Source organism: Ciceribacter lividus, assembly GCF_003337715.1.
Lineage (GTDB): Bacteria > Pseudomonadota > Alphaproteobacteria > Rhizobiales > Rhizobiaceae > Allorhizobium > Allorhizobium lividum.
On the sequence record NZ_QPIX01000017.1, the window covers coordinates 1 to 57,282 of the forward strand.

The 57,282-nt window shown below is 63.6% G+C and carries 53 protein-coding genes (1 of these 53 only partly in view); 35 read left to right on the forward strand and 18 right to left on the reverse strand.

What is annotated here, in order from left to right:
- Positions 1–279 precede the first annotated feature (279 nt).
- The gene (locus DFR48_RS21080; protein WP_114365257.1) at positions 280–798 is read left to right on the forward strand and encodes an RNA polymerase sigma factor; all 519 of its coding nucleotides are present in this window, start codon (positions 280–282) and stop codon (positions 796–798) included.
- Positions 795–2,789, forward strand: coding sequence for a vWA domain-containing protein (locus tag DFR48_RS21085; protein ID WP_114365190.1), 1,995 nt, complete (start codon positions 795–797; stop codon positions 2,787–2,789). Before DFR48_RS21080 ends, DFR48_RS21085 begins: the two co-directional genes overlap by 4 nt.
- Positions 2,790–2,832: 43 nt before the next feature.
- Here DFR48_RS21085 and DFR48_RS21090 read toward each other — a convergent pair whose 3' ends face one another.
- From DFR48_RS21090 to DFR48_RS21110, 5 genes are all read right to left on the reverse strand, one after another.
- On the reverse strand, positions 2,833–3,870 hold the full coding sequence (locus DFR48_RS21090) for a LacI family DNA-binding transcriptional regulator (protein ID WP_114365191.1): 1,038 nt from the start codon (positions 3,868–3,870) through the stop codon (positions 2,833–2,835).
- 150 nt (positions 3,871–4,020) lie between these two features.
- Positions 4,021–4,917, reverse strand: a complete 897-nt coding sequence (locus tag DFR48_RS21095) for an NAD-dependent epimerase/dehydratase family protein (protein WP_114365192.1) — start codon at positions 4,915–4,917, stop codon at positions 4,021–4,023.
- A 54-nt stretch (positions 4,918–4,971) separates the two neighbouring features.
- On the reverse strand, positions 4,972–6,474 hold the full coding sequence (locus tag DFR48_RS21100; protein ID WP_114365193.1) for a sugar ABC transporter ATP-binding protein: 1,503 nt from the start codon (positions 6,472–6,474) through the stop codon (positions 4,972–4,974).
- A gap of 73 nt (positions 6,475–6,547) precedes the next feature.
- Positions 6,548–7,489 (reverse strand): sugar-binding protein, encoded by a 942-nt coding sequence (locus DFR48_RS21105; protein ID WP_114365194.1) that lies wholly within the window; start codon positions 7,487–7,489, stop codon positions 6,548–6,550.
- An 84-nt stretch (positions 7,490–7,573) separates the two neighbouring features.
- Positions 7,574–8,584 (reverse strand): ABC transporter permease, encoded by a 1,011-nt coding sequence (locus tag DFR48_RS21110; protein ID WP_114365195.1) that lies wholly within the window; start codon positions 8,582–8,584, stop codon positions 7,574–7,576.
- A 358-nt stretch (positions 8,585–8,942) separates the two neighbouring features.
- On the opposite strand from DFR48_RS21110, the gene DFR48_RS21115 reads away from it, so the two are divergent.
- Both DFR48_RS21115 and DFR48_RS21120 read left to right on the forward strand, forming a co-directional pair.
- Positions 8,943–9,641: an aspartate/glutamate racemase family protein gene (locus DFR48_RS21115; protein ID WP_114365196.1), complete on the forward strand. Its 699-nt coding sequence runs from the start codon at positions 8,943–8,945 to the stop codon at positions 9,639–9,641.
- Positions 9,642–9,724: 83 nt separating this feature from the next.
- The gene (locus DFR48_RS21120; RefSeq protein WP_114365197.1) at positions 9,725–10,786 is read left to right on the forward strand and encodes an aldo/keto reductase; all 1,062 of its coding nucleotides are present in this window, start codon (positions 9,725–9,727) and stop codon (positions 10,784–10,786) included.
- 56 nt (positions 10,787–10,842) lie between these two features.
- Here DFR48_RS21120 and otnI read toward each other — a convergent pair whose 3' ends face one another.
- Together otnI and ltnD are read right to left on the reverse strand one after the other, a co-directional pair.
- Positions 10,843–11,616 (reverse strand): 2-oxo-tetronate isomerase, encoded by a 774-nt coding sequence (gene otnI, locus DFR48_RS21125; RefSeq protein ID WP_114365198.1) that lies wholly within the window; start codon positions 11,614–11,616, stop codon positions 10,843–10,845.
- A gap of 2 nt (positions 11,617–11,618) precedes the next feature.
- Positions 11,619–12,539, reverse strand: a complete 921-nt coding sequence (gene ltnD / locus DFR48_RS21130; RefSeq protein WP_114365199.1) for an L-threonate dehydrogenase — start codon at positions 12,537–12,539, stop codon at positions 11,619–11,621.
- Between the two features lie 157 nt (positions 12,540–12,696).
- Here ltnD and otnK point away from each other — a divergent pair, with 157 nt between their 5' ends.
- From otnK to DFR48_RS21145, 3 genes are read left to right on the forward strand one after another with little or no spacing between them, the layout of a single operon-like run.
- Entirely contained in the window at positions 12,697–14,040 is a 1,344-nt protein-coding gene (gene otnK, locus DFR48_RS21135) for a 3-oxo-tetronate kinase (protein WP_245415681.1), read from the forward strand.
- Positions 14,033–14,674: a 3-oxo-tetronate 4-phosphate decarboxylase gene (gene otnC / locus DFR48_RS21140; RefSeq protein WP_114365200.1), complete on the forward strand. Its 642-nt coding sequence runs from the start codon at positions 14,033–14,035 to the stop codon at positions 14,672–14,674. Before otnK ends, otnC begins: the two co-directional genes overlap by 8 nt.
- Before the next feature lie 32 nt (positions 14,675–14,706).
- On the forward strand, positions 14,707–15,630 hold the full coding sequence (locus DFR48_RS21145; RefSeq protein WP_280956444.1) for an NAD(P)-dependent oxidoreductase: 924 nt from the start codon (positions 14,707–14,709) through the stop codon (positions 15,628–15,630).
- A 156-nt stretch (positions 15,631–15,786) separates the two neighbouring features.
- Here DFR48_RS21145 and DFR48_RS21150 read toward each other — a convergent pair whose 3' ends face one another.
- Entirely contained in the window at positions 15,787–16,809 is a 1,023-nt protein-coding gene (locus tag DFR48_RS21150; protein ID WP_114365202.1) for a LacI family DNA-binding transcriptional regulator, read from the reverse strand.
- Between the two features lie 297 nt (positions 16,810–17,106).
- Between DFR48_RS21150 and DFR48_RS21155 the strand changes: the two genes are divergently transcribed.
- The 7 genes from DFR48_RS21155 to DFR48_RS21185 all read left to right on the forward strand — a co-directional run bounded on the left by DFR48_RS21155 (position 17,107) and on the right by DFR48_RS21185 (position 24,369).
- Positions 17,107–18,441 carry an ABC transporter substrate-binding protein gene (locus DFR48_RS21155; protein ID WP_114365203.1) on the forward strand — a complete coding sequence of 445 codons (1,335 nt, stop codon included), beginning with the start codon at positions 17,107–17,109 and terminating at the stop codon, positions 18,439–18,441.
- Between the two features lie 101 nt (positions 18,442–18,542).
- A complete protein-coding gene (locus tag DFR48_RS21160; RefSeq protein ID WP_114365204.1) occupies positions 18,543–19,490 on the forward strand; it encodes a carbohydrate ABC transporter permease in 948 nt (315 codons plus the stop codon).
- Positions 19,487–20,428, forward strand: a complete 942-nt coding sequence (locus tag DFR48_RS21165; RefSeq protein WP_114365205.1) for a carbohydrate ABC transporter permease — start codon at positions 19,487–19,489, stop codon at positions 20,426–20,428. Before DFR48_RS21160 ends, DFR48_RS21165 begins: the two co-directional genes overlap by 4 nt.
- Entirely contained in the window at positions 20,425–20,613 is a 189-nt protein-coding gene (locus DFR48_RS21170) for a hypothetical protein (RefSeq protein ID WP_114365206.1), read from the forward strand. Before DFR48_RS21165 ends, DFR48_RS21170 begins: the two co-directional genes overlap by 4 nt.
- A 3-nt stretch (positions 20,614–20,616) precedes the next feature.
- Complete coding sequence (locus tag DFR48_RS21175; RefSeq protein ID WP_114365207.1) at positions 20,617–21,714, forward strand: ABC transporter ATP-binding protein; 1,098 nt, start codon at positions 20,617–20,619, stop codon at positions 21,712–21,714.
- Entirely contained in the window at positions 21,707–22,702 is a 996-nt protein-coding gene (locus tag DFR48_RS21180; RefSeq protein ID WP_114365208.1) for an ABC transporter ATP-binding protein, read from the forward strand. Before DFR48_RS21175 ends, DFR48_RS21180 begins: the two co-directional genes overlap by 8 nt.
- Positions 22,703–22,713: 11 nt before the next feature.
- Positions 22,714–24,369, forward strand: a complete 1,656-nt coding sequence (locus tag DFR48_RS21185) for a dihydroxyacetone kinase subunit DhaK (RefSeq protein ID WP_114365209.1) — start codon at positions 22,714–22,716, stop codon at positions 24,367–24,369.
- 91 nt (positions 24,370–24,460) lie between these two features.
- On the opposite strand, the gene DFR48_RS21190 is transcribed toward DFR48_RS21185, so the two are convergent.
- Complete coding sequence (locus tag DFR48_RS21190) at positions 24,461–25,363, reverse strand: GNAT family N-acetyltransferase (protein WP_210206028.1); 903 nt, start codon at positions 25,361–25,363, stop codon at positions 24,461–24,463.
- Positions 25,364–25,630: 267 nt separating this feature from the next.
- Between DFR48_RS21190 and argE the strand changes: the two genes are divergently transcribed.
- The 8 genes from argE to DFR48_RS21230 all read left to right on the forward strand — a co-directional run bounded on the left by argE (position 25,631) and on the right by DFR48_RS21230 (position 33,463).
- The gene (gene argE, locus DFR48_RS21195; RefSeq protein ID WP_114365211.1) at positions 25,631–26,755 is read left to right on the forward strand and encodes an acetylornithine deacetylase; all 1,125 of its coding nucleotides are present in this window, start codon (positions 25,631–25,633) and stop codon (positions 26,753–26,755) included.
- Between the two features lie 13 nt (positions 26,756–26,768).
- Complete coding sequence (locus tag DFR48_RS21200; protein ID WP_114365212.1) at positions 26,769–27,692, forward strand: 2-hydroxyacid dehydrogenase; 924 nt, start codon at positions 26,769–26,771, stop codon at positions 27,690–27,692.
- 24 nt (positions 27,693–27,716) lie between these two features.
- On the forward strand, positions 27,717–28,079 hold the full coding sequence (locus DFR48_RS21205; protein ID WP_114365213.1) for a cupin domain-containing protein: 363 nt from the start codon (positions 27,717–27,719) through the stop codon (positions 28,077–28,079).
- 162 nt (positions 28,080–28,241) lie between these two features.
- Positions 28,242–29,705 carry an aldehyde dehydrogenase family protein gene (locus DFR48_RS21210; RefSeq protein ID WP_114365214.1) on the forward strand — a complete coding sequence of 488 codons (1,464 nt, stop codon included), beginning with the start codon at positions 28,242–28,244 and terminating at the stop codon, positions 29,703–29,705.
- Positions 29,706–29,725: 20 nt separating this feature from the next.
- Complete coding sequence (locus DFR48_RS21215; RefSeq protein ID WP_114365215.1) at positions 29,726–30,781, forward strand: tartrate dehydrogenase; 1,056 nt, start codon at positions 29,726–29,728, stop codon at positions 30,779–30,781.
- Between the two features lie 4 nt (positions 30,782–30,785).
- Positions 30,786–32,243 (forward strand): NAD-dependent succinate-semialdehyde dehydrogenase, encoded by a 1,458-nt coding sequence (locus DFR48_RS21220; RefSeq protein ID WP_114365216.1) that lies wholly within the window; start codon positions 30,786–30,788, stop codon positions 32,241–32,243.
- 303 nt (positions 32,244–32,546) lie between these two features.
- Entirely contained in the window at positions 32,547–32,936 is a 390-nt protein-coding gene (locus DFR48_RS21225) for a cupin domain-containing protein (RefSeq protein WP_114365217.1), read from the forward strand.
- Positions 32,937–33,013: 77 nt separating this feature from the next.
- The gene (locus DFR48_RS21230) at positions 33,014–33,463 is read left to right on the forward strand and encodes a GNAT family N-acetyltransferase (RefSeq protein WP_114365218.1); all 450 of its coding nucleotides are present in this window, start codon (positions 33,014–33,016) and stop codon (positions 33,461–33,463) included.
- 56 nt (positions 33,464–33,519) lie between these two features.
- On the opposite strand, the gene DFR48_RS21235 is transcribed toward DFR48_RS21230, so the two are convergent.
- The 5 genes from DFR48_RS21235 to DFR48_RS21255 all read right to left on the reverse strand — a co-directional run bounded on the left by DFR48_RS21235 (position 33,520) and on the right by DFR48_RS21255 (position 38,244).
- Positions 33,520–34,794 carry an NAD(P)/FAD-dependent oxidoreductase gene (locus DFR48_RS21235; protein WP_114365219.1) on the reverse strand — a complete coding sequence of 425 codons (1,275 nt, stop codon included), beginning with the start codon at positions 34,792–34,794 and terminating at the stop codon, positions 33,520–33,522.
- Positions 34,795–34,870: 76 nt separating this feature from the next.
- Positions 34,871–35,539: a haloacid dehalogenase type II gene (locus tag DFR48_RS21240; protein WP_114365220.1), complete on the reverse strand. Its 669-nt coding sequence runs from the start codon at positions 35,537–35,539 to the stop codon at positions 34,871–34,873.
- Positions 35,540–35,716: 177 nt separating this feature from the next.
- Positions 35,717–36,496, reverse strand: coding sequence for an SDR family oxidoreductase (locus tag DFR48_RS21245; protein ID WP_114365221.1), 780 nt, complete (start codon positions 36,494–36,496; stop codon positions 35,717–35,719).
- Positions 36,497–36,583: 87 nt separating this feature from the next.
- Entirely contained in the window at positions 36,584–37,774 is a 1,191-nt protein-coding gene (locus DFR48_RS21250) for an aminotransferase class V-fold PLP-dependent enzyme (protein WP_114365222.1), read from the reverse strand.
- Complete coding sequence (locus DFR48_RS21255) at positions 37,771–38,244, reverse strand: RidA family protein (protein WP_114365223.1); 474 nt, start codon at positions 38,242–38,244, stop codon at positions 37,771–37,773. Before DFR48_RS21255 ends, DFR48_RS21250 begins: the two co-directional genes overlap by 4 nt.
- A gap of 113 nt (positions 38,245–38,357) precedes the next feature.
- On the opposite strand from DFR48_RS21255, the gene gcvA reads away from it, so the two are divergent.
- From gcvA to DFR48_RS21295, 8 genes are all read left to right on the forward strand, one after another.
- Entirely contained in the window at positions 38,358–39,266 is a 909-nt protein-coding gene (gene gcvA, locus DFR48_RS21260) for a transcriptional regulator GcvA (RefSeq protein ID WP_114365224.1), read from the forward strand.
- A gap of 168 nt (positions 39,267–39,434) precedes the next feature.
- Positions 39,435–40,271: a GNAT family N-acetyltransferase gene (locus DFR48_RS21265; protein WP_170141955.1), complete on the forward strand. Its 837-nt coding sequence runs from the start codon at positions 39,435–39,437 to the stop codon at positions 40,269–40,271.
- Between the two features lie 13 nt (positions 40,272–40,284).
- Positions 40,285–41,661: an aspartate aminotransferase family protein gene (locus DFR48_RS21270; protein ID WP_114365226.1), complete on the forward strand. Its 1,377-nt coding sequence runs from the start codon at positions 40,285–40,287 to the stop codon at positions 41,659–41,661.
- Between the two features lie 270 nt (positions 41,662–41,931).
- Positions 41,932–42,615, forward strand: a complete 684-nt coding sequence (locus DFR48_RS21275) for an HAD-IA family hydrolase (protein WP_114365259.1) — start codon at positions 41,932–41,934, stop codon at positions 42,613–42,615.
- Positions 42,616–42,688: 73 nt separating this feature from the next.
- Positions 42,689–44,299 (forward strand): ABC transporter substrate-binding protein, encoded by a 1,611-nt coding sequence (locus DFR48_RS21280; protein WP_114365227.1) that lies wholly within the window; start codon positions 42,689–42,691, stop codon positions 44,297–44,299.
- A 140-nt stretch (positions 44,300–44,439) separates the two neighbouring features.
- Entirely contained in the window at positions 44,440–45,390 is a 951-nt protein-coding gene (locus tag DFR48_RS21285) for an ABC transporter permease (protein ID WP_114365228.1), read from the forward strand.
- 2 nt (positions 45,391–45,392) lie between these two features.
- Positions 45,393–46,235, forward strand: coding sequence for an ABC transporter permease (locus DFR48_RS21290; protein ID WP_114365229.1), 843 nt, complete (start codon positions 45,393–45,395; stop codon positions 46,233–46,235).
- A complete protein-coding gene (locus DFR48_RS21295; RefSeq protein ID WP_114365230.1) occupies positions 46,235–47,890 on the forward strand; it encodes an ABC transporter ATP-binding protein in 1,656 nt (551 codons plus the stop codon). Before DFR48_RS21290 ends, DFR48_RS21295 begins: the two co-directional genes overlap by 1 nt.
- A 20-nt stretch (positions 47,891–47,910) precedes the next feature.
- On the opposite strand, the gene DFR48_RS21300 is transcribed toward DFR48_RS21295, so the two are convergent.
- On the reverse strand, positions 47,911–48,387 hold the full coding sequence (locus DFR48_RS21300) for an Lrp/AsnC family transcriptional regulator (protein WP_112690283.1): 477 nt from the start codon (positions 48,385–48,387) through the stop codon (positions 47,911–47,913).
- A 233-nt stretch (positions 48,388–48,620) separates the two neighbouring features.
- Here DFR48_RS21300 and DFR48_RS21305 point away from each other — a divergent pair, with 233 nt between their 5' ends.
- Complete coding sequence (locus tag DFR48_RS21305; RefSeq protein WP_114365260.1) at positions 48,621–49,946, forward strand: NAD(P)/FAD-dependent oxidoreductase; 1,326 nt, start codon at positions 48,621–48,623, stop codon at positions 49,944–49,946.
- Between the two features lie 151 nt (positions 49,947–50,097).
- On the opposite strand, the gene DFR48_RS21310 is transcribed toward DFR48_RS21305, so the two are convergent.
- On the reverse strand, positions 50,098–51,141 hold the full coding sequence (locus DFR48_RS21310; protein ID WP_114365231.1) for a class I SAM-dependent methyltransferase: 1,044 nt from the start codon (positions 51,139–51,141) through the stop codon (positions 50,098–50,100).
- A 290-nt stretch (positions 51,142–51,431) separates the two neighbouring features.
- Between DFR48_RS21310 and DFR48_RS21315 the strand changes: the two genes are divergently transcribed.
- Positions 51,432–53,426 (forward strand): putative bifunctional diguanylate cyclase/phosphodiesterase, encoded by a 1,995-nt coding sequence (locus DFR48_RS21315; RefSeq protein ID WP_114365232.1) that lies wholly within the window; start codon positions 51,432–51,434, stop codon positions 53,424–53,426.
- 44 nt (positions 53,427–53,470) lie between these two features.
- Here the strand turns inward: DFR48_RS21315 and DFR48_RS21320 are convergent, their stop codons facing one another.
- On the reverse strand, positions 53,471–54,373 hold the full coding sequence (locus DFR48_RS21320; RefSeq protein WP_114365233.1) for a proline iminopeptidase-family hydrolase: 903 nt from the start codon (positions 54,371–54,373) through the stop codon (positions 53,471–53,473).
- Positions 54,374–54,438: 65 nt separating this feature from the next.
- Positions 54,439–55,221, reverse strand: coding sequence for a helix-turn-helix transcriptional regulator (locus DFR48_RS21325; protein WP_114365234.1), 783 nt, complete (start codon positions 55,219–55,221; stop codon positions 54,439–54,441).
- Between the two features lie 125 nt (positions 55,222–55,346).
- Between DFR48_RS21325 and DFR48_RS21330 the strand changes: the two genes are divergently transcribed.
- The 3 genes in view from DFR48_RS21330 to DFR48_RS21340 are tightly spaced (at most 46 nt apart) and all read left to right on the forward strand, a layout consistent with a single transcriptional unit that may run on beyond the window.
- Positions 55,347–56,237, forward strand: coding sequence for a proline iminopeptidase-family hydrolase (locus DFR48_RS21330; RefSeq protein ID WP_114365235.1), 891 nt, complete (start codon positions 55,347–55,349; stop codon positions 56,235–56,237).
- A gap of 46 nt (positions 56,238–56,283) precedes the next feature.
- Positions 56,284–57,222 (forward strand): ABC transporter permease, encoded by a 939-nt coding sequence (locus DFR48_RS21335; protein ID WP_114365236.1) that lies wholly within the window; start codon positions 56,284–56,286, stop codon positions 57,220–57,222.
- A gap of 44 nt (positions 57,223–57,266) precedes the next feature.
- A protein-coding gene (locus tag DFR48_RS21340; protein ID WP_170141959.1) for an ABC transporter permease crosses the window boundary here: on the forward strand, positions 57,267–57,282 show its 5' end (the start). It continues 791 nt past the right edge of the window; only the first 16 of its 807 coding nucleotides appear in the window; it begins with the start codon at positions 57,267–57,269; its stop codon lies off the right edge, out of view.

A 57,282-nucleotide genomic window follows, 5' to 3' on the forward strand; every position in this document is an offset into this window, starting at 1 on the left:
TCCATACTCAACTGCACAAAAGAGCGGGCCATTCCATCCTCCTGAAACTACGACCATTATTCTCTTCGTTGCATTTGAAAATGGAATCTGCCCCAGCTGTAAACATAAATTGCATAATCAGCATTATGGAACTATCGACTCCATCCGGCCCTGTGTCCCGCGACACTATCGGTTTTCAGATTTCCTGATAATTTTTCGATGCCGCCCAAGGAAATTCATCCGACAAACGTCTCATTCCCAAAATAGACGTTTGCGGGTCGGCTTGGGGTGGACGCGGAATTGGATGCAGAGCTCATAGAACGGGCGCAGCGCGGTGACAGGGAGGCCTTCGGGCAGCTCGTCTCGCGCCACTATGATTTTGTCCACGCCATGGCATGGCGATGGTCGGGCAGTTCCACCGATGCCGACGACATCGCCCAGGAGGTCTGCGTCAAGCTCGGCGCGGCCATCCGGAGCTTTCGCGGCGCCAGCCGGTTCAGGACATGGCTCTATACGCTGACGCTGAACGCAGCCCGCGACCATAGACGCAAGCACACCCGAGAACAGCAGACGGTTCGCGCCTACACCGCGGAACCGCAGCACAATACGGGCGGCGACGACGAGGTCTCGACCGAGCTGTGGGCGGCGGTGCGCGCGCTGCCGGAACGTCAATGCGCGGCGGTGCTGCTCGTCTATGGCGAGGGCCTCAGCCATTCCGCCGCCGCCGATACGCTGGGTTGCTCGGAGGCCACCGTTTCCTGGCACGTCCACGAGGCACGCAAGAGGCTGAAGGCCATGTTCGGCAAGGAAGAGGTATGATCTTGGACAAGGAACTCGAAAAACTCTCCCGCCAGACACCGCCGGCACCCGATCCGGAGGCGCGGGCGCGGGCGCTTGCCGCAGCGATGCAGGCTTTCGACGATGCGGGAAATCATGTCCCGGCAGACCAAGGAAATGCGGGAGGGCGGCGTCAAAGCTCCATCTTCAACTGGATATGGAGTCCTGCCGTGAACAAGAAATTCCTCGCCGGTTCAGCCCTTGCGACGCTGCTCGTCGTTCCTCTCGCAGGCTATCTCACGATCGAGATGAACGGTAACGGCGTGCCGGTCATCGATCAGGAGAAGATCGCAACGGACGAGGAGCGGCCCACATCCCTTCCATCTGCTGCGGCTGAGGCGGCGCGTGGCGACTCCGATGCCATCGCCCTTGCGGGCAAGACGAACGGTCCGGCCGCGGATGTCGGGGAGGTCGAACGCCTGCTACCCCATGCATCGAGCGCCGTATCCCCGAAGCCGCAGTCGGCCGCTCGTATGAGCGCACCCGCCCTCGCCCCGGTTCCACCCATGGGCGAGAGCGGCGCGTTTCAGCCCGAACAGGATCGCGAGCGGTTCGCCAACGCCGATGACAATCCAATCAAGAGTGTGGCGACGGATCCGGTTTCGACCTTCTCCGCCGATGTCGACAGCGCGTCCTATTCCTTCGTTCGCCGGTCCTTGACCGGGGGGACAATCCCCGATCCCCGGTCGGTTCGCGTCGAGGAGATGATAAACTATTTCCCGTATGACTGGCCCGGTCCTGAAAGTGCCGATGCGCCCTTCAGGGCGACCGTGACGGTGATGCCGACCCCGTGGAACCACGACACGGAACTGATGCACGTGGCGATCAAGGGCTATGACCGCGCGCCGGCAACGACGCCGCGTGCCAACCTGGTGTTCCTGATCGACGTGTCGGGCTCGATGGACGAGCCGGACAAGCTGCCGCTGCTCAAGAGCGCCTTTCGTCTCCTGGTCAACAGGCTGAAGGCCGACGACACGGTCTCGATCGTCGCCTATGCCGGCAATGCCGGGATCGTGCTCGAACCGACACCCGCGGCGGAGAAATCAAAGATCCTCTCCGCAATCGACCGGCTGGAGGCCGGAGGCTCCACCGGCGGCGCCGAGGGGATCGAAGCGGCCTACGATCTCGCGCGGCAAGCCTTCGTCAAGGATGGCGTCAATCGCGTGATGCTGGCGACGGATGGCGATTTCAACGTCGGGCCGTCGAGCGACGAAGACCTGAAGCGCATGGTCGAGGAGGAACGCAAGGATGGCATCTTCCTGACCGTTCTCGGCTTCGGCCGCGGCAATCTCAACGATTCCCTGATGCAGACGCTTGCTCAGAACGGCAATGGGAGCGCCGCCTATATCGATACCCTGGCGGAGGCGCAGAAGACGCTGGTCGAGGAAGCCGGATCGACGCTGTTTCCGATCGCCACGGACGTCAAGTTTCAGGTCGAATTCAACCCGGAGCGGATCGCCGAGTACAGGCTGATCGGCTATGAAACGCGGACCCTCAACCGCGAGGACTTCAACAACGACCGTGTGGACGCCGGCGACATCGGTTCCGGCCACACCGTCACGGCGATCTACGAGATTACGCCCAAGGGAAGTCCCGCCGTCATGAACGACGAGCTGCGTTACGGCGCGAGCAGCACCGTTCCGGCAGAGACATCAGGCGATGCGCATCGCGGGGAGCTTGCCTTCCTCAAGATGCGCTACAAGCGGCCGGGCGAAGAAAGGAGCGTCCTCGTCACCATGCCTGTCGACGACAAGAACACCGTCGCCTCGGTCGACGCCGCGCCGCAGGACGTTCGCTTCTCGGTGGCCGTCGCCGCCTTCGGCCAGAAACTGCGGCGCGTCGCCCTCCCAGACTCCTACTCCTACCAGGCAATCGCAGATCTCGCGTCGGCATCGCGTGGCCCGGACCCCTACGGCTACCGGTCGGAATTCATCGGCCTTGTGCATCTGGCCGAGGGCCTCGACCAGCGATGAGGGGGACAGTGGAGCGCTGGCCAGAGAGCCCTCACCGGCCGTATCACGCGGTCGCGCCGGCGAACACCTCGAAGCCGGTGTCGAAAACCGAGGGTTCCGGCGGGCGCTGCGCCGACTCGAACGCCTTCTCGACCGCAGTGCGGCCAATGAGAAAACGGTTCGAGCGGATCGTTGAAAGCGGCTGCGGCAATTCGCGGCCGATATCGAGGCCGTTGAAGCCGAAAATCGCCAGCCGGTCCGGGATCGAGATATTCGCGGCCATGCAGTGAAAGATGCCGCCGACCGCCATGTCGTCGTTGGAATAGACGATAACATCGAGTTCCGGATGCTCGGCACAGAGCCGTGCCGTCATCTCCTTGCCGACGCCGACGGAGCTCGGCGCTTCCGCCACGGCTTCCGCCGTGATCGTCAGGCCGGCGTCCCGCAGGGCATCGACAAGGCCGTCGTAGCGAAGACGCGCCCGCCGGTCCGCCGTCCAGTCGTGGCCGGCATAGCCGAAGCGGCGATAGCCGCGCCCGACAAGATAGCGCCCGGTGGCGTATCCGGCCCGCCGGTGCGACATGCCGACGGCGATATCGATCGGCACCGCATCGATATCCATCATTTCCACGACGCGGATATCGCTTTGAATGAGCATGCGACGCGTCGCATCGGTATGTTCGAAGCCGGCGATCAGGATTGCGCTCGGTTTCCAGGACAAGAGCCCGCGAACGACCGCTTCCTCACGGTCCATGTCATATTCGGTAACGCTGATGACCGGCTGGTTCTCGCTGTCCCGCAGCGCGGCGTGGATGCCCTGAAGCACTTCGGGAAAGACGATGTTCGAGAGCGACGGAATGACGACGCCGACGAGATGGGAATCGAGCGAGGCCAGCGAGCCGGCGATCCTGTTCGGCACGTAGCCGGTGGCTCTGACCGCTTCCATCACCCGCTTTCGGGTTTCTTCCGCGACCGGCCCCTTGTTGCGCATGATGCGTGAGACGGTCGATTCGCCCACACCGGCACGCTGCGCGACGTCCTTGACGGTGACCTTGCTCTTCCTGTCGGGCAGACGCAGCCTTGGTTGCGTAACTTCTCCCATTCTTTGTGCTCCAGTGCCGGTTCAAGAAGACCTGTCGGCTGTTTCCAACCATTCGTTCCCTTCGAACCTTTATACCAAGTCGTCCGACGCTGCGAAGAGCGCCGGACGACTTGTTTCACAAGAGGCCGTGGCGCGAACGGCGAATACGCATCACTTCTGTCCGACGTATTTCCGCCACGAGTGCTGCTCCCGGAAGCCGAGGATCTCGCGTGCCTTGCGATTCGACAGCAGGCTTTCGTATTCTCCCATCGGACGCGTGACCTTTACGCCCGGATAGAAGCGGTCGATCAGTTCCTGCGTCGGGAGGTCGGAAGAGGTTTCGTCGTTGGCGGCGTTGAACACCTCGAAGCCGAGCCCGTCCTTGTGAACGGCGAGGTCGACGATCTGGCCGAGATCCCGCGCGTCGATATAGCTCCACGCAATTCTCTTGCGGAAGCCCGGATCGGCAAACCATTTGGGGAAGAGTTCGTATTCGTGCGGCTCGATCACGTTGCCGATGCGGATGGCATAGATGTCGACGCCCGACCGCAGGGCGAAGGCCTGCGCGGTCTTCTCGTTGCAGATCTTCGACAGTGCATAGCTGTCCATCGGGTCGACGGGGTAATCCTCCTCCAGCGGGAAGTGCACCGGATGGCGGGGCTCGTTGGCGAAAACGAGACCATAGGTGGTCTCCGACGAGGCGATGATCACCTTCTTGATCCCGAGCTTCACCGCCGCCTCGATGACGTTGTAGGTTCCCATCGTGTTGATGCGGAACATTTCGTTGTCCGGCGTGAGCATGATCCGCGGGATCGCCGCAAAGTGGACGACCGCATCCACGGGCTGCGTCCGCAGTGACGGGTCGAACTCGTGCAGGCCCATGTAGCTCGAGAAGGCATTGAACACCTGGCCGCTGTCGGTAATGTCGGTGATCAGCGTGCGCACCTTGGGATTGTCGAGCGGCTTGGTGTCGACGTTCAGGACCTGGTGGCCCTGTTCGACGAGGTACTGGACGACATGCTTTCCAGCCTTGCCGCTTCCCCCGGTGAACATAATGCGTTTGCTCATCTCATTCTCCATTGCTGCTGATATTGCTGTAGGGGATGTCGCCTGCCCGCGGGGTCAGCCCGTCGCGGCGAACATCACGTTTTCCTGGCTGGCGTCCTGGTGGCTGAAGCCACCGGTGATGCGGCCCTCCCTGAGGACGATCACCCTGTCGCTGATGGCGAGGATCTCCGGCAGGTCGGAGGAGACCACGATGATCGACATGCCTTCCTCAGCCAGCTTGTTCAGCAGGGCGTGGACCTCGGCCTTCGCGCCGACGTCGATGCCGCGGGTCGGTTCGTCGACGATGAGAATGCGCGGCTTGCGGGCCACCCATTTGGCGATGATGACCTTCTGCTGGTTGCCGCCCGACAGATTGACGACCTTCTGTTCCGGGCTCGGCGTCTTGATCCCGAGCGCCTGGATGAACTCCCGGCAGCGCTTCGTCTCCCGGCCGCGATCCACGAAATCGAGCCGGCAATAGTCCGAGAGATGCGTGAGGCTGAAATTCTCGCGGACCGATATGTCGAGCACGAGCCCCTGCCCCTTGCGGTCCTCGGTCACGAAGCCGAGACCTTCGCTGATCGCAACCGAAGGGTCGCTCATCCTGACCGGCTTGCCATCGATCAGGATCTCGCCGACATAGGCCCGGCTGCCGAAGATCATTTCCATGACCTCCGTGCGACCCGCTCCGATGAGTCCGAAGAAGCCGAGGATTTCACCCCTGTGCAGGTCGAAGCTCACATCCCTGACATTGGCGGAATGATGCGTTGGCCGATACATGCCGAGATTGCGCACGGACAACAGCACTTCGTCGGTGGCATGGGAGACGTGTTCGCCGAAGAACTGCGACAGTTCGCGATCGACCATCTTGCGCACCAGAAGATCGCGCGTCATTTCGCCGACGGGCCGGGAGTCCACGGTCTCGCCGTCGCGCATGACGGTCACCGTGTCGGCGATCTCGAAGATCTCCTCGAGCCGATGCGAGATGTAGACGATACCGATCCCCTGCGCGGCGAGCTTCTTGACCATGCGCAGCAGGACGGTCGCCTCGTGATGGCTGAGCGAGGCGGTCGGTTCGTCCATGATGATGAGTTTCGACTGATAGGAGATCGCGCGGGCGATCTCGACCATCTGCTTTTGTCCGATGCTGAGATCGCCGACCAGCATCGCCGGATTGAGTTTCATGTCGAGTTCGGCGAGAACGGCGGCGGCGGCCGCATTCATCTTCCGCCGGTCGATCAGCCTGGCCGCATTCACCGGTTCGCGGGCGAGGAAGATGTTCTCCGCAATCGACAGATTATCGACGACCGCGAGCTCCTGGTAGATGATCGATATGCCGAGGGATCGGGCATGCACCGGATCGGAGATCACGACGTCCTCGCCTTCGACCGCAATCGTACCGCCGGGATCACAGCGCTGCACGCCGGTCATGATCTTCATCAGCGTGCTTTTTCCCGCCCCGTTCTCGCCCGCGATGGCATGAACCTGTCCGCGATAGAGGGTGAGATCGACCCCTTTCAATGCCTTCACGCCCGGAAAGGTCTTTGAGATGTTTCGCATTTCGAGAAATGGGGTCATGGTCTGCTCGAATCCCGCTCCGGTGTGAATGGATGCGGAAGCAGTCGGCTCCCGCACCCAGGTTCTGCAGGTGTTACTTCGTGTAGCTGCCCAGATTGTCGGCCGTGACGACGGTGACGCCGGTATCGACATCGGCCGGGTTCTTCTCCTCGCCGGTGATCTGCGCCACCAGGTGCTCGACCGCCAGACGTCCCATCGTCACCGGACGCTGAACCATGATGCCGTCGATGAAGCCGTCCTTGACGCCCTTGACCGTGTCCGGCAGGTCGTCGAAGGCAAACACCTTCAGCACACCCTTGCGATCGGAGAATTCCTTCTCGGCGAGAACCTTGGCGACCGCGGGACCGCCGACCTGGCTGATACCGAAGATGCCCTTGAGGTCCGGGTTGGCGCGAAGCAGTGCTTCCGTCACCGACACCCCGCGAGCGAGATCGTCCTCGGTGCCTTCGGTGGCGGCGATGGTGATCTTAGGATAGGCTTCGAGTGCCTTCTTCACGCCGGCGATGCGCTCGTTCAGGTTCGATGCGCCGAGCTGACCGGTGACGATCGCCACCTTGCCCTCGCCGCCGATGGCTTCCGCCATCGCCTTGCCCATGGTTTCGCCAGCGGCTTCATTGATCGTGCCGATGTACATGCTGCGGCCGCTGTTGGCGCTGTCGCTGTCGAAGGTGAGAACGGCAATGCCGGCATCGACGGCCTGCTTGATGATGCCTTCGACGGACTTCGGCTCGTTCACGGAAATCGCGATCCCGTCGACATGCCGCGCGATCAGGTCCTCGATGATCTTGACCTGCGTCGAACCCTGGGTGTTCTGCGGAACAACCCACTGATACTGCACGCCGAGCTTGTCGGCAGCTTCCTTCGCACCGGTGTTGCAGTCGTCGAAGAACGGGACGGCAACCTTCGGAACGACGGCGACGGTGATGTCGGCCTTGTCCTTGGCAAAGGCTGCACCCGTTGCCAGCAGCGACATCGTCAGGATCGCCGCACGAGCGGAATTGAAAAGTACACGCATGAAATCCTCCTCCTCAACAAGCTCTCCTCGAGCCTGGATTCTTCGTGATTGACTTAGATGTTCGGCATGCTCATTCGTCTTGGCTCAGTTTTTTCCTCCCATGATCCTGCTCCGCAGCACGTCGAGGCTCACGGCGATCAGGATGACGCCGCCGGTGATGGCCTGTTGCGCATAGGTATTGATGTTGAGCAGCACGACGCCGTTGGCGATCACGCCGACGAGCGCCGCGCCGATGACCGCGCCGGTCACGCTCCCTGCCCCGCCGGCCAGACTCGCTCCGCCGATCGCGGCGGCGGCGATGACATCAAGCTCGGACCCGAAGCCGGAAGCCGGCTCGGCCGAGAGATAGCGGGAGAAACCGATGACGCCGGCCAATGCGGCAATCGTTGACGACAGGACATAGACCGACAGCTTGATGCGGTCGACCTTGACGCCGCTCAGCCGCGCGGCGTGCTCGTTCCCACCCGTCGCATAGACGTGCCGGCCGAAGCGGGTGCGGCGCATGATGACCGCGAAGAACAGCATCAGGACAACCATGATGATGACCGGCACCGGCACGGGGCCGAGATACCCCTGCCCGAGGACGGAAAAACCCTCCGGCGTCTCGGGCGTCACCGGCACGCCCCGGGTGATCATGTACATCAGCCCGCGCCCGATGCTCAGTGTTCCAAGGGTCGCGATGAACGGCGGCAAACCGATAAAGGTGATCAGGAGGCCGTTGCAGAGGCCGAAAACCAGGCCGACGCCCAGACCGGCGGCAACGCAGATCTCGGTCGGGTAACCCGCGCTGAAGCAGAGAGCGGTTACGAGCGAGGCAAGCCCCATGGCCGAGCCGACCGACAGGTCGATGCCGCCGGTGATGATGACCATGACCATGCCGATGCCCATGATCGCCGTCAGCGAAAAGGCGCGGAACACGCCCATCAGGTTGTTCGTCGTGAAGAAGTAGGGCGTATAGAGGCTGATCAGGGCCCCGACCACGACCAGCGCGATCAGGACGTTGAACTCACGCACCTGGAACAGCCTGCCGGCTTCGGTCAGCAGGCGGGAATGCAGCGATCCGGACGCGGTTTGGTGCTGATCGGTCGCAAGCATTTCTCATTCCTCCCAAAAATTGCTCCGGTGCGCTGCCGCCTCGACCCAAGGGGCTCCTCAACCCCTTCGGCCGTCCCATCCACCTATTCTCCGGTCGAGAACTGACGGTAGAACGGCCATTGAATGGCAGCGCTGTCATTGTCTCGTTCAGTTCCCGGATTTTGTCAACCGGCATTTTACGATTTGCGGATATTCGCATTTCATCTGCGGATTCCCGCAATTCGTCGAAGATAGTGGAGATACGGCGCTTTTTGGATGTTGCGTTCATCCGAAGACGGGCGATAGTATGGCAGCGCTGTCATTTCAAAGTCTGCTCGAGCCTGATCGCAGGCGAGAAATCGAACCGGAGAGCCCGTTGATGCCCGACGCGACAAAGGCCGCCATGTCCATCGCCATGATTCACACGGTCGCAGGCCTCGTGCCGACGCTGGACGCGCTTGCCAGACGTGAACTGGACGGCTGGGAGCCCTTCAACATTCTCGATGAAAGCCTGCTGAGGAATACGATCCGGGAGGGCAGCCTCTCGAAAGCGACGATGCGGCGCCTGGCGCAGTACGTCTGGTCGGCCGTCGATGGTGGTGCCGATGCCGTTCTCGTCACCTGCTCCTCGCTCGGTCCGGCCGTTGATGCCGCGCGACACCTTTGCCCCGTGCCACTCTTCCGCATCGACACGGGCATGGCCCTCGAAGCGGTGTCGAAATCGTCGCGGATCGGCGTCCTGGCTACGTTGCCGACGACGCTCGGCCCCACCGGCGACGTCATCAGGAGGGGCGCAGCCGATACCGGGCGCGCCGATTGCCGCGTGACGGAGGAGCTGTGCGAGGGAGCGTTCCAGCGCCTGTCAGCCGGCGACCGCGAGGGACACGATGCCATTGTGGTCGACGGTTTCCGGCGGCTCGCGCCGAAGGTCGACCTGATCGTCCTCGCCCAGGCGTCGATGGCAAATGCGCGCGCCCCTCTCGGCCCCGAGCCGGGCGGAGTGCCGGTGCTGACCAGCCCCGAACTCGGCATGCGGCACGTCAGGGAGCAGCTTTCGGCAGGCGCGCCCCAGCGATGAAGGCGACGGTTTCCGCTCTTCCAGACCACGATATCAAGGCTGCGGGGCGGCGTCCCGGGCAGCGTCAAGCCAAGGAGTAGAACATGGAATATCGGCAACTCGGCCGCTCTGGCCTCAAGGTCTCGGCGGTGAGCATGGGTACCTTCTCGTTCGGCGGCAAGGGCGATTTCGCCATGGTCGCAAGCCAGGGCGTCAAGGAGGCGCAACGGCTGGTCGATACCTGCATCGACGGCGGCATCAATCTCTTCGACACCGCCAACATGTATTCCGCCGGACGTTCGGAGGAAATTCTCGGCGAGGTCCTCGAAGGACGTCGCGACAAGGTTCTCGTCTCCAGCAAGGCGCGAATGCGGATCGGGGACGGCCCCAACGACGAAGGCGTGTCACGCTATCACCTCATCCGCGAATGCGAGCGGAGCCTGAAGCGCCTGCGAACCGACCACATCGACATCTATTTCATGCACGAATGGGACGGACTTACCCCGGCCGAAGAAATGCTCTCGGCGCTGGACACGTTGGTCAGTCAGGGAAAGGTCCGCTATGTCGGTTGCTCGAACTATTCCGGCTGGCACATCATGAAGGTGCTGGGGATTGCGGATATCAAGAGTTATCCCCGCTTCGTCACGCAGCAGATCCACTACACGCTGGAAGCGCGGGAGGCGGAATACGAGCTCCTGCCGATTTCCGTGGATCAGGGCCTCGGCGTCATGGTCTGGAGCCCGCTTGCGGCCGGCCTTCTTTCAGGCGCGTTCCGCCGCGATCGGACGCCTTCCGATTCGCGCCAGGCGGCCGGGTGGAGCGAACCTCCCATCCGCGACAAAGAGCGCCTGTGGACCATCGTCGACGTTCTGGTCGAGATCGCCGAGGCAAGAGGCGCCACGCCGGCACAGGTCGCACTCGCCTGGACGCTGTCACGACCGGCGATTGCCTCCGTCGTTGTCGGCGGGCTGACCGAACAGCATTTCCGCGACAACATCGCCGCGGTCGACCTGGAGCTGAGCATTCAGGAACTGGAACGCCTGAATGCCGTCAGCCGGCTCCCCTACCTCTATCCCTATTGGCACCAGCACAATTTCGCGAAGGAACGCTTCTGCGCAGGCGACTGGGCGCTGCATCAGAGCTACGAGGATCTCGGGAAAATCTGAGGACGGCAGGCGGGTCCGGGACCCGCCTCCAAGACTTGCCTCCAGCCCCCGCCGGGTCAGCCGGCGAACGCCTTCAGCCAGCCGAGCCCGGCGACGGTTTCGCCCGCCGGGCGGTATTCACAGCCGACATAGCCGGCATAGCCGAGCGCATCGAGCTCCCGCAGAACCCGGAAATCATTGAGTTCTCCGGTTCCCGGTTCGTTGCGTGCAGGCACCGAGGCGATCTGGATGTGGCCGATGATCGGCATCAACTCACGTAGCCCACGGATCACGTCGCCATGGATGATCTGGCGATGGTAGATGTCGAACTGCAGCTTGAGATTGGGACGGGCCATATCGGCGATGAGGTCCGCGGCAAAATTGAAATCATTGAGGAAATAGCCCGGCATGTCGCGCGGGTTGATCGGCTCGATCAGCACGTCGAGACCCGCCTCCCCGGCTTTGTCGCAGGCGAACGCCAGCGAGGAACGGTACGTGGCGCGAGCCTTCGCGTCCGAACGATCGGCGAGCCCGCTCATCACATGCAGCCGCCCGACACCGGTCGCGCGCGCATAGCGCAATGCCGTCTCCACGGATTGGCGGAACTCCCCTTCCCTTCCTGGCAGCGCAGCCAGTCCACGTTCTCCGCCCGCCCAGTTCCCAGGCGGGAGATTGAACAGCGCCTGGGTCAGGCCGGCGGCGTCCAGCCGCGCGCGGATGACGTCCGGCTCGAAGTCGTAAGGGAATAGAAACTCGACCGCCTCGAAACCGGCGGCAGCGGCAGCCGCGAACCGGTCGAGAAATCCGGCCTCGTTGAACATCATGGTCAGATTTGCGGCAAAGCGTGGCATGCTCACTGCCTCCCCGGCGCTTCGGGCAGTTTCAGTCCGGCGACCTGCGCCAGCAGGCGGGCAACCGAGGCGTCGTCGTCACGCCCCATGCCGGCGGCCGACGTCATGATGAACATCTGCAGGGCCGTCGAGGCGATCGACAGCGGGAACTTCAGGTCCCGCCCGATATCGGAAACGATCCCCAGATCCTTCGTGAAGATATCGATCGCGCTCCGCGGCGCGTAATCGCCCTCGAGGATATGCGGCACGCGATTTTCGAACATCCAGGAGTTGCCGGCAGACGCGGTGATGACTTCGTAGACCTTGTCTATGTCGAGGCCCAGAGCCTTGGCGAAAGTGATGGCTTCGCAGGCAGCGGCTATGTGAACGCCGGCCAGCAACTGATTGACAATCTTGAACGAAGCGCCGATTCCGGCCCGATCCCCCAGCTCGTAGACCTTCTGCGCGATGGCGTCGAGCGCCGGGCGAACCTTGTCGAAGGCCTCCGGCCGGCCCGATGCCATGATCGTCAGCTGGCCCGCGGCGGCCTTGCCGGCGCCGCCGCTGATCGGCGCGTCGATATAGTCGCGCCCCTGCGCCTGCACACGCTCTTCGAAGCCGCGTGCCATGTCCGGCCCCATCGTGGCGAAGGAGAGCACGACGCCGCCCTTCGCCATCGCCGCAACCACACCGTGGTCGCCAAAGAGGACGGTTTCCGTCTGGTTCGCGTTGACGACGACGGTGATGACGACATCCGCGCCGTCGGCCGCCTTGGCCGGGTCGCCGTTCGCCTTTCCGCCGGCCTCGGCAAAGCGCGTCATTGCGGCCGCGCTGACGTCGCAGCCGGTCGTCTCGAAGCCGGCGCGCAGCAGCGAGGTGGCGACCCCCATTCCCATGGACCCGAGCCCGACGACGCAGACTTTCAAACCCGTTTGATTGCTCATCTATGAAAACACCTTCCGATCCGTCGTCATCATGCCGCTCCGCAGGCGCTTGCTTTTCCTCTCCCGGAAAAGTAATGATAGCGTTGCCACTACATGGTTAGCCCATCTGCGAATTCCATTGCAAGCCCTTATTTTCGCCAGAAGATCAACGGCTTCGATGCGTTTCCGGAGGGCCGGCCCGCGGCCGACCGGCCGCGGCCATATCTGGGAGGAAGAATTGCTGATTGGCGCTGTTGCCGACGACATCACCGGGGCCACGGACCTGTGCCTCATGCTCTCTCGCGAGGGCATGCGCACGATCCAGGTGATCGGCGTGCCCACTGATGATGTCGCGTTTTCCGATGCGGATGCCGTCGTCGTTGCCCTGAAATCGCGCACGATCCCGGCCGCAGAGGCGGTCGAAATGTCGTGTACCTCCGCCCGCGCCCTTCTGGCCGCCGGCGCCGAACAGCTCATCTTCAAATACTGTTCGACATTCGATTCGACGGATGCCGGCAATATCGGGCCGGTCGCCGAAGCGCTGCAGGATCTGACCGGCGCGCCGGTGACGATCGCCTGTCCGTCGTTTCCGGCCGCCGGGCGCACGGTCTACAAGGGGCACCTCTTCGTCGGAGACAGGCTGCTCTCGGAAAGTCCGCTCAAGGATCATCCGCTGACCCCGATGCGCGATCCGGACCTCGTCCGTGTGCTGCAGCGGCAATGCAGCCGGCCGGTGGGTCTCGTGCAGGCCGAGACCATCGCGAAGGGTCCCGACGCCGTGAAGGCCGCCTTCGCCGAGCAATACGCCGTCGGCAAGCGCATATTGATCGTCGACACGCTGAGCGATGCCGATCTCAGGACCATTGGCAAGGCCTGCGCCGGGATGAAGCTCGTGACGGGCGGTTCCGGCGTCGCCATGGGCTTGCCGGAGAATTTCAGGCAGACGCGCGGATTCGTTCCGCCGCCGCAGGAGGCCCGGATGGCGGCCCCGGCGGGCCGCGCGGCCATTCTCGCCGGCTCGTGCTCGGCGGCGACGCGCGGCCAGATCGAGGCGGCGAAAGCGGCCGGGCTGCCCGTGCTGCGGCTCGACATCGCCGTCGTCGCGGATGGGCGACAGACGGCCGCTGATCTCGCCCAGTGGGCGATCAACATGCCGGCCGATCGACCGCCGCTGATCTACTCCAGCGCCGGTCCCGACGAACTGGCCGAGATCCAGACGCGGATGGGACGCCACGAGTCCGGCGCCCTGGTGGAAAGAACCTTGGCGGACGTCGCGCGTCGCCTCGCGGGCGCCGGTTTCTCCCGCTTTCTCGTCGCCGGCGGGGAGACGTCCGGCGCGATCGTCGAGGCGCTCGGTGTCAAGGTCCTGCTGATCGGGCCGGAGATCGACCCGGGCGTGCCGTGGACGCGCAGCATTTCGGGTCCCGATCTCGCACTGGCGCTCAAATCGGGAAATTTCGGTGCCACGGACTTCTTCCTGAAGGCCTGGGAATTGCTGGAAGCGGAGACCGAAGATGCATGATCTCAACCGTCTGCGTGACGAAGTGTGCCGCGTCGGACAGTCGCTGTTTCAAAGGGGGCTGACCTCAGGATCGACCGGCAATATCTCGGTCCGGACGGCCGACGGCGGCTGGCTGATGACGCCGACCAATGCCTCGCTCGGCAATCTCGACCCGTCCCGCCTATCCCTGTTCGACGCGGAGGGCCGTTTCATCGATGGAGACGCGCCGACGAAGGAAGCGTTCCTGCATTTTTCGATGTACGGCGAGCGTGCGGATGCCGGTGCCGTCGTGCACCTCCATTCGACCCATTCGACGGCTGTCAGCATCATGGCCGATGTCGACCCGGAAGACGTGCTGCCGGCCCTGACCGCCTATTACGTCATGCGCGTCGGGCGCCTGCCACTCGTTCCCTATTACGCGCCCGGCGATCAGGCACTCGCCGAGGCGGTGCGCAGCCTCGCCAGCCGCCACCACGCCATGCTGCTCGCCAATCATGGACCGGTCGTCGCCGGGACCAGTCTCGCCAACGCGCAGTATGCAACGGAAGAGCTGGAAGAGACGGCAAAACTCTTCCTGATGCTGCAGAACCACGCCAAGCGCGTTCTCACACCCGAGCAGGTCGCGGATCTGCGCCGACGCTTCGCCCTTCCCTGACCGGCCGAGCCGATCAGCAAACCCGATTTTCGATACATTTCCAGGAGAAAACTATGAACACGACGGCAAATGAAACGGTGGGCTTCGTCGGGGTCGGCCTCATGGGCCACGGCATGGCCAAGAACATCGTCGAAAAGGGCTATCCCTTGACGGTCATCGCCCACCGGAACCGCAAGCCGATCGAAGACCTCGTTGCCCGCGGCGCGACGGAAGCTAAGTCGCTCGAGGAGCTCGCAGCCGCGTCCACCATCGTCTTTCTCTGCCTCACCAGTTCGAGAGAGGTCGAGGCCGTCGTCAACGCCATGAAGCCGAAGCTTGGCCGTGGCGCGGTCATCGTCGACTGTTCGACGGGAGACCCCAGCGTCACCGCCCGGCTGGCGGAGGAACTGAAGGCGCTCGGTGTCCATTTCGCCGACGCCCCCTTGAGCCGAACGCCGAAGGAAGCCTGGGAAGGCACGCTCGATGCGATGGTCGGCGCCGATGATGATATCTTCGCACGAATCCGGCCGGTGATTGCGACCTGGGCCGGGAAGATCGTTCACATCGGCGGCATCGCCGACGGTCACCGGATGAAGCTGCTGAACAACTTCATCGCCCTTGGCATGGGGGCGCTTTTCGCGGAAGCGATAGCGCTGTCACGCAAGGTGGGGATCTCGGTCGACCGGTTCGACAGCGTGATCCGCGGAGGCCGCATGGACAGCGGCTTCTACCAGACCTTCATGGGCTATGTCCTCGAAGGCAACAGGGAAGCGCACCGGTTCACGTTGTCGAACGCCTACAAGGATCTGAAATACCTGGAATCCATGGCGAATGCGGCGACCGTCGCGACGCCGCTCGCCAGCGCGACCAAGAACTCCTATGCGGTCGCGGTCGCCGGCGGCGGCGGCGGACCGGAAGACTACGTTCCGCACCTCGCCGACTTCATCGCGAGACTCAACGGGCTGGAGACGAAGTAGGTCGGCGAACCATCCGCCGCCGTTGCGCCTGTCTGCGGGTGTTCCATCGATGCGTTTCTCATTCGCCGCAGCGGGCATACACCCACGAGCGCCTGGTTCTATTCGCTCAGGATTGCGCACTCTGCCGGAAGCGACCCCGCTTGCTTCCGGCGCGTCTCAGAGATTTTCCTTCAGCAGGATCTCGATGCGTATCCGTTCCTGCGACACAATGGGTTCGCGCTGTTCCAGGCGCGCGCGCATGATGCGGGTCGCGCTTCTGACGGCATGGCCAGGGTCCTGGGCGATGACGGCATCGATCCTGTCGTCACGGAGCGCTTCCTCGCTGAAGGGCGTGAGCTCGTGGACGACCACGGTCAACGGCCGCGGGTCGGTGACCGCCTCGATGGCGGAGACCGGTACCCTTGCCTCGGCGCTCAGCACGTAGACGGCTTCAATATCCGGGTTGTGTTCCAGCATCCTGCGGATCACGAGGCCGGCGCGACGTTCGTCGCCATAGGTTTCCACCGAAGGCAAGGGGACGAGGTGCGGGAACTGGTCGTGGATGATCCTGTCGAAGCCCAGCCTGCGCTCTATGCTGTCCTGCGCCATCATGGTTTCTGCCACGACCATGATTTTTCCCGGAGTGCTCGCGAGAAACCGGCCGACCAGCTTTCCCGCCGTGGCGCCGGCGGCGAAATTGTTCACGCCGACGAAATCCGCCGCCGGCAGCTTTTCGTGACCTGAAAGAAATTGAACGACCTTGATGCCGCGCTCGATCAGCCGGGCCATGGCGTCGCGAACCTGCGGCGATTCCGGCGCCATGATCGCGACACCGTCGAGTTCGCCCGGCTCAAGGCCGGAGAGATACCTCGCGACCGCATGCGGATCGGACATCGGCATCTGCACGAGATCGATGTCGGTGAGATCGGAGCGGAGTGCCTCGTGCGCCTCCCTCACCTCCCGCAGGATCCGTTGGAGATACTGATCGCCCGCGAGCGGCAGGACGAAGCGGAAGCGATAGATGCGGTTGCGTGCGAGATTGACGGCCGCCGGATTGCGCACGAAGCCGATCCGCTCGATCGCCTCGTTCACCTTCCGCGCCGCCTTCGCGCTGACATTCGGCCGATCGTTCAGCACACGGTCCACCGTGGCAAGACTGACACCTGCGGCTTCCGCGAGGTCCTTGGCTGTGGGTCTCATGACGCCTTTCTACATATCGACACCGGAGTCGGCATAGACTTCTCCAACAATTTCAAGCGAAAAGCAAGAAATTGAGGTGCGCACCTCAAAAATTCCTTGCATTGAGGTGCGCACCTCAATTATAGACTCGTCCAGGGTCGAGAACCCGGACGCGAACTGCATCCGGCAAGCTCTCGATATCGCGGCCGGTGGAGGAAAGTTGCCGGCCCGGAGGACTGAGAAACGCATTGGTTGCCCTGGAGGGGGCGTCGAACGCATCCCGATGGAGATCGGGATCGGTCAAGGGAGGAGAACGTCATGAAATCAGCATTCCTGAAATCCACGGTCGCCGCGGGCGCGCTCGCCTGGTCGAGCCTGTCGGGCGCGACCGCAGCCAAGGCCGACGAACTCACATTGTGCTGGGCGGCCTGGGACCCGGCCAACGCGCTGGTCGAACTCAGCAAGGATTTCGAAGCCAAGTCCGGCCACAAGATGAAGTTCGAATTCGTGCCGTGGCCGAACTTCGCCGACCGCATGCTCAACGAGCTGAATTCCGGCGGCAAGCTGTGCGACCTGATGATCGGCGACAGCCAGTGGATCGGCGGCGCCGCCGAGAACGGCCAGTATGTGAAGCTCAACGATTTCTTCGACAAGGAAGGAATCAAGATGGAGAACTTCATCCCTGCGACCGTCGTCGGTTATGCCGAATGGCCGAAGAACTCGCCGAACTACTGGGCGCTTCCGGCCTTCGGTGACGTGGTCGGCTGGACCTATCGCAAGGACTGGTTCTCCCGCCCCGAACTGCAGGACGAATTCAAGAAGAAGTACGGCCGCGATCTCGCCGTGCCGAAGACCTTCGCGGAACTCAAGGATATCGCCGAGTTCTTCCAGGGGCGCGACATTGACGGCAAAACCGTCTACGGCGCGGCGATCTACACCGAGCGAGGATCGGAAGGCATCACCATGGGGGCGATGGACGCCCTCTATTCCTTCGGCTTCGAATACCAGAACCCCGACAAGCCCTACGACATGGAGGGCTTCGTCAACTCGCCCCAGGCGATCGCAGGTCTCGAATACTACAAGTCGCTCTACGACTGCTGCACGCCTCCCGGATCGTCCGATGCCTACATGTCGGAGAACATCGACGCCTACAAATCGGGCCAGGTCGCGTTGCAGATGAACTTCGCCTTCATCTGGCCGGGGATCAACGCCGACCCGAATGTCGGCGGCGACAAGTCCGGCTATTTCCCCAATCCTGCAGGCCCTGACGGCAAGCAGTTCGCCCAGCTCGGCGGCCAGGGCATCTCGGTGGTTGCGGCCTCCGCGAAGCAGGATGCCGCACTCCAGTATATCAAGTGGTTCGCCCAGCCCGAGATCCAGCAGAAGTGGTGGTCGCTCGGCGGCTACTCCGCACTCCGCTCGGTCGTGGAGGATCCGGGTTTTGCCACCAGCCAGCCCTATGCCCAGACCTTCCTCGACTCCATGGCCATCGTGAAGGATTTCTGGGCGGAACCGTCCTATGCTTCACTTCTGCAGGCTTCGCAAAAGCGCTTCCACGACTATGTGATCGCCGGCCAGGGCACGGCCAAGGAAGCCCTCGACGGCCTCGTCAAGGACTGGACCGAGGTCTTCGAGGACGAAGGCAAGATCTGATCCCCTGCCCCGGCTCTCGCGACCCGGTGGCCATCCGTCCAAGCGGTGCCGGCATCATTCCGGCACCGCCCGCTCATTCCTTTCTTGTTGGGGGTTAGCCCATGTCCGAGAGCGCCATCGACCGCCTCGCGCGCGCAACGCCGTCCGGAGTCTCCAGGAGAATTTCAGGCCTGTCCGACCGGGCGATCGCCTGGATCTTCGTGACGCCGACGATCCTTCTGCTCCTTGCGGTCAACATCTTTCCCCTGATCTGGACCGTCAGGCTGAGTTTCACCAATTTCCGGGTCAACAGGCCCGGCGAGGCGCCCGAGTTCGTCGGATTGCGCAATTACACCCGCATCCTGACCGATGGCGACATCTGGCTGACGATGCAGGCGACGGCGCATTTCCTGTTCTGGACGATCGCGCTGCAGGTGCTGATCGGCTTCACGCTCGCTTACCTGATCAACAAGAAGTTCCGCGGAAACGATCTCTGGACGACGATCATCGTACTGCCGATGATGCTGAGCCCGGCCGTCGTCGGCAACTTCTGGACCTTCCTCTACCAGCCGCAGATCGGCCTCTTCAACTACGTGGTCGGCTTCTTCAGCGGCGTCGACCCTTCGAGCTTCTCGATGATCGGCGACGTCTCGCTCGCACCCTGGGCGATCGTCATCGTCGACACCTGGATGTGGACGCCCTTCGTCATGCTGATCTGCCTCGCCGGACTGCGGTCGATCCCCGACAGCATTTACGAGGCTGCCGAATGCGACCGGGCAAGCAAATGGCGGCAGTTCTGGACCATCACCATTCCGCTGGTCCTGCCGTTCCTGATGCTCGCGATCCTGTTCCGGGGCATCGAGAACTTCAAGATGTTCGACCTCGTCGTGCAGCTGACCGGTGGCGGGCCGGGTTCGGTGACCGAACTCACCTCGATCAACCTCAAGCGCGAGGCCTTCGAGAAATGGCGCACCGGCTATGCCTCGGCCTATGCGGTGATCCTCTTCGTCACGGTCTTCGGCCTCGCCTCGATCTATGTGAAGGCGCTGAACAAGGTGAAAGAACGATGAGCAATTACTCCGTCACCGAGCCATCGGCTCGCCAGAAATGGTTCGCCGGCGCCCTTGTCGTCATCTATGCCGTCGTGACGATCATGCCGCTCGTCTGGATCATCGCCACCGGCTTCAAGAGCCCCTCCGACGCGATCGCCTATCCGCCGAAGGTGCTGTTCGAGCCGACGCTCGAGGGCTACGTGAACCTCTTCACGACCAGGACCCGCGTCTCCGATGCGGACCTCCAGGCCCTCGGCGAACCGAAGACCTGGTATGAAAGGCTTGTCCGGAAGGACGGACTGGTGATTGCCGGCCCCTCCCGCTTCGGCGAGCGCTTCTACAACTCGGTCGTGATCGGCTTCGGCTCGACCCTGCTCTGCATCGTGCTCGGGACGGCGGCGGCCTATGCCTTCTCGCGCTTCAAGGTGCCGCTGAAGGACGACCTTCTCTTCTTCATCCTGTCGACCCGCATGATGCCGCCGATCGCCGTCGCAATCCCGATCTTCCTGATGTTCCGGTCGCTCAGCCTGAGCGACACCCATGCAGGCCTGATCCTCCTCTATACGGCGGTGAATCTCTCGCTCTCGGTCTGGCTGCTCAAGGGCTTCATCGACGAGATCCCCGTCGAATACGAGGAGGCGGCGCTGATCGACGGCTACACGCGCTTCCAGGCCTTCTACAAGGTCGTGCTGCCGCAGGCCGTGACGGGCATCGCCTCGACCGCGATCTTCTGCCTGATCTTCGCCTGGAACGAATATGCCTTCGCGGTGCTCCTGACCTCGGGCACGGCGCAGACCGCGCCGCCCTTCATTCCGACCATCATCGGCGTCAGCGGCCAGGACTGGCCGGCCGTCGCCGCCGGGGCCACGCTCTTCCTCGTTCCGGTCGTCGTCTTCACGATCGTCCTGCGCAAGCATCTCCTGCGCGGCATCACCTTCGGAGCCGTTCGAAAATGAACCAATTCCTCAACAGGCTGCGCCGGCTGCGGCGTAACGAGTGGGAGCTTGTCGCCTCGGCGCTGATCGCTCTCGGCGTCTTCATGATGATGCAGCCCTTCACGCTGTCGCTCTATACCTATTCCTTCGTCGTGACATTGGTGGGCACCGTGATGTTCGTCATCGTCAGCCACTTCCCGGAGTAAGACATGGCGCAGATCAGAATACAGAACCTGCGCAAGGAATTCGGCGCCTTCACCGCCGTCCAGTCATCGAGCTTCACGATCGAGGACGGCGAGTTCTTCATGCTGCTCGGACCTTCCGGTTGCGGAAAGACCACCACCTTGCGGATGATGGCGGGCCTCGAGCTGCCGAGCAGCGGCGAGATCCATATCGACGGCGAGGAGGTCGGCATGAAACCCGCCAGCCAGCGCGATATCGCCTTCGTCTTCCAGATGTTCGCGCTCTATCCGCACATGAACGTGCGCCGGAACATTTCCTATCCGCTGCTGAGCCAGGGCGTTCCCAAGGCCGAAGTCAGGACACGGGTCGAGGAGGTGGCGAGAATCCTGCGGATCGAAGACATCCTCGACAAGCCCGTGGGCGGATTGTCCGGCGGCGACCGCCAGCGTGTGGCGCTCGGCCGCGCAATCGTGCGCCGGCCGAAGGCCTTCTTCATGGACGAACCGCTCGGCGCACTCGACGCGGAATTCCGCGAGCACATGGCCGAGGAGCTTCGCGCCCTCCACGACCGGATCGGTGCAACCACCGTCTATGTGACCCACGACCAGCTCGAGGCGATGCAGATGGGTGACAAGATCGTCGTCATGAACCATGGCGTGGTCGAGCAGTTCGGCCAGCCGCAACAGATCTACGACTGGCCGGCGACCCGTTTCGTCGCCGACTTCATCGGTTCGCCGCCGATGAATTTCCTGGAGTTCGAGGGCATGATCGGCATCGGCGGCGACCACGTCGTTCTCGACGGGCAACGCTTTGCGGTTCCGGTGTCGCGGCAGGGCGCCGAGGGAAGGCTGACGCTCGGCGTCCGGCCTGAGCATGTCCGCTTTTCGGATACGTCAGCCTATCGCGGCAAGGTGCTCGCGACCGAGTATCTCGGCACGACCCAGATCATCACGCTCTCGACGCCGAACGGCAATATCAAGGCGCGGATATCCTCCGCCGACACCGTCAGGGAGGGCGAGATGGTCGGCCTGGAGTTCGACAACCGCACGCTGAGCATCTTTGCCGGTGAGCGCGGACATGCCCTGATCTCCGAAGGAAACGAAGGAGTGCTGCGCCATGGCTGAGGTCGTTCTCCAGTCCATCACGAAAAACTTCGCGGGCCACACGGCGCTCGCCGACGTGTCGATGACCATACCCGACGGCTCCTTCGTCGTGCTGCTCGGCCCGACGGGTGCAGGCAAGACGACCACGCTCAGGATGATTTCGGGACTCGATCATCCCGACCGCGGCGACGTCTTCATCGGCGGCCGGTCGATGAAGGGCCTCACGCCCGCAGAGCGCAACGTCGCGATGGTCTTCCAGCAATATTCGCTCTACCCGCACCTGACCGTGCGCGAGAACCTCGCCTTCCCGCTGAAGTCACCGCTTCTGAAAACCCCGGCCGGCGAAATCGAGCGCAAGGTGCGCGCCGTCGCCGAGACGCTCCGTATCGCCCACAAGCTCGACAACAAGGCGACGGCGCTTTCGGGCGGGGAGATGCAGCGGGTGTCGATCGGCCGCGCGCTCGTCCGCTCGCCCGAGATATACCTGATGGACGAGCCGTTGAGTTCGCTCGACGCGAAACTGAGGGCCGACCTGCGCGTGGAGCTGAAGAGCATCCAGGCGAATTCCGGGGCGACCCTCCTCTATGTCACGCACGATCAGGTCGAGGCCATGACCATGGCGACCCATATCGGTGTCCTGCATCACGGGCGGCTGGTGCAGTTCGGCTCGCCGCGGGACGTCTATGAACGTCCGGTGAGCCTCTATGCCGCCCAGCGGCTCGGGCAGCCTCGGATCAACGTTCTGCCGGCGAACCTCTTCCCGGCGGCACCCCCGCGTGCGGCGAGCATCGGCCTTCGGCCGGAGCACATCCGCCAAGGCAGCGGCGAGGACAGTCTGGTCACGCGCGTCGAAAGGCTCGGCGACCAGACGCGCTTGCACCTGTCCTTCCGCGGACACACCATCGTCACCGTCACCGAACCCCACACGACCCGGCGTGACGGAGAGATCGTCAAGATCGAACCCGTTGATCCACTCTACTTCGATGCCGACGGCATGCGACTCGCTTAAGGAAGGTTCCCATGGCTCAGTTCATCAACAAGAAAGAAGACGTCGTCATCGAGGCCGTGGAGGGCCTGCTGGCAACGGGCGCCGTGCCGCTGGCGCGCCTCGACGGCTATCCGCATATCCGCGTGATCGTCCGGGCGGACTGGGACAAGTCCAAAGTCGCGCTCGTCTCGGGCGGCGGATCCGGCCACGAGCCGGCGCATGCGGGCTTCGTCGGTGCGGGCATGCTGACCGCGGCGGTCTGCGGCGACGTCTTCGCTTCGCCCAGCGTCGATGCCGTGCTCGCGGGTATCCTCGCGGTCACCGGTCCGGCCGGCTGCCTCCTGATCGTCAAGAACTACACCGGCGACCGCCTGAATTTCGGACTGGCGGCGGAGCGAGCCCGGGCCTTCGGACTCAATGTCGGCATGGTGATCGTCGACGACGACATCGCCCTGCCCGATGTGCCGCAGGCCCGCGGCGTCGCCGGAACGCTGTTTGTGCACAAGATCGCCGGAGCGCTCGCCGAAAGCGGCGCTGACCTCGAAACGGTGACCGCTGCCGCGCGCAGGGTCATTGCGGCGACGAAGAGCATCGGCATGTCGCTCGATACTTGCACCGTTCCGGGGTCGCCGAAGGAAAACCGCATCCCGGCGGGCATGGCCGAACTCGGCCTCGGAATCCATGGCGAGGCCGGGGTGGAGCAGGTCGACTTCTCCGGCGCCCGATCGGCGATGACCGCCGTCGTCGCCAAGCTGCGGTCGGAAATCGGAGACAAGCCGCACGTCGCGTTGATCAACAATCTCGGCGGGACGTCGGTTCTCGAAATGTCGATCCTCGCCCATGAGCTGATCCAGTCCGACATCGGCGGGCTGATCAGCCACGTCGTCGGTCCGGCGGCCATGATGACCTCGCTCGACATGCGCGGCTTCTCCATCTCGCTTTACCCGGCCGAGGCCGACGATATCGCCGCACTTGCCGAGCCGGTCGGCCCTGCCGCCTGGCCGGGGCTCTCTCCTGTCCGGCCGGTATCGGTCGTCGCCTTGCCGGATGGGCTCACCCCGATCATGCCGCTGCCCTCCGACCACAGGCCGACCCGCGATTTCGTCACCGGCTGCTGCAACGTGCTGATCGCGGCCGAGGAGAGCCTCAATGCGCTCGACGCCAAATCCGGTGACGGCGACACCGGGTCGACGCTCGCCGGTGCCGCCCGCGCCCTCGTCAAGGCGATGGACAGGCTGCCGCTTTCCGACCATACGCAACTCTTCCGGGCGATCGGGCTCGAACTCAGCCAGACGATGGGCGGCTCTTCCGGCGTCCTGCTGGCGATCTTCTTTGCCGCGGCCGGCGACGGTGCATCGAGTGGTCTGCCGATCCGGGACGCTCTCAGGGCCGGGCTTGCGCGCATGCAGGAAATCGGCGGGGCGAAGGTGGGTGACCGTACGATGGTCGATGCGCTTGCCCCTGCTCTCGATGCGCTCGAAGGTGGACTGAAGGCGGCGGCGGAGGCGGCGCGCGCCGGCGCCGACCGGACCGCGACGCTCGCCAAGGCCCATGCCGGCCGTGCCGCCTATCTCAGCTCGCGGCAGCTCCTGGGGCACGCCGATCCGGGCGCCGAGGCCGTGGCGTTGCTGTTCGAATTCCTGGCCCGTTCCGCGAACGGTGAGGCGGTGAGCGCACTGGCCCGCTAGGAAGCAACGGACGTCGGGGAGACCTCGCCCCCGTCTGCGGCAATCACTTCAATAACGTGAGAGCGCACATGGCCGGCAGATGGCGAGTGCTTCACCCCATCGATTGGGAAGTGAGTACAAAGACCATGGCCTCTCCGTCCGCACCCGAACCATAATCGGCATGCTCGCCGAGTGTCATCGTCGTGACGGTATCGAACACCGGCAGCCCGCATTGCTGGACGAAGTTGGCGAATGCTCCTGCCTTGAAGTGCGTATCGAGACGGAGAAAGGTCCCTGCATGGGCAATCACATGCGGATGCACAACGGCAATCGCCTCCTCGTCGGAGTGGGCGACCACCGGCCCGACAACATGGCCGCGGCCGAAACGGCGACACATGGAGAAAGCCCTGAGGCTCTGCCCGCGGAAAAGCCCGTAGGAGACGGATTGTTCCAAGAGGCGCGCGAGATGAAGCGGTCGAGCGGCGCCGAAGGCCGGCGCATCGAGCGCCGTCATCTGGTCAAGATCGGCAGAAGAGAGCTGCCGAAGCGTCAGCCCGGCCGGGATGGGCGGCGCGTCCGGCAGTGGACGCGCATCGCCCTGACACTGATGGACGGTTGCCCTCGGCGAGAAACCCAGCGAACGATAGAGCCGATATGCAGCGCGCGTCGCGTTGAGCCTCAGTCGGCGCTTGCCGAATTCCTCGGCGATCAACTTCCGCATCAGCCATTGTGCCGCACCGTTGGTCTGCAGCCGCGGCGATGTGATGACCATGCCGATGGTCGCGAAGTCGTCACCGTGGGGAAACCACATCGCCGAGCCGAGCACCCGGTCGATCTCGTCCAGAGCGGCAAATCCGTGCCCGACTTCAAGCAGGGACCGCCAGTCCTCGGCGCGATGCGGCCAGCCGACTGCAATCGAGAGGGCATGCAGTTGCGAAAGGTCGACGTCCGCGATGTCGGCGAGACGCATGCGGAACGTGTCGACAACCAGGCTATCCGAGACTCCGGCCTCCAGCATCCCTCTCTCTTCCCTCAACCCTTCAGTTATAGATCCGACGTGTTCGCGAACCGCGACGCGTCCGACACTAAACTGCGTCCGGCAACACAATCCGCTTCTCTTCCACCTCTGCACGCAAGATTCGACTGAAAGGCGCGCACCTTCGGCATCCATTCCCTGCCCACGGGACTAGTCTTGCTCTCACCCCTTCCTCCAGAAGTTCCAATCTCCCCTCCCCGAGGGGCGACCGGCTCGGTCGCAACCAAAGCAGATGTGGCGGTACGAATGCAAGCAATCGACATCCTGGAAAAGCTCGTTTCGTTCCGCTCCGTTGTCGGCACCCCGAACGATGCGATCGTCGACTGGGTCCGCAGCTATCTCGAGGCGTATGGTGCGATCGTCCACGTCCTGCCCGGACCCGAGGGGGACCGCGCCAACCTCTTCGCAACGCTCGGCCCGCGCGACACAGCCGGTTATGTCCTCTCCGGCCACATGGACGTCGTTCCGGCCACCGAACCCGGCTGGACCAGCGACCCATTCCGCTTGCGCAAGGAGGCGAACCGCCTCTACGGGCGCGGCACGACCGACATGAAGGGCTTCCTTGCCGCCGCACTCGCGACCGTTCCGAAATTCGCCGAGCTGACGCTCGCGCGGCCGATCCACCTCGCCTTCTCCTATGACGAGGAGGCGGGTTGCCGGGGTGTTCCACACATGCTCGCACGCCTTCCCGATCTTTGCGCACCTCCCCTCGGGGCGGTGATCGGGGAGCCGAGCGGGATGCAGGCGATCCTCGCCCACAAGGGCAAAGCCGCGGCGAGGGTGACCATCGAGGGACGTGCCGGCCACTCCTCGCGTCCCGACCTCGGACTGAACGCGATCCACGGGATGGCGGCGGTGCTGACCAAGGCAGTCGCCGCCGCAACCGCGCTCACTGCAGGACCGTTCGATGCCACCTTCGAGCCACCCTATTCGTCGCTGCAGGTCGGCCGGCTGTACGGCGGGCGGGCAGTCAACATCATACCCGATCTCTGCGAGGCGGAGCTGGAGGCGCGCGCGATCGCGGGTGTCGACCCGCGACTTCTCCTGACGCCCGTGCGGGAAGCCGCCGAGGCGCTCACTGCGGATGGCTATGGAGTGACCTGGGAGGAACTCAGCAGCTATCCGGCCCTGTCGCTTCCGCGCACCGCGCCGCTTGCCGTTCTGCTCCGCGAACTCACCGGCCGGGAACCGCTTGCGGCGGTGAGCTACGGGACGGAAGCCGGGCTCTTCCAGCGGGCCGGCATCGACGCGATCATCTGCGGCCCCGGCGAGATCGACCGCGCCCACAAGCCGGACGAATATATCTGCACTGAGGAGCTCGCAGCCTGCGAGACGTTGCTGGAACGGCTCGGCCGGCAATGCCTGGCCTGAGCGGAAAAACGCCATGACCTTCCTGTTCCATTCCGACGCCGAGCGCGGTGCCGTGTTTCGAGAGATCTTTGCTCGTGAACTGCCCGACCTGCCCTTCTCCATGGATCCGGCGAGGGTCAATCCGGACGCCGTCCGTTACCTGATCACCTGGACGGTCCCTCGGGATCTGGCGCGCTACCGCAATCTGGAAGTGCTCTTCTCGATCGGCGCCGGTGTCGACCAGTTCCGGCTTGCCGAGGTCCCGGCCTCCGTGAAGGTCGTCCGCATGGTCGAGGACGGCATCGTCCGGATGATGCAGGAATATGCGGTGCTGGCGGTCCTTGCTCTTCACCGCGGCCTGCCCGCCTATCTCCGCCAGCAGCGCGACGAGGTCTGGCAAGCCCTGCCGCAAGCACAGGCCCGTGAACGCCGTGTCGGCGTGCTGGGGCTCGGCATGCTCGGCCGGGCGGTCATCGAACGGCTGAAACCCTTCGGCTTTCCGCTTTCCGGCTGGAGCCGGTCGCAACACGATATCGACGGCGTAACCTGCTTTGCAGGCAAGACCGGTCTCGACGCAATGCTCGCCGAAACCGACATCCTTCTCTGCCTCCTGCCGCTCACGGACGCGACAAGAGGATTTCTCGACGCCGACCTCTTCAACAGGTTGCCGCGCGGCGCCGGGCTCGTTCATGTCGGCCGCGGACCGCAGCTGAACCATGACGACCTGATCGCGGCTCTGGATGGCGGGCAACTGTCGGGCGCGATGATCGACGTCACCGAACCGGAACCGCTGCCTCCCGGGCATGCCTTCTGGAGCCATCCGAAGATCGTGCTGACGCCCCATGTGGCAAGCGTCACCCAACCGCAAACGGCAGCCCGCGCCGTGATCGACAACATCCGGCGCCTGCGCGAAGGCCTCGATCCCGTCGGGCTCATCAACCGCAACCGCGGCTACTGACATTCTCACCCTGAAAGGAAACCCATGTCGCTCCTCAAGACCATAGACCCGAACCCCTCCTTTGCGCCGCGCGAAAGCCTGCCACAGCCGGACCGCCTGATTGCGGGAAGCCCCAACTTCAAGACCTGGGCGCAGGACGTCGCACACGGAGACCTGGTGCATACCGGTGTATGGGAAGCGACCCCGGGCGAAACCCGCTCGATCAAGGGCGAGACCTTCGAATTCTGCCACATCCTCGCCGGTGTCGTCGAAATCACGCCCGACAGCGGGGAACCCGTAATCTACAAGGCGGGCGACAGCTTCGTTATGAAACCGGGTTTCGTCGGCGTCTGGAAGACGATCGAAACCGTTCGCAAGATCTATCTCACGGTCACCCCGAAAAACTGACCGACTAAGCCCGGCCCTCGGCCGGGAGCAATGTCCGCTTACCGTAGAATGCACTGCGGCAAGCCGGCAAAACGGCTTTTTCGGCCATCGCCGGCTTGCTGCTCGGATCAAGCTGCTCCGCCGGGTCGCCTACCATCCCTTCCAGTGATGAAAGGTGTACCCATGACACTGAGCTTTGATCCCGACAGCCTGTCCATTCCGGTCGGACACTTCATCGGCGGCCGGCTGGTCGCCGCAGACGGCGTCATCGAGATGCATCGCCCCTCCGACGGGCATGCGTATGCCGGCTGTCCCGTTGCCGACGGCAATGTGGTCGACGAGGCCGTGCAGGTGGCCAAGAAAGCCCTGAAGAACAGCAACTGGGGCGGCCTTCGCCCGCGTGAACGTACGCGCGTGTTGCAGCGCTGGGCCGATCTCATCGAAGAGGATGCCGGGACGCTTGCACGGCTCGAAGCCGTCTCCTCGACGCGGCCCGTCGGCCATCTGGTCGAGGGCGATATTGCCGTTTCGGCCGAGCAGATCCGTTTCTTCGCGGAATTCGCCGACAAGGAGGGCAGCGATCTCGTTCCGACCGATGATGCCAGCCTCGGCATGGTCATGAGCGAACCCTACGGTGTCGTCGGCGCGATCACGCCCTGGAACTTCCCGATCTCGATGGCGGCATGGAAGCTCGGTCCCGCGCTTGCCGCGGGCAATGCGGTGGTGATCAAGCCGTCGGAAATGACGCCCTTCACCACCCTCCGCCTCGCGGAGCTTGCCGTTCGCGCCGGCGTGCCGGCGGGGCTCGTCAACGTCGTGCTCGGCGACGGGCCGGTCACCGGCAATGCGATTACCGGCCATCCGGACATCGCCAAGGTGAGCTTCACCGGATCGACCCGCGCCGGCGCCGCGATCATGGAGAACATCGCCCGCACCGGCGTCAAGCCGATGACGCTCGAGCTCGGCGGCAAGAGCCCGCAACTCGTCTTTGCCGACGCCGATCTCGACAAGGCCGCGGCAGCGATCGCGGGCAGTATCCTTTCGAATGCCGGGCAAGCCTGTGTGGCCGGATCGCGGCTGATCGTCGAGGAGGCAATCGTCGAACCCCTCGTCGCGGCGATCATCGATCGCATGAAGGCTGCGAGCGCCGGCCCGACCTGGAGCGCGGCCAGCCAGTATTCGCCGATCATCTCCGAACGGCAGCGAGAACGCATCCATTCGATCGTCTCCGCGGCCGTCCGCGCTGGCGGCGAGTGCCTGACGGGCGGCGCTCCGATGGACGCACCCGGCTATTTCTATGAACCGACACTGATTGCCGGTGTCGGCGAGGATTCGCCCGCCGTCACTGAGGAAATCTTCGGCCCGGTGCTGACGCTGCAGACCTTCCGGGACGAAGACGAGGCGCTCTCGCTTGCCGATCACCCAGTCTATGGGCTGGCGAGCGGCCTCTTCACCCGTGACCTGTCACGCGCCCTCCGCCTCACGCGGCGGCTGCAGGCCGGCACGGTCTGGGTCAACCGCTACAGCCGCTCGCGCGACCATATCCTGCCGACGGGTGGCTACAAGCGCTCCGGCATCGGCAAGGATCTCGGACGCGAGGCCTATCACGCGAACCGCAGGACGAAGAGCGTCCTCATCAGTCTCTAGGAAACAGCCCGAGGAAATCCATGAAGGTCTACAAAATTGCGCAGATCCCCGGCGACGGCATCGGACGCGACGTTACTGCCGCAGCCTGGGCCGTCCTGACGAAAGCGGCGAGCGCTGCCGGGTTCAGGCTCGAAGGCCGCGAGTTTCCCTGGTCCTGCAAGTTCTACAAGGAAACCGGCATGATGATGCCGGAAGACGGGATCGAGACGCTGCGCGGTTTCGACGCCATCCTGCTCGGCGCCGTCGGCTGGCCGGCGGAGGTGCCGGATTCGGTCTCGCTTCACGGCCTTCTCCTTCCGATCCGCAAGGCCTTCGTCCAGTACGCCAACATTCGCCCGCACCGGCTTCTGCCCGGTGTACTGGGCCCGCTGAAGGCGGAAGGCTTCGACATTCTCTGCATCCGCGAGAACACGGAAGGCGAATATTCGGGGGCCGGCGGACGCGTCCATCAGGGCATGGACAATGAAGTCGCCGTCGAAACCTCGATCTTCACCCGCGAGGGCGTCGAGCGCATCATTCGCTTCGGCTTCGAGCAGGCGCGCGCGCGGCGGGGCAAGCTCGCCTCAGTGACCAAGTCCAACGCCCAGAAATATTCCATGGTCTTCTGGGACGAGATCACGAAGGCACTCGCCGCCGAGTACCCCGATGTCGAGGTCACGAGCTACCATGTCGATGCGCTTGCCGCCCGCATGGTCATGGCACCGGAAAGCCTCGACGTCATCGTCGCCTCCAACCTCTTCGGCGACATCCTGACGGATCTCGGTGCTGCCATCCAGGGCGGCCTCGGCTTTGCCGCCTCTGCCAATATCAATCCCGACCGCTCTGCGCCTTCCATGTTCGAGCCGGTTCATGGCTCCGCACCGGACATTGCCGGCAGGGGCATTGCCAACCCGATGGCCGCCATCCGGTCGGGCGCGATGATGCTGGAGCATCTCGGCGAAGCGGAAGCGGCCGCCGCCGTGATGACAGCGATCGAAAGAACGACGGCCACCGGCATCGGCACGGTGCCGGGGAAAGACTCGACCGATGTCATCACCGCCGCGGTCATCAAAGCGCTTACCGCCCAAGAAGGATAAATCCATGCTGAACCTCAAGGACAAGAGCCTGCTGCGCCAAGCTGGCCTCATCAACGGCGAATGGGTCGCCGCGCGCTCCGGCAAGTCCGTCGATGTGATCGATCCAGCAACACAGAACGCCATCGGCACCATTCCCGACATGGGCGGCGAGGAGACCCGCGCGGCGATCGTTGCAGCCGAGGCCGCCTTCAAGACGTGGAAGGCGAAGACCAATGCCGAGCGCGCGCAACTCATCGAGAAGTGGTTCGATCTGATGATCGAAAACCTTGACGATCTGGCACTGATCCTGACATCCGAACAGGGCAAGCCGCTGGACGAGGCGCGCGGCGAAATCCGCTATGGGGCCTCCTTCGTCAAGTGGTTTGCGGAAGAATCTCGCCGTATCAACGGCCACACAATCCCCGCGCCCTCGCGCGACCGCCGCATTCTGGTGCTCAAGGAGGCGGTCGGCGTCTGCGGCATCATCACGCCATGGAACTTCCCCAATGCGATGATCACCCGCAAGGTCGCCCCTGCCCTTGCAGCCGGCTGCACGGTCGTCATCAAGCCCTCCGAATTCACCCCCTATTCGGCGCTGGCACTCGGTGTGCTTGCCGAACGGGCCGGCATTCCGGCGGGCGTCATCAATATCGTCACCGGCATGCCGACGGAGATCGGCAACGAACTCATGGCAAATGAGACAGTGCGCAAGATTTCCTTCACCGGCTCGACCCGCGTCGGCTCGCTGCTGATGCGGGGGGCTGCCGACAGCGTCAAACGGCTGAGCCTGGAGCTTGGCGGCAATGCGCCCTTCATCGTCTTCGACGACGCCGATCTCGATCTCGCCATCGAAGGCGTGCTCGCCTCGAAATTCCGCAACGGCGGCCAGACCTGCGTCTGCGCCAACCGCATCCTCGTCCAGTCCGGCGTCTACGACGCCTTCGCCGCCAAGCTGAAGGCCCGCGTCGATGCCATGAAGATCGGCCCCGGCACGGATGCCGGCGTTGCCATCGGCCCGATGATCAACGCTGCGGCCATCGACAAGATCGAGCGCCACGTCGCCGACGCCCTTTCGAAGGGCGCAAAGATCATCACCGAAACGCCCGCCATGCCGAACGGCCGCCAATACACGGCCCCGATCGTGCTGACCGGCGCAACCACCGCCATGCTGCTCGCTGGGGAGGAGACCTTCGGACCCGTCGCACCGCTCTTCCGCTTCGAGACGGAGGAGGAGGCGATCGCGATTGCCAACGGCACGCCCTTCGGCCTTGCCTCCTATTTCTACACGGAGAACATGAAGCGCGCCTGGCGCGTCGGCGAGGCGCTGGAAGCCGGCATGGTGGCACTCAACACCGGCCTCATCTCCATGGAAGTCGCCCCCTTCGGCGGCGTGAAACAATCCGGCCTCGGCCGCGAAGGCGCCCAGGTCGGCATCGAGGAGTATCTGGAGATGAAGACCTTCCACATCGGCGGGCTTGCCTGAGACCGTAGATGGGTGGACGAATACAGCAAAGGGGCCGTGCGAGTGGCCCGTGGGCTGAAATGTGGAACTGAAGTGGATATGCATGTTGAGCCGCTTGCAGTGCAACGTTGCAGGCGGTTTTGATCGCTGTAGGTTTTTCGGAGAATGCTCTGAATGCAGGCCTTCAAGAAAACCGCCCGCCATGAAAGCGAGCCGCCTGATTCCGATCCAAACCGGATTTTTGCCTTGGACCGGTAGTGTCGGCCCCGCCCGCATGATACGCATGCGTTGCCCCCGTTCGCGAAGCCGAAGGAGACCGCAGCGATGAAGTGCCTGCGCATCTATGCAACCCCGGACGGTGAGTCTCACTTCGATGAAATCGAACTGCCCACCACGAAGCGGTCAGTTCATCCCGACGCCCTGCCGTTCGACGTCACCGCCAGCTATCCGGCATCCCGGGTCCGTATCACCCACATCCCCGCAGGCGTGCGTGAAGTTTCATGGCACACCGTACCGGAGCCCGTGCTGACGGTCAGGCTGGACGGCTCGGTGGAATATGAAACGAGCGATGGAGAGATCCGCCACGTTCCCGCCGGCAGCTTTGTGCTGGTGGAGGACACCCACGGCAAGGGCCATCTGTCACGTCATTCCCCGGAGGCGCAAACCGTCATCTGGATTTCGCTGCCGAACGGGCTTGAGCTGACGCAATCGTGACGCGGCGCGGCCTGTCGCGGAGATTGACCTCGCGCTCGCGGACATCCGTCGGAAGCACGTTCGGTATTGGAGATGCCATGCGAGTTGAACGAGCAGAACAGAACGATATCGAGCCTTGGATGACACTCGCTCAACAGGTCATTCCGTTCTTTGGCCCGATGCCCGACCTTGAAGTCATCGTTCAACGGAAAATCGCCCAGCAGCAAGCGTACTGCGTCCGCTCATCCAGTTCATTTTTGCTTGGTGCAATGCTAGTCGGCGGGAACGATAAGGAGTTCTGGATCAGATGGCTCGCCGTTTCAGCCGAAAGCAGGCGCAAGGGTTTCGGAAGGCTGCTTGTGGAGACTGCGATTCTTAAAACACCGCGGAACGCTGTCCTGATCGTTGACACATTTGCGGGAGGGAGTCCCGGAGCGAATGCGGCGGGTGGCCTTTACCGCGCTTGCGGATTCGAGCCGACAGAACTGTGGGAAAAGGATGGCGTCGTACGCCAGAGATATGTACGAAAGACCGCTTCCTCGACCTAGGGCGAATGGCCACCAATTACGCAAAAGCGGCCCCCAACCTCCCGCAGCCCCGCCCCTCACTGAACCTTGTCGAGCATCTTGTAATACATGCCGACCAGTGGCAGGAACCAGGGCTTGCCGAAATGGCCGGGGACGGCGGGCCAGGGATAGTCGCGCATCGGGTTGCGGTCCGCGCGGCCGAGGATGGCGTCGGCGACCATCATGCCGAGATGGGTTGAGAGCTGCGCACCGTGGCCGGAATAGCCCATGGCATACCAGAGCCCGTCATGGAAGCCGGCGCGCGGATAGCGGTCGGCCGTCATGTCGACGAGGCCGCCCCAGCAATAGTCGATATCGATGCCCTTCAACTGCGGGAAGATACGCTCCATGCTCTCGCGCAGTATCTCGCCACTCTTGGAATCAGAGCGCTGGTCGGATGTTGCCGAGAAGCGCGCGCGGCCGCCGAAGATCAGGCGGTTGTCGGGCGCAAGCCGCCAGTAATTGCCGATATTCATCGTGTTGACGCAAGTGCGGTTGCCGGGCATGACCGCCTGCACTTCGCTTTCCGTCAGGGGCCGTGTGGCAATCAGGAAGCTGCCGACGGCGATGATGCGGCGGCGGAACCAGGTGAAGTTCTTCGTCGTATAGGCTCCGGTCGCCACGATCACGTTGGCGGCGGTGATCGTGCCGCGCGATGTCTTGAGCGTGTGCAGACCGTTCGTCTCCCAATGCTCGGTGACGGGCGTTCCTTCGAAGATCGTCGCGCCATGACGCGCTGCGGCCTTAGCCAGCCCGACGACATAGCGGCCCATATGCATCATCGCGCTCTTCTTCGACAGCATCGCGCCATAGAAGGGCGAGCCGACTTCGCTCTTCAGGTCCTCCTGCGAAAGCAGCGCCGTGTCGGGATCGCATTCCTTGTTCAGTGCCTCGAAATTGCGCGCCAGTGCATCGAAATGCTGCGGTTTCGAGGCGAGCTTCAGCTTGCCGGCACGGCGGAAATTGCAGTCGATCCCCTCTTCGGCAATCAGTGCCTCGATCGTGTCGATGGAGGCGTCCAGCGCATGATAGAGCGCGATGGCGCGCTCCTTGCCGAGCTCGGCCTTGGCGGCGAGATAACTGTGCGCGAGACCGTTGTTGAGATGGCCGCCATTGCGGCCCGACGCGCCGAACCCGACGCGCTCCGCCTCCAGCACGACGACCTTCGCCCCCGCCTTGGCCAGCTGCCGCGCCGCCGCGAGCCCGGTAAAGCCCGCGCCGATGACGGCAACATCGTAATGCCCACTGACCGGGCCTTGTGCAGCACCGGCAAAGACCGGTGCCGTGTCATGCCAATAGGAGACGAATTTCATCGCAAGTGCCTTTTGCTCTTTCGTTTGGCGCAACTCCGGACGCAAAACCGCTTACGCACTTTTGCTGGAGGTTGCTTCAGAGCCCGACAACGCCCGGCAGCCCGGAAATGTCGGCGATCTCGGTATAGCCGTAATAGGGGTTCGCCGGCTCATGACCGCGATTGACCCAGACCTTGTTCTTGATGCCGAGATCATGCGCCGACATCAGGTCGTAGCGGAACGAGGACGAGCAGTGGAGAATGTCTTCCGGGCCACAGCCGAGCATGTCGAACATATATTCGAACGCCTGGAAGCGCGGCTTGTAGGCCTGCGCCTGTTCGGCCGTATAAACCTTGTGGAAAGGCGCGCCGAGCTTTTCGACATTCGACATGATCTGGGCGTTCATGGCGTTGGAGAGGATCACCAGAGGAATTTCCTTGGCGACCTTGGCAAGGCCCGCCGGAACGTCGGCATGCGGTCCCCAGGTCGGAACGCGCTCGTAGACCATCTGCGCGTCCTCGTCCCTGAAGGAAACGCCGTTGCGCTTGCAGCTCCGCTCGAGTGCATTGTGCACGACCTCGGCATAGGGCTTCCAGTCGCCGAGGATTTCGTCGAGCCGGTAGGCGGCGAAATTCCTGATGAACTCCAGCATTTTCGGCTCGTCGAGCCGCGCGCCGTAAAGATCGCGTGCCGCTTCCGCCATCTGGAAATTGGTGAGCGTGCCGTAGCAGTCGAAGGTGATGTATTTCGGGCGGAAGGTCGTCATGCGAGGCATCCTCTGGAAAACGGCGCTGAGAAGCCGGATCGGCTGATGCGACGATCATAAGGCGCATTCCCGCACCGGGCTCGGCTGAATTGCCCCAGATGAAAGCAGAATATTCTGTATGCGGCGCGCCGGCTGGCAGATGGTTGCGACAGGTCGGAACGGCCGGGAACGGCGCAGTCAGAACGTCGAGTTGAACGCGCCGCCGTCAACCAGCAGGTTCTGTCCGACGATATAGCCGGCATACTGGCTGCAGAGGAATGCTGCGGCCGCGCCAAACTCACCCGGCGTGCCGACGCGTCCCGTCGGGTTTTGCGCGTGTTCCTCCGCACGTGCCTCCTCGATCGACATGCCTCTCGCCTGCGCGGACTTCTCCAGAAGCGTCTCCATGCGCTCCGTCTGGTGCGATCCGGGCAGCAGATTGTTGATGGTGACGCCATGGCGGGCGACCTGCCGGGCGGTCCCCGCGACGAAACCGGTAAGGCCGGTGCGGGCGCCGTTGGAAAGGCAGAGCTCCGGGATCGGAGACTTGACCGAGGCCGAGGTGACGTTGACGATCCGTCCCCACTTCCGCTCGATCATGCCCGGAAGCACGGCCTTCATGAGCAGAATGGGCGCGAGCATGTTCGCCCCGACCGCTGCGAGCCAATCGTCTTCGGAGACCGCCGACCAGTTGCCGGGCGGCGGGCCGCCGGCATTGGTGACGAGAATGTCCGGCCGCGGCTCGGCGCGAAGAAGGGCGCTGCGGCCTTCTTCCGTCGTCACGTCAGCAGCGACGATCTCGACCTGCGTCCCGTAGGCTTCGCTGATCGCTTGCGCCGTCTCGCGCAGCTGCTTCGGTTCGCGGGCATTCAGCGTCAGGATTACGCCGGCCTCGGCGAGCTTCTCCGCAACGCCTCGGCCCAGCCCTTTCGAACCGGCACAGACCAGCGCCCGTTTGCCCTTGATGCCCAAGTCCATAACTTACTCCGATCATCGTGTTGAAAGTCCGGAAGGTCGGACAATGCCGACCCGGTCTTGACTGCCCGCCTGATGAAGGCGGCGCCGTCATGTTCTGCGCGCTATGTCTGCGACCGCTTCCGAGAGAAGCGCGATCTCCGACATGGTGTTGAGATGGCTGACCGAGGCACGCGCAATCTGGTCCAGTCCGCGCGCCGCCATGTCGAGCGGCGTATAGGGAACGCCGTTCGCGCCGATCGCGATACCTCTCTCGGAGAGCGCGGCACGCACTTGCGTCGGTGCGATGCCCTCGACCGTGAAAGAAACGATTCCCGAGAGTTGTGATCCGAGATCCCGCACCGTGACCTTCGGGATGCTGCGAAGATTGTCGCGGAGGGTGCTTGCCAGCGAAGCGATCCGGTCACGGACAGCCTCGATGCCGAGCGACCTCGCCTCCCGGATGGCAGCGCCGAGTCCGAGCAGCAAGGCCGGCGAATTCTCGCTGGCCTCGAAACGGCGCGCATCGTCTCGGATCTCGACCTTGCCGTCGACGATCGGCCCGGAAGACACATCCAGATAGGATGGCGTGAGTTCTGACAGGAACTCTCGCCGGACATAAAGCAATGCCGTGCCGCGCGGACCGCGGAGGAACTTTCGCCCGGCCGCCTTCAGGACGTCGCATCCGAGTGCCGCAACATCGATCGGAACCTGGCCGAGCGCCTGACCGGCATCAATGAAATAGGGAACGCCCGCCGCTCTCGCCACGCGCCCGACGGCTGCCGCGTCGTTGATCAGGCCCCCGTTCGCCGGAAGCCATGTCAGCGAGACAAGGCGCACGCGTTCGTCCATCATCGATGCAAGTGCGGCAGCGTCGACACTGCCATCCTCGCGAACCGGAATGACCTCGATCAGCGCGCCGGCACGTCGTGCAGCGGCCTGCATGGTTGCAAGATTCCCGCCCCATTCCTGGCGCCCGACGAGAATGCGGTCCCCTGCGGCGAGCGGCGGCAACGCCGCAAACGCGGCGCCCCAGGCGGTCGAACCGCTCCCCATGAACGCGACTTCGCCCGGGCTGGCGCCGATCAGGGAGCCGGCATCGGCACGCACCGCTTCGAGACGCTCCCCCGCCCTCGTTGCTGTCTCCATCGGGCCGTCGGCCGCTTCCTCGCGCAGATAGTCCCAGATCGTCTCGAGGGTCTGCCGGGAAGGCAGCGAGGCGCCGGAGTGATTGAAATGCGCACCGGCCTTGCAGCCCGGCGTTTCCGAGCGGAGCTGCTCCACGTCCAGCACATCACTCATGCTTCGGGCTCCAGCTCCACCAACGCCTCGATCTCGACAGTGGCACCCGCCGGCAGCGCCGCGACGCCGACCGCCGCACGGGCGTGTCGCCCCGCCTCTCCGAACACACCGACGACCAGATCCGAGGCGCCGTTGGCGACTTCCGACTGCTTCGCGAAATCCGACGCCGAGGCGATGTAGACACCGAGACGCACCACGCGCCGGACGGATGCCAACGCGCCGCCCGTCGCTGCGGCGATCTGGGAGAGGACGCTGATCGCGGCGCACTCGGCGGCGACGCGGCCTTCCTCGACCGAAACGCCGGCGCCGACCGCCCCGGTCAGGACAGCACCGTTCCTGGTGCTGATCTGCCCGGACACGACGAGAAGATTGCCGGTTCGCACCGTGGAGACGTAGTTGGCCGCCGGGGCCGACGCGGCCGGCAAACGATGGCCGAGCGCGGAAAGTCTGGATGCAATGGTCTCTGACATGACTGGCTCCCTTGAGAATTGGCGGCAAAATGCACGGCGGCGCCGATTGCTTCCAATTCAAACTTCGCTATCGTGCGATCGATTGAACTAATGTCACGCTTTGAGGGAATTTCATGCGCGCATCCGCCGTCATGCCGCCGCTGCAGGCCTTGCGGGCCTTCGAGGCGGTCGGGCGTTTGCTGAGCTTCCGGCGCGCGGGCGAGGAACTCCTCATCACCCAGAGCGCGGTCAGCCATCACATCAGGCAGCTCGAGGAGATGCTCGGCGTACGGCTCTTCGTTCGCAAGGCGAAGAGCATCGAACTGACGCCCGAAGGCGCTGCCTATCTGGAGAGAACGACCGAAGCCTTCGCCATCATCGCCAGTGCGACGGCAGAGACGCGACGGCAGGCCGGGAGACAGACGGTGCGCGTCAGCGTCTTGCCCTCCTTCGCCGCCAACTGGCTGGTTTCGCGCCTTCCGCATTTCATGCTGCAGCATCCCGAGATAGACGTCGAACTCGAACCGACATTGCGCCTGACGAACTTCGCATCGGACGACGTGGACCTCGCCATCCGCTTCGGCGCAGGCCCCTGGGGAGATGTCAGGGCGGAGCGGCTGATGAACGAGGAACTGAGCCCGGTCGTCAGCCCGTCGCTCTTCGGAGATGGCTCCGGTTTCGCCGAACCTGCGGACCTGCTGTCGCACACGCTCCTCGATTCCATGAACCCGCTGGGATGGGAGCTATGGTTCGGCGAAGTCGGAGTCGATTTTCGCCGTGCCCGTGTCCTGCAACTCACCGATTACAACATCGCTCTGCAAGCGGCTCTCAACGGTCAGGGCGTCGCGATCGGCCGCTTGCTCCTCATTGGCGACCATCTGGCGACCGGGCGGCTGGTGCAGCCGTTCGCGACCATCGTTCGATCGGAGAAGACGGCCTATTGGCTCGTCACGCCCGAGCAGAGGCCGCTCAGCCCCGCCGCCGAGACTTTCGCGTCCTGGCTCAGGAACGAGGCTGCATCAGCGCATACTGGCCGCCCCTGAACGACGGCGGACCGCCTCGACGGGCGTCGTTGCCCGTAAGAGCCTGCGGCATAAAATGCCGCGAGCGACGGCCACCAAGACGGAAGATGTCGAGGCCAGCACCGCCTTCGGACGATCTGCCGGCCCCCGAACCCTTAACACTATGGGCAGGACATGAAGGATCTGCCCATGCGAACATTGCAGACACAGCTGGAGCGCTTCGGAGAGCAGCACCTCGAAGGCGCCTTGCGCCTCTCCAGGCAGGCCGGATGGCCACATCGCCTCGAGGACTGGCGGATGGCGCTTTCGCTGAGCGACGGTGTTGCCGCCATTGACGGCGACGGAGAGGTCGTCGGCACGGTGTTCGTCACGCCCTTCAAGACGGACGCCGCCACCATCAACATGGTGATCGTCGATGAGGCGATGCGTGGCCAGGGTCTCGGGCGCAAGCTCATGGATGCGGCATTCCGGCTTGCCGGCAGCCGCCCGCTGCGCCTCATAGCCACGTTGGAAGGCTTGCCGCTCTACGAAAAACTCGGCTTCCGCCAGACCGGCACGATCCGTCAGCATCAGGGTGTCGTCGGCGAAATGCCCTCGCCCGCAGGTGTCGAGCCCGCCTCCCCTGCGGACCTGCCGGCGATCATCGCGCTCGATCGCGCCGCGTGTGGAGCCGACCGGGAACGCATGATCGTCTGTCTCGCCACGATCGGCGAATTTGCGGTCCTTCGCCGCAACGGACACGTCGACGCGTTCGCCGCATTGCGGCCTTTCGGCCGTGGCGAGGTGATCGGCCCCGTCGTCGCGTCGACGCTCGGGGACGCAAAGGCCCTCGTCTCGCATTTCATCGCGAAGCGACCGGGTCGTTTCCTGCGTGTCGACACGGACGCCGACGCCGGACTTGCCGACTGGCTTGCCGAAAACGGCCTCGCCCATGTGGGCGGCGGCATCACCATGGCCCGCCCCGTCGAGCACCGGGCAACGCCCGCGGCCACCACCTTCGCCCTCGCCAACCAGGCCCTCGGCTGATCCGGAGAAGATCATGTACAGCAATTCCCTCATCGAACTCGACCGGGCCCACCTCGTCCATCCGGTCGCCTCCTATCGCGGCCACGAGCAACAGGGCGTGCGCGTGCTCGCCTCCGCCAAGGGTGCGACGGTGACCGATGCGAGCGGGCGGCAACTGGTGGACGGCTTCGCCGGCCTCTGGTGCGTCAACGCCGGTTACGGGCACGAGAGCATCGTCGAGGCCGCTACCCGCCAGATGCGCGAGCTTCCCTACGCAACCACCTATTTCGGGCTCGGCTCCGAGCCGGCAATCCGCCTCGCCACCGAACTCGCCGAACGCGCGCCGGGCGATCTCAACCACGTCTATTTCACCCTCGGGGGATCGGATGCCGTCGACAGCACGGTCCGCTTCGTCCGCTACTACTGGACCGCGCGCGGAGAGCCCCGGCGCGACCAGTTCATCTCGATCGAGATGGGTTACCACGGCTCCTCCACCGTCGGCGCCGGGCTCACGGCCCTGCCGGCGTTCCATGCCGGCTTCGGCATCCCCTTCGACTGGCAGCACAAGATTCCGTCCCCTTATCCCTACCGGAACCCCGTCGGCGAGGATCCGCAGGCAATCATCGCCGCTTCTCTTGCGGCATTGCGGGTCAAGGTCGAGGAGATCGGACCGGAGCGGGTGGCCGCCTTCTATGCCGAGCCGATCCAGGGCTCCGGCGGCGTGATCGTGCCGCCCCGTGGCTGGCTGAAGGCAATGCGCGATCTCTGCCGCGAGCTCGGCATCCTCTTCATCGCCGACGAGGTGATCACCGGCTTCGGCCGAACGGGGCCTCTTTTCGCCTGCAGCGAGGAGGGGATCGTTCCGGACTTCATCACCACCGCCAAGGGCCTCACCTCCGGTTATGTCCCGATGGGCGCCGTGTTCATGGCGGACCATGTCTACCAGGTGATCGCCGACGGCGCCGGCGCCTCGGCGGTCGGTCACGGCTACACCTATTCGGCCCATCCGGTCAGCGCAGCCGTCGGCTTGGAAGTCCTGAAGCTCTATGAGAACGGCCTTCTCGAAAACGGCAGAAAGGCCGGCGGCCGGCTGATGGCCGGCCTCGAAGCCCTGAAGGATCACCCGCTGGTCGGCGAAGTTCGAGGTCGCGGCATGCTCGCCGCCATCGAGCTGGTCGTCGACAAGAAGAACAAGACCCCCCTCCCCGCCGAGGCACAGGCGGCGCGACGTATCTTCGACCGTGCCTGGGATAACGGTCTCGTCATCCGCGCCTTCGCGAACGGCGCCCTCGGTTATGCCCCTCCGCTCTGCTGCACCGATGCCGACATTGATGCGATCCTCGAGCGCACGGCTGTGACGCTGGACCAGACACTCGAGGATCCGGATGTGCGCCGCGTCCTGAAGGACTGAGCGCCCCGGGGAGGAGCCAGGCCCCCAAATGTCGCTGGGGCCGGCAGATTCGCAATTTTGTGCCGCACCGCTGTGTCTTTTCGGCGGAATCGGTGCAGTGCAGATGCCACACTTGATAGATGAGAAGGCCCGCTGAACCAAACGACGGGCTTGATATGAAGGCGAGACAATCGCCCGAACCGGGAACGAAATAATCTGCCGCAAGCGCCATCGGCGCGCGGCGAAACTGGGGAAACGGACTTGAGCGCGCAACTGCCTGATTTCAAGTACATGACCTTCGACGTGGTCGGCACGCTCATCGATTTCGAGGCGGGTCTCAAGGACTGCCTGGCCGGGATCGCCGCGGAAGCCGGCGCGACCGTCGACGGCGAAGAGGCCCTGACGCTCTACAGGCAGGCCCGCTATTCCGACGGTGCCGACCTTTTTCCCGACGATCTCGTCCGGGTTTATCTCACGATTGCGCCGACGCTCGGGCTTCCTGCAGAGCGACGCTACGGCGAGCGGCTGCGTGACTCCGCCAGAAGCTGGAAAGCGTTTCCCGACAGCCCCGAGGCGCTTGCCCGCCTCGCGCGCGACTATCGGCTGATCGCCATGACGAATGCGCGGCGCTGGGCCTTCGACCATTTTGCGGCAGAGCTCGGCAATCCGTTCCATACCGCCTTCACCGCCGACGATACGGGTACGGAAAAACCTGATCCGGCCTTCTTCGAACAGGTCTTCGACTTCGTCGCTTCGGAAGGTGCTGCCAGGGAGGACATCCTGCATGTCGCCCAGAGCCAGTACCATGACATCGGGATTTCCCGGAAACTCGGCATGACCAATTGCTGGATCGAGCGGCGCCACGCCCAGAACGGTTATGGCGGCACGATCGAGCCGGCCGAATTCACCACGCCCGACTATCACTTCACGTCCATGGCCGAGCTTGCCGACGCCGTGGCAGCCACCCGAAAATGACCTGTCTTCAACACCAGGGGTCGGCCCGCGAAAGACGGACAGCCCTCAAGCGACAACAAAAAGGGGAAGTAGCATGAGCGACAAGATCACCAACTGGACCAGAAATGACGACGCGATGGTCGAAAACGCCATCCGCCGCGGTGCCACACGCCGCGAACTTCTTCACATGATGCTCGCCGGCGGTGTCGCGCTGTCGGCCGGCGGACTCGTCCTTGGCCGCGCATCCAACGCCATCGCCGCCACCCCGACGAAGGGTGGCCACCTGAGGGCGGCCGGCTGGTCCTCCTCGACTGCCGATACGCTCGATCCGGCCAAGGCGTCGCTGTCGACGGACTACGTCCGTTGCTGTGCCCTCTACAACCGCCTGACCTTCCTCAACAAGGACGGCATCACCCAGATGGAGCTCGCCGAGAGCATCAAGACGGCCGACGCGAAAGTCTGGACCGTCAAGCTGCGCTCCGGCGTGACATTCCACGACGGCAAGACGCTCTCTTCCGCGGACGTCGTCTTCTCGCTGAAGCGGCACCTCGATCCGGACGTCGGTTCGAAGGTCAATTCGATCGCCAAGCAGATCACCGGCATCAAGGCCGTGGACCCGTTGATCGTCGAGATCACCCTCGCCAACCCGAACGCCGACCTTCCGACGATCCTCGCAATGCATCACTTCATGATCGTGCAGGACGGCACCACCGACTTCTCCAAGGGCATCGGCACCGGGGCATTCAAGGTCGAGACGTTCCAGCCGGGCGTGAAGTCCGTCTTCGTGAAAAACCCCGACTACTTCAAGGCCGGCGGCGCCAACATCGACTCGTTCGAGTATTTCGCGATCAGCGACGACACGGCGCGCGTGAACGCGCTTCTTTCGGGTGACGTTCATCTTGCGGCTTCGATCACGCCGCGTTCGATGAAGCTCGTCGAAAGCCAGCCGGGCTTCGTGCTGTCGCAGACGACATCGGGCAACTACACCGACCTCAACATCCGCCTCGACATGGAACCGGGCAGCAAGGCGGACTTCATCCAGGGCATGAAATACCTGATCAACCGCGAGCAGATCCGGAAGTCGGTCCTGCGCGGGCTCGCCGAGGTGGCGAACGATCAGCCGATCTCCCCCGCCAACATCTACCACAATGCCGAGCTCAAGGCTAAAGCGTACGATCCCGAGAAGGCCAAGTTCCACTTCGAAAAGTCCGGTCTCCTCGGCCAGTCCATTCCGATCGTTGCCTCGGATGCCGCCACCGCCTCGGTCGACATGGCCACGATCGTCCAGCAGGCCGGCAGCGAGATCGGCATGAAGTTCGACGTCCAGCGCGTGCCGTCCGACGGCTACTGGTCGAACTACTGGCTGAAGGCGCCGGTCCATTTCGGCAACATCAACCCGCGTCCGACGGCCGACATCCTCTTCTCGCTGCTCTACGCCTCCGATGCGCCGTGGAACGAAAGCCAGTACAAGTCGGAGAAATTCGACAAGATGCTGGTAGAGGCCCGCGGTTCGCTCGACGAGGCCAAGCGCAAGACGATCTATGGAGAGATGCAGGTCATGGTCGCCGAGGAAGCCGGTACGGTCATCCCCGTCTACATCTCGAACGTGGATGCGATCTCCGGCAAGCTGAAGGGCCTCGAGGCCAATCCGCTCGGCGGCCAGATGGGTTACGCCTTCGCCGAATATGTCTGGCTCGAAGCCTGATAGCCGCAGAAAACGGGAAGGCGCCTGTTGCCTTCCCGCCATCTTCACCGATGACGTGTCAGTCTTTTGCCCGTAGTCTTCACGGACCCGTGCATCGCATCGCTTGTCGCATCGATGCTCAACCGAAGAGGGGCCCTCTCATGAGCCCATATGTACTCAATCTCGTCGGAGCGCGGCTTCTGATCGCAGCACTGACCTTGCTGATCGTCTCCTTTGCGGTCTTCTTCGCCACGGCGATGCTTCCCGGTGACACCGCGACGATCCTGCTCGGCCAGGCCGCAACGCCCGAAGCGGTGGCGGGTCTGCGGACCGCCATGCATCTCGACGAGCCGGCGTTCATCCGCTTCATGCGATGGCTGGCAGGTCTCGCGACCGGAGACCTCGGCACCTCCTACGTCAACAACATCGCGGTGGCCGACCTGATTGGCGGCCGCTTCGTCAACACGATGCGGCTCGCCGGCGTAACTACGCTCATCGCCGTGCCGCTTGCCCTGACGCTCGGAATCACGGCCGCCATGTACAGGGGTTCGCTCTATGACCGCATCGTCACGATCTGCACCATCGGCGTGATCTCCGTCCCGGAATTCATGGTCGCGACCTCGGCCGTCCTCATTTTCTCCGTCTATCTCAAATGGCTTCCCGCGCTCTCGATAGCCGGCGGTGTCACATCCATCGGGGAAATGCTGAAGATCTACGCCATGCCGGTCATCACGCTGACCTTCGTGGTTTCCGCACAGATGATCCGCATGACGCGTGCCGCGGTGGTCGAAACGATCGACACCCCCTATGTCGAGGCGGCGCTGCTGAAGGGCGCGTCGCGGCCCCGCATGGTGCTGCGCCATGCCTTGCCGAACGCGGTCGGCCCGATCGTCAACGCGATCGCGCTGTCTCTCTCCTACCTCGTCGGCGGCGTCATCATCGTCGAGACGATTTTCAACTATCCGGGTGTCGCCAAGCTGATGGTCGACGGCGTCGAAACCCGCGACCTGCCACTCATCCAGTCCTGCGCGATGATCTTCTGTTTCGGCTACCTGCTCTTGATCACGCTTGCCGACATCATTGCCATTCTTGCAAACCCGAGGCTGCGCTGACCATGACACTGCCCGCCACGCTGTCGAGAAAATTCGGCTACCGCTTCAACTGGGTCGGCATGATCGGCCTGTCGGTCATCCTCTTCTGGGGCATCGTCGCGATCGTTGCGCCGCATATCATCCCCCATCCTGTCGGGGAAATCGTCGACGAGGACTTCTTCGGAGGGATCAGCGGCAAGCTCTGGCTCGGCTCCGACTACCTTGGACGCGACATGCTCTCGCGTGCTCTGATGGGCGCGCGTTATACCGTGGGGATCTCGCTTGCGGCGGTCTGCATCGCCTGCTTCAGCGGCGTCGTCCTCGGCATGACGGCAGCGGTCACGGGTGGCTGGTTCGATGCGGCACTGAGCCGCTTCCTCGATGCGCTGAACTCCATACCCGGCAAGCTCTCGGGCCTCGTCATCGTCGCGGCCGTCGGCTCCTCGCTCACGGTTCTGATCACGACGCTCGCGGTCATTTACACGCCCGGCGCCTACCGCTTCGCCCGCGCGCTCGCCGTCAACATCAACACGATGGACTACGTCACCGTCGCCCGCACCCGCGGCGAGGGAACCCTCTATCTGATCCGCTCGGAAATCCTGCCGAACATCCTCGGGCCGGTGCTCGCCGATCTCGGCCTGCGTTTCGTCTTCATCGTGCTGCTGCTTTCCGGCCTCTCCTTCCTGGGGCTTGGCGTGCAGCCGCCCTATGCCGACTGGGGCGCGCTCGTTCACGAGAATATCGGTGGACTGCCCTTCGGGGCGCCGGCGGTTATCGTCCCGAGCCTTGCCATCGCCAGCCTGACGATCAGCGTCAATCTTCTGATCGACAACCTCCCTCAGAAGATCCGCGACAGGAGCGCCTGATGAAGAATCTCGTAGAAGTTCGTGATCTCAAGGTCGAGGCCAGGACCGACTCCGGCCGTCGCGTCGAAATCATCAAGGGCGTCAGCCTCGACATCGCCCCCGGTGAGATCCTCGCGCTCATCGGCGAAAGCGGATCGGGCAAGACGACCATCGCGCTCACGCTGCTCGGGCACGCGCGCACCGGCTGCCGCATATCCGGCGGCACTATCCTCGTCGACGGCAAGGACATGGCGAAGCTCGGCGAGCGCGAACTGGCATCCGTGCGCGGCACGGAGGTCGCCTATGTACCGCAGTCAGCCGCGGCCGCCTTCAATCCGGCGATCCGCATCATCGATCAGGTGATCGAGGTGACGAAGATCCACGGCCTGATGTCGCCGGCAGAAGCCAGGAGCAAGGCGATCGACCTGTTCCGCGCACTGTCGCTTCCCGACCCCGAGCACATTGGCGAACGCTATCCGCACCAGGTTTCCGGCGGGCAGTTGCAGCGGCTCGCCGCCGCGATGGCGATGATCGGCGATCCGAAGCTCATCATCTTCGACGAACCGACGACCGCGCTCGACGTGACGACGCAGATCGAAGTGTTGAAGGCGTTCAAATCTGTGATGAAGGCCGGCAGGATCGCAGGCGTCTACGTCTCGCACGACCTCGCCGTCGTCGCGCAGATTGCCGACCGCATCATGGTCTTGCGCGGCGGCGAGATTCAGGAAACCGGCTCGACGGATGACATCCTGCACCGTGCGGCACACCCCTATACGCGCGAGCTTCTCGCGGCCTTCGAGCCGAAACCCCGTGATGACGCCGCGGTCGCCGAGAAAAAGCGGGCGCCACTCCTGGAGATCAACAACGTGATAGCGGGCTACGGCCCGATGCAGGCCGACGGACTGCCGCTCGTGCGCGCCGTCAGCGGTGTCAGCCTCAGCGTCGAAAAGGGCCGCAATCTCGGCATCATCGGGGAATCGGGCTGCGGAAAATCGACGTTGGCGCGCGCCATTGCCGGCATCCTGCCGATCTCCGCCGGGACCATGACTCTCGACGGCCGTGAGCTTGCCCCGTCGAGCCGCCGACGCACGCGCGACCAGGTGCGCGAACTGCAGATCGTCTTCCAGTATGCCGACACCGCGCTCAATCCGGCAAAGTCGATCGAGGACATCCTGGGGCGTCCCCTGACCTTCTACCGCGGCATGAAGGGCAAAGCCCGGGACGCGCGGATCGCGGAGCTTCTCGACATGGTGCACCTGCCGAAGGCCTTGCGCCATCGCCGGCCTGCCGAGCTTTCCGGCGGGCAGAAGCAGCGCGTCAATTTCGCCCGCGCGTTGGCGGCCGAGCCGAAGCTCATCCTCTGCGACGAGATCACCTCGGCGCTCGACACCGTGGTCGCCGCCGCAATCATCGACCTCCTGAAGGAATTGCAAAGGGAGCTCTCGCTCTCCTACGTCTTCATCAGCCACGACCTCTCCGTCGTCGAGGCGATCTGCGACAGGATCGTGGTGATGTATGGCGGCAAGAAGGTCGAGGAACTGACGCCGGCACAGGCCAAGGCGCCCATGCATCCCTATTCCAGCCTGCTGTTCTCGTCGGTGCCGAAACTCGATCCGACCTGGCTCGACAATCTCAAACTCGACCCGGAGCAGGTAAGGGCTTACAGCCACGCCTGACGGCGTGGCTGCCTCGGACATCAAACGGGAAAGAGGCTCGTCAGCGGCAGGTGCGCCTTGACGATCGGGGACTTCAGGACGACGAAGCTGAAATACTTGTCGATACCGATATCGAGATCGGTCAGTCGTTCCATGATCGTCTGGTATTCACCGATGCCTGCCGTCACGAATTTCAGGAGATAGTCGTAGCCACCGGACACCAGATGGCACTCGATGATCTGATCGACCTTTTCGACAGCTGCGAGGAAGCGGGCAAAGTCGATCTGTCGGTGGTTCTTGAGGGTGATCTCGGTGAAGACGGTCAGGGTCTGACCGAGCTTGGCAAGATTGATCTGCGCCGAATAGCCCTCGATATAGCCTTCCTGCTGCAGCTTCTTCACCCGCATCAGGCACGGGCTCGGCGAGAGGTGGACGAGCTCGGCCAGCTCGACATTGGTGATGCGGCCGTTCTTCTGCAGTTCGTGAAGAATCTTGATGTCGATGCGATCGAGTTTCATGGCGCTTCCTCCGGCGTCCGGGTTCAGTCGGACGGTAGCATTTTATGCTGCGACATCCTCGAAATCACATTAACACTTTGTCCTGGCGCGTCTATTCCGTTTGGCAGCGCCGCACGAGGCACAATGATCTGCTGATCCTTCAAAGAACGGAATCTTCTGCTGCGGGCCACCGATATGCGGCAACGGCGCCGGAATTCCGGCGCTATTCTCTGAGGCGACAAGGAGAGATGATCATGCCCGCGCCCCTGATGCTCGTCGAAACGACGCCAGAACTGCCGGAAACCGCCGACGCCGTGGTGATCGGCGCGGGGATCGTCGGGGTCTTTGCCGCCTATCATCTCGCCAAACGCGGACTGAAAGTCGCATTGCTCGAAAAGGGCCGCGTCGGTGCCGAGCAATCGAGCCGAAACTGGGGCTGGTGCCGACAGCAGAACCGCGACGCCCGCGAGCTCCCCATGGCAACGAAAAGCCTCGACCTTTGGGAAGCGTTTGCGGCCGAAACCGGCGAGGACACCGGCTTTCGCCGCTGCGGCCTCCTTTATCTCAGCAACAGCGAGGAGGAACTCTCAGGCTGGGCGCGCTGGCGCGATTTCGCCCGTACCGTCGGTGTCACCACCCACATGCTCGACCAGGCTGCCGCGACCGTCAGGGCGGGGGCGACCGGAAGGGTCTGGAAAGGTGGTGTCTTTTCGCCGAGCGACGGTGTCGCCGATCCGGCAAGCGCCGCACCGGCGGTCGCCCGCGCCATCCTGAAACTCGGCGGCACTGTCCACCAGTCCTGTGCTGCGCGCGGCATCGAAACGGAAGGCGGTCGGCTCAGCGCCGTCGTCACGGAACGCGGAACGATCCGCACCAAGCTTGCCGTTCTTGCGGGCGGTGCCTGGGCATCCGCCTTCTGCCGTCAGCTCGACATTCGCTTTCCGCAGGCATCAATCCGTTCGTCGATCCTCTCGGTCGGACCTGGCGAAGGTGCCATACCGGACGCGCTGCACACCGCCGCGATCTCCGTCACCCGCCGCGGCGACGGTGGCCACACCCTTGCGATCAGCGGCCGCGGCCGGGTCGACCCCACTGCCCAGCAGCTCCGCTTCGCACCGCAATTCCTGCCGATGTTCCTGCGACGTTGGAAGAGTCTCGCCCCCGGCGGACTGGAAGGCATACGATCAGGCCACGAAAGCCTCGCACGCTGGCACCTCGACCGGCCGACGCCGATGGAAAAAATGCGTATCCTCGACCCTGCCTTCGACGAGGGAACGATCCGCCTCACCCACAAACGCGCGGTCGAACTGCTGCCGGCCCTTGAAGGCCGCGCTGTCACGGCGGCCTGGGCCGGCTACATCGACTCGACGCCGGACGGCGTGCCCGCCATCGGCGAAGTGACCGGGCTTCCCGGCTTCGTCCTTGCGGCCGGCTTCAGCGGCCATGGCTTCGGCATCGGCCCCGGGGCCGGCCACTTGATCGCCGATATCGTTACCGGCGACGAACCGATCGTCGACCCGAGGCCGTATCATCCCGACCGGTTCGGAAAGAGCTCGTGGGGTAAGGTCGCGGAGTTCTAATTCATGCCCTCGGCTTGTGAGGTCGGTCAGCGCGGGCGCGCACCTTAAAGCCCGCGCCATCGTCATGCGCCCGGCAACTGGTCCCGCCGCCCTCCGGGCCGGCGCGGCTGGGGAAACCCCGGCAGCCGTCACGCCGGGGTTTCGGATGTCCTCACGTGCGGAGCTGCAGCGTGCCGTAGACGATGTTGCGGTTTTCGCCGAACCAGACCTGCGGCTCGACGGTGTTACGGTCGATGCTGGCGTTGACGATGCGCCACATGTCCGCCTCGTTGCGCCAGAGGAGTTCCCAGTTCATGAAGGTTTCCATGTAACCTTCGACGCGGATACCCTCGGCGAAATTGGCAAACAGGAAGAGCCCGCCGGGCTTCAGCATCTGCAGGCACTTCTGCGTCAGCTTCACCGCGACGTTTTCCGCGAGGTAATCGTAGAGGCCGGCTGCATAAATGAAATCGAACTGTCCGAGCTTCTGCTTGCCGTTCAGAATGCTTCGGACCGAACCGTTCACGGCCTCCACGCAGGTTCCCTGGAAATTGCGGGCGACCGATCCGACACTCAGCGGATCCTGATCGAGCGCGATCCATCGCTTGAGCCGCTGCTCCCGCAACGCGACCGAGCGGTCGGCCTCGCGAAGATGTCCGGACGCTATGGTCAGGATCTCCGTTTCGGCGCCCCGCGCATCGGCGACCTGATCGACATATCGGGTCAGCAGGTCGCGGCGCTCGCGGACGGCGACCGACGACGAGGCATCCTTCGTGTAATCATAGAGAGCCTTGCCGGTCGGTGTGGCGGCGGCGATTTCGTCGGCGGCGTCCGGGTGTCCGTAGATGAAATCCAGAAGATGGGCGTCGCCGGAATATCCGCGCGGCTTCTCGAAGGACCAGCGTGTGAACGGGTCCTGAAGGAAGAACGCCGACACCGGATGGCGCTGCACCACCGGAACGAGTGCCTTCCAGACATTCGGATGGAATCGGGAGCGGATGTCGTGAAGAGCGCCGGCGACGTAATCGATGATGCTCCGCGGATCCTCGGCTCTCTCCGAACGCTGCCTTGCAAGCTCCAGCATCAAGGCAATCTCGCCGCGACCGATCGCGAGTTGTTCGTCGAAGTGCTCATAGTCTCCCGCCGCGGTTCCTCCAGCCATTGCGTCGGGTGTGATAAGGCTTTCGCCGTCGAGCACTATTTTCAACTGACTCATGCAGGCCCCGCTCCTTAACAAAGGTTTAACGATGCCCGGGAGAATGGCCTGATTTGCGACAACTTGTACAGTGCGAGAAATCATAAAAAGCCAGGGGGAAGGCGTGTACCGTTTTGGTACAAGAACACATTTTAACTCAATGTTCACGCATACGTTTTACTCTGTAGTGATGACTTGGGGAATACAGCCTGTCACCTTGCATTAGAATGTGATTAAACCGCACTTCACGAGACTATGCGCAGCCGCGCGCTCATGATCTGCACAAGCTGCAGGAGACTGTGAGAAGGGGCATGAGGCACACCTGGACTGGTGCTATCGAAGAGGATCGGCAGGACGCCCCAAGCCTGCCGTCGGAGGCCGAACTGCGGCAACTCTATCGCACCGAGGGCGAAGAAGCGCGCAGAACCGCCGTGAGGCAGGGTTTCTGGGTGGCAGTCATCGTGTATCTCACCTTTGCCGTCCCCGACATCATTCTGATCCCTGACGTTGCCGACTATACGATCGCTGCCCGCATCGCGGTCGGGATCAGCGCGCTCGCCCTCTTCGAGGTGCAGCGACTGATGAATGTCGCAACCGAATGGCTCGACCGCACCTGCGCCTTCGCGGTGGTGCTCGGATATATCGGCTGGATGCTTCCGGCGCTCATGACGAGCCATACCGAAGCGATCTCCTATTACATGATCTTCGGCGCGATCTTCATGATGGGAGAGAATCTCTTCTTCAGCTTTCGCTTCAGCCTGTCGCTGGCGGCCTCCGGAGCCATTCTCGTCGCTTTTCTGTTGTCGCTCGCAAGCTTCCGGCCCGAAGGCGCCTACGCCTTTGCCTTTGCGCTCTTCTACGTGTCCTGCTTCGTCTTCACGTCCTACGTGAACTGGAAGCTCAACGAGGAGCGCTACAACGTCTTCGTCAACGCGCTCGAGGCGCGTATCCAGCACAAGTCGGCGTCGGATCGCGGCGAGGCGCTGCTGAAGCTCTCCTACACCGATCCGCTCACCGGGCTCGACAACCGGCGTGCCGTCGACCTGCAATTGCGCAAACACTGGAACATGTGGCGGGTCTACGGCGACGACTTCGCCGTTCTCCTGATCGACGTCGATTTCTTCAAGCTGTACAACGACCGCTACGGTCACCAGAATGGCGACGGTAGTCTCCGTCTCGTGGCGGACGCCCTCCGCAATCTCGTCGAGCCGTTCGGCGGCACTGTCGGACGATATGGCGGCGAGGAGTTCATTGCCATCGTTCGCTCCAACAGCATCGCTCGTGTCGAGGAGCTTTCGAATGCGATCTGCCGCACGGTCGAGGAACTGGCGATAGAGCACGATCAGCGACCGGACGGCATCGAGGTCGTCACCGCGAGCGTCGGCGCGACGTTCACCGGCGCCACCATCGCAACGAAGCTCGAAATGCTCGTCCGGGAAGCGGACCGCGCGCTCTACGGGGCAAAGGCCGGAGGACGTCACTGCGCCAAGGTCTTCGATCCCAACGACCCGCTGATCAGCGACGAGAGCGAAGGCATTTCCGCCCTCCTGAACATTGCCATCGGTCGCAATCTCGTCTCGCTCGTCTACCAGCCGATCAGGGATTCCGAGACCGGTGAACTGGTCGCCGCCGAAGCGCTCATGCGGCTCAACGGGCTGAACGGCACGCCGATCCTGCCGAGCTCCTTCATTCCGATCGCGGAGCGGACGGGTGCGATACACGACCTCGGCCTGTGGGCGATCCGCACCGCATGCGAGGAAATGCTTGCGCCGAACAAGGTCGACCTGGTGAGCGTCAACGTCTCGCCCGTCCAGCTGCGGGCGCCGGGCTTCGCCGCCTCGGTCGCCGAAATTCTCGCCCGCAGCGGCGTCTCGGGCAATCGCCTCGCCCTCGAGGTCACGGAGGGGCTGGCGATGGAACTCCATTCCTATGTCACCACGAGCATCTCCGAACTCAAGGCCCTCGGCGTCAGGCTGTGGCTGGACGACTTCGGAACGGGACATGCGGGCCTCTCCTGGCTTCGCGCCGTGGACTTCCACACGGTCAAGATCGACCGTTCCTTCCTGCATGCGGCGGATAACGCCGAGGGGCGGGCGATGCTCGAAGACATGGTGACGCTCATCCGCAACCGCGGTTCCGGCATCCTGATCGAGGGCGTCGAAACGGAGGATCAGGCTACGCTGGCACGGGACCTCGGCATCGCCCTCATACAAGGATACCATATCGGCCGCCCGGCACCGGCCTTACAGTTTGCTGCCGGCAACGCCGAAGGTGACGGCAGGAAGCGGCGCGCGAAGCGCGCCTGATGAACAAACCATCGTGCCGGCGAAGCTGACCGGCTCTCCGCCCGTCAGTCGTGCTCCTTCAGGAAGTCCGAGACGACGGCAAGGCACAGCGCCTTCTCTTCCACATGGGGCATGTGGCTCGATTGTTCGAACACGGCCCAGCGACATCCCGGCACCCGTTCGACATACGGTCGGACGACCTCGGGTGTCGCCTCGTCGAAGCGGCCCGAGATCAGCAATGTCGGGGCGGCAATCGACGGCAGCCTGTCCTCGATCGTCCAGTCCTTCATGGTTCCGATCACATGGAACTCGGTCGGGCCGTTCATGTTGCGATAGACGGTATTGTCCTCGTCCATGATCGCGAAGGTGCGCGCCACCTCCTCCGGCCAGGGAACAACGCGGCAGACGTGACGGTCATAGAACACCCGCGAGGCTGCTACATATTCCGGATCGGTGATGGTTCCGGCCTGCTCATGGCGCAGCAGCGTCGCCTGCACCTCGGCCGGCAGCTCCTCCCTGAGCCGGTTCGCCTCCGCCACCCAGGTCTTCATGTTGGCGGGCGAGTTCGCGATGACGAGTGCCTTCAATCCCCCAGGCCGGCGTACGGCATGCTCTGCGCCGAGCATGCCGCCCCAGGACTGGCCGAGAAAGGCATAGCGATCCTGGATGCCGAGATGCTTCAGCAGGCAGTCGAGCTCCTCCAGAAAGAGAGGCACGGTCCAGAAATCCTCGCCCTTCTCTGGCAGGCGCGTGGAATTGCCGTTGCCGAGCTGGTCGTAGTGTATCACGACGCGCCCGTCGATCTCGGTGATCCCCTTGAAGGAATCGACGTAGTCGTGGGTGCAGCCGGGTCCGCCATGCGCAACGACCAAAGGCAACCTGCCGGACGACAGGGTTCCCGTGACGCGATACCAGGTGCGATACTCCCGGAAAGGCGAAAAGCCCTCGCGCGATGCGATGTCAGGCATGAAGATCTCCTTGGGTCAGATTCAAGGAGACAACCATATCGGCCGGATCGGGGCCGGTGCACCTATCACAACTTATAGGGCACGTCGCCGTCGAGCAGCCGGTACTGCGCGGCGCGCACGACGGCCTGGGTCCGGTTCTTCGCGCCGAGCTTCTTCGCCGCTGCGTTCAGGTGCATGACGACCGTCGGGACGGAGCGGTCGATGATCCTCGATATCTCCTTCGCGGAAAGACCGTACGAGGAGTAACGCAGGCATTCGCGTTCCCGCTCGGTGAGCCGGATGCGGGACGCATTCAGCACGTCGCGATCGAAAAGTGTGTAGGCAGCCTCGTGAAAGACCTGCGCCAGCAGGCTGAAATCCGCGATGGCACGCATGGCGTCTCGTTCGAAATCCCGTCTTGCGCCGTGGCGTATCCCCGTCACCGTCGCGTAATCGCCTCGCGGCATGTGAATGGGAACGGTCACGCCCGCCGTCATGCCATGGTCGTGCAGGAAGTCGCTCACCGGCTTGGTCTCTTCCGTCAGGAAGCGCCTTATCTTCGTTTCGGCGTCGGGATCGTAGTTCCAGAAGAAGGGGACAGAGGTCTGCATGGCCAGCCGCTGAACCGGATCAATGCGGAAATACTGCTGTCCGTACCAGCAGTCATGCATCTCGTCGCAGACATTGCGCAGCTTCAGCAGCGACGGCAGCATCATCTGCCCGCCGATGTCGAGGGCGCCCGGCGTGTAGTCGTAGATCAGCGCGTCGAAACCGAGACGCTGCATCGTGACGAACGCCTCGTCTATGCGTCCGTCCAGAGTGTCCCGGGCGTCGAAACGTCGGCCGATCGTGTTGATTTCCTCGAGCATGACACCCTCCGGCAAGACGTCGGCACCCCCTATCACTTCTTATAGCTGGTGCGGACGGGACAATACGCTAAAAATTAGCCATGCATATTTTTTGGTCAAGGCAAATCCCGACGGAGGAAGTGTGAATGTGGCGTGAGATCGCCCCGGACGACCGTGTCGAAATCGAGGTCGACGGCTTCCGGGTCGTTGCCTACAGCTTCGGGCGGGGCGATGAAACGGTCTTCTGCCTGAACGGTGGACCGGGGCTCGCCTGCGATTACCTCCGCGAGGCTCATTCCTGCCTCGTCGATCATGGCTACCGTGTCGTCGCCTTCGACCAGCTCGGCACCGGCGCCTCCGACCGGCCGACCGACCCGGCCCTCTGGACCATCGGGCGCTATGTAGAAGAAACGGAAACGGTCCGACGCGTCATGGGGCTCGGCGCGGTGCATCTGCTCGGCCATTCCTGGGGCGGCTGGCTTGCGATCGACTACGCGCTGACCCACCCGCAGAACATCAGGACGTTGATCCTCGAGGATACCGTCGCCGACATGCCGCATCTGGCGCTGGAACTGGAAAGGCTTCGAAGTGCGCTCGGTTCGGAGACGGTCGCGATGATGCAGAAGCACGAGGCGCAGGGCACGACCGACCACCCGGAATATATGGCGGCGATCACCCTCCTCAACTATCGACACGTCTGCCGGCTGCCCGAGTGGCCCGCACCCGTCCGCCGCTCGCTCTCCGACTGGAACATGGGACCTTACACCACCATGCAGGGGCCGAACGAGTTTCTCTACACCGGCAATCTGAAAGACTGGAACAGGATACCCGATCTGCCGAAGATCGACGTGCCGGTCCTCATCACGGTCGGCGAACACGACGAACTGACACCGGCCTGCGCAATGCGGATGAAGGGCGCGCTGCGGAATGCGGAGATCCACGTCTTGCGCAACGCCAGTCACATGCCCTTCTACGAAAACCCAGCAGACTATTACCCCGCGCTGACGGGCTTCCTGGCGCGCCACAGGATAAACTGATGCCCGTTCACGCAGACAGCGCAGCCTAGAGGACGATCGGCCGACCATGCATCGCTACAGATTTGTTCTCTACCGTCCCCTCCAGTTCCTGCCCGTCCTGTTCGGGATCAGTCTAATCACCTTCGTTCTGGTCCGGATGATCCCGGGTGATCCCGCGCGGGTGATCCTCGGCACCAAGGCCACACCGGCGGCGATCGCGAAGATCCGCGCGCAATACGGCCTCGATGAGCCGATCTGGCTGCAGTATTTCTACTTCCTGCGGAACCTGGCTCAGGGGGAGATGGGCAAGTCGATCCTCTACAAGATCGACGTGCTGAAACTGATCGTCACGCGGATCGAACCGACCCTGATGCTGGTCGTCACCAGCGTCGTCCTGTCGGTCGTGATCGCGGTCCCCATGGCCGCGATTGCCGCCAGACGCCGGGGCCGGCTGCCCGACCATGCGGTCCGGCTGGTCTCGACGATGGGCATCGGCTTTCCTCCCTTCTGGCTGGGACTGATGCTCATGATCCTCTTCAGCGTGAAGCTCGATCTCCTGCCGGTGTCGGGCTACGGGCAAGGCTTCGGCGAAAAGCTCGCCCACCTTGCCCTGCCGAGCCTCACCGTGGCTCTCTCGCTCTCGGCCGTCGTCGCCCGAAGTCTCAGGGCCGCGATGGTGGAAGGGCTGAAGTCCGACGTCGCGACCGCTGCCCGCGCCCGGGGCATGCCGGAGAACGTGGTCTTCTGGAGACACGTCCTGCCGAACGCCCTCGTCCCGACGATCAATCTGCTTGCCGTCAACACCGGCTGGCTGATCGGCGGAACCGTCGTGGTCGAGAGCGTCTTTGCCCTTCCCGGCATGGGGCAGCTGCTCGTGCGGGCCATCTTCTCGCGAGACTACATGGTCGTGCAGGGCGTCGCCATGGTGTTCGCCTGCGCGACGGTTCTCGTCAACTTCCTGGCGGACATTGCGACCGTCGCCGCCGATCCGAGGGTGAAACTGTGAGCAGCGCGCATTCAGACAACCTCCCCGCCCGCGCGCCGTTCGTCCTGGTTCGCCGCCATC

Coding starts and splice junctions, on each gene's coding strand:
- DFR48_RS21085 (WP_114365190.1), top strand. CDS start 795: ATGATCTTGGACAAGGAACTCGAAAAACTCTCCCGCCAGACACCGCCG.
- DFR48_RS21090 (WP_114365191.1), bottom strand. CDS start 3,870: ATGGGAGAAGTTACGCAACCAAGGCTGCGTCTGCCCGACAGGAAGAGC.
- DFR48_RS21095 (WP_114365192.1), bottom strand. CDS start 4,917: ATGAGCAAACGCATTATGTTCACCGGGGGAAGCGGCAAGGCTGGAAAG.
- DFR48_RS21100 (WP_114365193.1), bottom strand. CDS start 6,474: ATGACCCCATTTCTCGAAATGCGAAACATCTCAAAGACCTTTCCGGGC.
- DFR48_RS21105 (WP_114365194.1), bottom strand. CDS start 7,489: ATGCGTGTACTTTTCAATTCCGCTCGTGCGGCGATCCTGACGATGTCG.
- DFR48_RS21110 (WP_114365195.1), bottom strand. CDS start 8,584: ATGCTTGCGACCGATCAGCACCAAACCGCGTCCGGATCGCTGCATTCC.
- DFR48_RS21115 (WP_114365196.1), top strand. CDS start 8,943: ATGCCCGACGCGACAAAGGCCGCCATGTCCATCGCCATGATTCACACG.
- DFR48_RS21120 (WP_114365197.1), top strand. CDS start 9,725: ATGGAATATCGGCAACTCGGCCGCTCTGGCCTCAAGGTCTCGGCGGTG.
- otnI (WP_114365198.1), bottom strand. CDS start 11,616: ATGCCACGCTTTGCCGCAAATCTGACCATGATGTTCAACGAGGCCGGA.
- ltnD (WP_114365199.1), bottom strand. CDS start 12,539: ATGAGCAATCAAACGGGTTTGAAAGTCTGCGTCGTCGGGCTCGGGTCC.
- otnK (WP_245415681.1), top strand. CDS start 12,697: ATGCGTTTCCGGAGGGCCGGCCCGCGGCCGACCGGCCGCGGCCATATC.
- otnC (WP_114365200.1), top strand. CDS start 14,033: ATGCATGATCTCAACCGTCTGCGTGACGAAGTGTGCCGCGTCGGACAG.
- DFR48_RS21150 (WP_114365202.1), bottom strand. CDS start 16,809: ATGAGACCCACAGCCAAGGACCTCGCGGAAGCCGCAGGTGTCAGTCTT.
- DFR48_RS21155 (WP_114365203.1), top strand. CDS start 17,107: ATGAAATCAGCATTCCTGAAATCCACGGTCGCCGCGGGCGCGCTCGCC.
- DFR48_RS21160 (WP_114365204.1), top strand. CDS start 18,543: ATGTCCGAGAGCGCCATCGACCGCCTCGCGCGCGCAACGCCGTCCGGA.
- DFR48_RS21165 (WP_114365205.1), top strand. CDS start 19,487: ATGAGCAATTACTCCGTCACCGAGCCATCGGCTCGCCAGAAATGGTTC.
- DFR48_RS21170 (WP_114365206.1), top strand. CDS start 20,425: ATGAACCAATTCCTCAACAGGCTGCGCCGGCTGCGGCGTAACGAGTGG.
- DFR48_RS21175 (WP_114365207.1), top strand. CDS start 20,617: ATGGCGCAGATCAGAATACAGAACCTGCGCAAGGAATTCGGCGCCTTC.
- DFR48_RS21180 (WP_114365208.1), top strand. CDS start 21,707: ATGGCTGAGGTCGTTCTCCAGTCCATCACGAAAAACTTCGCGGGCCAC.
- DFR48_RS21185 (WP_114365209.1), top strand. CDS start 22,714: ATGGCTCAGTTCATCAACAAGAAAGAAGACGTCGTCATCGAGGCCGTG.
- argE (WP_114365211.1), top strand. CDS start 25,631: ATGCAAGCAATCGACATCCTGGAAAAGCTCGTTTCGTTCCGCTCCGTT.
- DFR48_RS21200 (WP_114365212.1), top strand. CDS start 26,769: ATGACCTTCCTGTTCCATTCCGACGCCGAGCGCGGTGCCGTGTTTCGA.
- DFR48_RS21205 (WP_114365213.1), top strand. CDS start 27,717: ATGTCGCTCCTCAAGACCATAGACCCGAACCCCTCCTTTGCGCCGCGC.
- DFR48_RS21210 (WP_114365214.1), top strand. CDS start 28,242: ATGACACTGAGCTTTGATCCCGACAGCCTGTCCATTCCGGTCGGACAC.
- DFR48_RS21215 (WP_114365215.1), top strand. CDS start 29,726: ATGAAGGTCTACAAAATTGCGCAGATCCCCGGCGACGGCATCGGACGC.
- DFR48_RS21220 (WP_114365216.1), top strand. CDS start 30,786: ATGCTGAACCTCAAGGACAAGAGCCTGCTGCGCCAAGCTGGCCTCATC.
- DFR48_RS21225 (WP_114365217.1), top strand. CDS start 32,547: ATGAAGTGCCTGCGCATCTATGCAACCCCGGACGGTGAGTCTCACTTC.
- DFR48_RS21230 (WP_114365218.1), top strand. CDS start 33,014: ATGCGAGTTGAACGAGCAGAACAGAACGATATCGAGCCTTGGATGACA.
- DFR48_RS21235 (WP_114365219.1), bottom strand. CDS start 34,794: ATGAAATTCGTCTCCTATTGGCATGACACGGCACCGGTCTTTGCCGGT.
- DFR48_RS21240 (WP_114365220.1), bottom strand. CDS start 35,539: ATGACGACCTTCCGCCCGAAATACATCACCTTCGACTGCTACGGCACG.
- DFR48_RS21245 (WP_114365221.1), bottom strand. CDS start 36,496: ATGGACTTGGGCATCAAGGGCAAACGGGCGCTGGTCTGTGCCGGTTCG.
- DFR48_RS21250 (WP_114365222.1), bottom strand. CDS start 37,774: ATGAGTGATGTGCTGGACGTGGAGCAGCTCCGCTCGGAAACGCCGGGC.
- DFR48_RS21255 (WP_114365223.1), bottom strand. CDS start 38,244: ATGTCAGAGACCATTGCATCCAGACTTTCCGCGCTCGGCCATCGTTTG.
- gcvA (WP_114365224.1), top strand. CDS start 38,358: ATGCGCGCATCCGCCGTCATGCCGCCGCTGCAGGCCTTGCGGGCCTTC.
- DFR48_RS21265 (WP_170141955.1), top strand. CDS start 39,435: ATGCGAACATTGCAGACACAGCTGGAGCGCTTCGGAGAGCAGCACCTC.
- DFR48_RS21270 (WP_114365226.1), top strand. CDS start 40,285: ATGTACAGCAATTCCCTCATCGAACTCGACCGGGCCCACCTCGTCCAT.
- DFR48_RS21275 (WP_114365259.1), top strand. CDS start 41,932: ATGACCTTCGACGTGGTCGGCACGCTCATCGATTTCGAGGCGGGTCTC.
- DFR48_RS21280 (WP_114365227.1), top strand. CDS start 42,689: ATGAGCGACAAGATCACCAACTGGACCAGAAATGACGACGCGATGGTC.
- DFR48_RS21285 (WP_114365228.1), top strand. CDS start 44,440: ATGAGCCCATATGTACTCAATCTCGTCGGAGCGCGGCTTCTGATCGCA.
- DFR48_RS21290 (WP_114365229.1), top strand. CDS start 45,393: ATGACACTGCCCGCCACGCTGTCGAGAAAATTCGGCTACCGCTTCAAC.
- DFR48_RS21295 (WP_114365230.1), top strand. CDS start 46,235: ATGAAGAATCTCGTAGAAGTTCGTGATCTCAAGGTCGAGGCCAGGACC.
- DFR48_RS21300 (WP_112690283.1), bottom strand. CDS start 48,387: ATGAAACTCGATCGCATCGACATCAAGATTCTTCACGAACTGCAGAAG.
- DFR48_RS21305 (WP_114365260.1), top strand. CDS start 48,621: ATGCCCGCGCCCCTGATGCTCGTCGAAACGACGCCAGAACTGCCGGAA.
- DFR48_RS21310 (WP_114365231.1), bottom strand. CDS start 51,141: ATGAGTCAGTTGAAAATAGTGCTCGACGGCGAAAGCCTTATCACACCC.
- DFR48_RS21315 (WP_114365232.1), top strand. CDS start 51,432: ATGAGGCACACCTGGACTGGTGCTATCGAAGAGGATCGGCAGGACGCC.
- DFR48_RS21320 (WP_114365233.1), bottom strand. CDS start 54,373: ATGCCTGACATCGCATCGCGCGAGGGCTTTTCGCCTTTCCGGGAGTAT.
- DFR48_RS21325 (WP_114365234.1), bottom strand. CDS start 55,221: ATGCTCGAGGAAATCAACACGATCGGCCGACGTTTCGACGCCCGGGAC.
- DFR48_RS21330 (WP_114365235.1), top strand. CDS start 55,347: ATGTGGCGTGAGATCGCCCCGGACGACCGTGTCGAAATCGAGGTCGAC.
- DFR48_RS21335 (WP_114365236.1), top strand. CDS start 56,284: ATGCATCGCTACAGATTTGTTCTCTACCGTCCCCTCCAGTTCCTGCCC.